This window comes from Parahaemophilus parainfluenzae (assembly GCF_001055095.1).
Classification (GTDB): domain Bacteria; phylum Pseudomonadota; class Gammaproteobacteria; order Enterobacterales; family Pasteurellaceae; genus Haemophilus_D; species Haemophilus_D parainfluenzae_Z.
Window position 1 is genome coordinate 1 of record NZ_JVHG01000017.1, and the last position, 55,350, is coordinate 55,350.

Annotated in this window: 49 protein-coding genes and 2 pseudogenes; 26 read left to right on the top strand and 25 right to left on the bottom strand. The window is 40.0% G+C overall.

The genetic code is table 11. From position 1 onward, the window contains the following. Together ADA56_RS04920 and ADA56_RS04925 are read left to right on the top strand one after the other, a co-directional pair. Nucleotides 1-606: Imm49 family immunity protein (locus ADA56_RS04920; RefSeq protein WP_049369603.1), on the top strand; the 606-nt coding region annotated here is incomplete at its 5' end. Between the two features lie 87 nt (nt 607-693). Then, nucleotides 694-942, top strand: coding sequence for a DUF7683 domain-containing protein (locus ADA56_RS04925; RefSeq protein WP_049369604.1), 249 nt, complete (start codon nt 694-696; stop codon nt 940-942). Nucleotides 943-1,017: 75 nt separating this feature from the next. Here the strand turns inward: ADA56_RS04925 and glpK are convergent, their stop codons facing one another. Continuing rightward, complete coding sequence (glpK, locus tag ADA56_RS04930) at nt 1,018-2,529, bottom strand: glycerol kinase GlpK (protein ID WP_049369606.1); 1,512 nt, start codon at nt 2,527-2,529, stop codon at nt 1,018-1,020. A 370-nt stretch (nt 2,530-2,899) separates the two neighbouring features. On the opposite strand from glpK, the gene ADA56_RS04935 reads away from it, so the two are divergent. Then, on the top strand, nt 2,900-3,643 hold the full coding sequence (locus tag ADA56_RS04935) for an MIP/aquaporin family protein (protein ID WP_049369609.1): 744 nt from the start codon (nt 2,900-2,902) through the stop codon (nt 3,641-3,643). 72 nt (nt 3,644-3,715) lie between these two features. On the opposite strand, the gene ADA56_RS04940 is transcribed toward ADA56_RS04935, so the two are convergent. From ADA56_RS04940 to cysZ, 5 genes are all read right to left on the bottom strand, one after another. Next, on the bottom strand, nt 3,716-4,486 hold the full coding sequence (locus ADA56_RS04940) for an amino acid ABC transporter ATP-binding protein (protein WP_049369611.1): 771 nt from the start codon (nt 4,484-4,486) through the stop codon (nt 3,716-3,718). 9 nt (nt 4,487-4,495) lie between these two features. Continuing rightward, a complete protein-coding gene (locus ADA56_RS04945; RefSeq protein WP_005697396.1) occupies nt 4,496-5,212 on the bottom strand; it encodes an amino acid ABC transporter permease in 717 nt (238 codons plus the stop codon). Further along, a complete protein-coding gene (locus ADA56_RS04950) occupies nt 5,196-5,969 on the bottom strand; it encodes an amino acid ABC transporter substrate-binding protein (protein WP_049369613.1) in 774 nt (257 codons plus the stop codon). The genes ADA56_RS04945 and ADA56_RS04950 overlap by 17 nt, the downstream gene beginning before the upstream one ends. 183 nt (nt 5,970-6,152) lie before the next feature. Next, entirely contained in the window at nt 6,153-7,103 is a 951-nt protein-coding gene (cysK, locus tag ADA56_RS04955) for a cysteine synthase A (protein ID WP_049369616.1), read from the bottom strand. 100 nt (nt 7,104-7,203) lie between these two features. After that, a complete protein-coding gene (cysZ, locus tag ADA56_RS04960) occupies nt 7,204-8,049 on the bottom strand; it encodes a sulfate transporter CysZ (protein ID WP_049369619.1) in 846 nt (281 codons plus the stop codon). A gap of 170 nt (nt 8,050-8,219) precedes the next feature. Here cysZ and zipA point away from each other — a divergent pair, with 170 nt between their 5' ends. Together zipA and ligA are read left to right on the top strand one after the other, a co-directional pair. Further along, complete coding sequence (gene zipA / locus ADA56_RS04965) at nt 8,220-9,260, top strand: cell division protein ZipA (protein WP_049369621.1); 1,041 nt, start codon at nt 8,220-8,222, stop codon at nt 9,258-9,260. A gap of 82 nt (nt 9,261-9,342) precedes the next feature. After that, nucleotides 9,343-11,346, top strand: coding sequence for an NAD-dependent DNA ligase LigA (gene ligA, locus ADA56_RS04970; RefSeq protein ID WP_192829120.1), 2,004 nt, complete (start codon nt 9,343-9,345; stop codon nt 11,344-11,346). 101 nt (nt 11,347-11,447) lie between these two features. Here ligA and ADA56_RS04975 read toward each other — a convergent pair whose 3' ends face one another. The 6 genes from ADA56_RS04975 to tsaD all read right to left on the bottom strand — a co-directional run bounded on the left by ADA56_RS04975 (nt 11,448) and on the right by tsaD (nt 15,843). Then, nucleotides 11,448-12,011, bottom strand: a complete 564-nt coding sequence (locus tag ADA56_RS04975; RefSeq protein WP_049369623.1) for a hypothetical protein — start codon at nt 12,009-12,011, stop codon at nt 11,448-11,450. A gap of 57 nt (nt 12,012-12,068) precedes the next feature. Further along, a complete protein-coding gene (locus ADA56_RS04980; RefSeq protein ID WP_049369624.1) occupies nt 12,069-12,455 on the bottom strand; it encodes a YgiW/YdeI family stress tolerance OB fold protein in 387 nt (128 codons plus the stop codon). Nucleotides 12,456-12,730: 275 nt separating this feature from the next. After that, complete coding sequence (locus ADA56_RS04985; protein ID WP_049365740.1) at nt 12,731-13,951, bottom strand: aromatic amino acid transport family protein; 1,221 nt, start codon at nt 13,949-13,951, stop codon at nt 12,731-12,733. Nucleotides 13,952-13,987: 36 nt separating this feature from the next. Next, nucleotides 13,988-14,569, bottom strand: coding sequence for a thymidine kinase (locus ADA56_RS04990; protein ID WP_049365741.1), 582 nt, complete (start codon nt 14,567-14,569; stop codon nt 13,988-13,990). Then, a complete protein-coding gene (locus ADA56_RS04995; protein WP_049365742.1) occupies nt 14,569-14,805 on the bottom strand; it encodes a hypothetical protein in 237 nt (78 codons plus the stop codon). Before ADA56_RS04995 ends, ADA56_RS04990 begins: the two co-directional genes overlap by 1 nt. Before the next feature lie 9 nt (nt 14,806-14,814). Then, on the bottom strand, nt 14,815-15,843 hold the full coding sequence (tsaD, locus tag ADA56_RS05000) for a tRNA (adenosine(37)-N6)-threonylcarbamoyltransferase complex transferase subunit TsaD (RefSeq protein ID WP_049365743.1): 1,029 nt from the start codon (nt 15,841-15,843) through the stop codon (nt 14,815-14,817). Between the two features lie 218 nt (nt 15,844-16,061). Between tsaD and rpsU the strand changes: the two genes are divergently transcribed. From rpsU to psiE, 4 genes are all read left to right on the top strand, one after another. Then, complete coding sequence (gene rpsU, locus ADA56_RS05005; RefSeq protein WP_005694732.1) at nt 16,062-16,277, top strand: 30S ribosomal protein S21; 216 nt, start codon at nt 16,062-16,064, stop codon at nt 16,275-16,277. 135 nt (nt 16,278-16,412) lie between these two features. Further along, nucleotides 16,413-18,197, top strand: coding sequence for a DNA primase (gene dnaG, locus ADA56_RS05010; protein ID WP_049369627.1), 1,785 nt, complete (start codon nt 16,413-16,415; stop codon nt 18,195-18,197). Nucleotides 18,198-18,266: 69 nt separating this feature from the next. Further along, nucleotides 18,267-20,156, top strand: coding sequence for an RNA polymerase sigma factor RpoD (gene rpoD, locus ADA56_RS05015; RefSeq protein ID WP_049369629.1), 1,890 nt, complete (start codon nt 18,267-18,269; stop codon nt 20,154-20,156). A 138-nt stretch (nt 20,157-20,294) separates the two neighbouring features. Beyond that, nucleotides 20,295-20,711, top strand: coding sequence for a phosphate-starvation-inducible protein PsiE (gene psiE, locus ADA56_RS05020; RefSeq protein ID WP_049365746.1), 417 nt, complete (start codon nt 20,295-20,297; stop codon nt 20,709-20,711). A 35-nt stretch (nt 20,712-20,746) separates the two neighbouring features. Here the strand turns inward: psiE and ADA56_RS05025 are convergent, their stop codons facing one another. From ADA56_RS05025 to ADA56_RS05030, 3 genes and pseudogenes are all read right to left on the bottom strand, one after another. Further along, complete coding sequence (locus tag ADA56_RS05025; RefSeq protein ID WP_049369630.1) at nt 20,747-21,592, bottom strand: 23S rRNA (adenine(2030)-N(6))-methyltransferase RlmJ; 846 nt, start codon at nt 21,590-21,592, stop codon at nt 20,747-20,749. Nucleotides 21,593-21,655: 63 nt separating this feature from the next. Further along, nucleotides 21,656-22,348: pseudogene (locus tag ADA56_RS10000) on the bottom strand (penicillin-binding protein 1A); the annotation flags it as partial. 75 nt (nt 22,349-22,423) lie between these two features. After that, nucleotides 22,424-24,274, bottom strand: a pseudogene (locus tag ADA56_RS05030) (penicillin-binding protein 1A); the annotation flags it as partial. Nucleotides 24,275-24,373: 99 nt separating this feature from the next. On the opposite strand from ADA56_RS05030, the gene ADA56_RS05035 reads away from it, so the two are divergent. The 7 genes from ADA56_RS05035 to nfuA all read left to right on the top strand — a co-directional run bounded on the left by ADA56_RS05035 (nt 24,374) and on the right by nfuA (nt 29,435). After that, nucleotides 24,374-25,222 carry a pilus assembly protein PilM gene (locus tag ADA56_RS05035; protein ID WP_049369634.1) on the top strand — a complete coding sequence of 283 codons (849 nt, stop codon included), beginning with the start codon at nt 24,374-24,376 and terminating at the stop codon, nt 25,220-25,222. Then, nucleotides 25,209-25,721, top strand: a complete 513-nt coding sequence (locus ADA56_RS05040) for a PilN domain-containing protein (protein ID WP_049369636.1) — start codon at nt 25,209-25,211, stop codon at nt 25,719-25,721. Before ADA56_RS05035 ends, ADA56_RS05040 begins: the two co-directional genes overlap by 14 nt. Then, nucleotides 25,718-26,260, top strand: a complete 543-nt coding sequence (locus ADA56_RS05045) for a hypothetical protein (protein WP_049369637.1) — start codon at nt 25,718-25,720, stop codon at nt 26,258-26,260. The genes ADA56_RS05040 and ADA56_RS05045 overlap by 4 nt, the downstream gene beginning before the upstream one ends. Continuing rightward, nucleotides 26,260-26,643 carry a pilus assembly protein PilP gene (locus tag ADA56_RS05050; RefSeq protein WP_049369639.1) on the top strand — a complete coding sequence of 128 codons (384 nt, stop codon included), beginning with the start codon at nt 26,260-26,262 and terminating at the stop codon, nt 26,641-26,643. The genes ADA56_RS05045 and ADA56_RS05050 overlap by 1 nt, the downstream gene beginning before the upstream one ends. 1 nt (nt 26,644) lies before the next feature. Further along, nucleotides 26,645-28,027 carry a type IV pilus secretin PilQ gene (locus ADA56_RS05055; RefSeq protein ID WP_049369641.1) on the top strand — a complete coding sequence of 461 codons (1,383 nt, stop codon included), beginning with the start codon at nt 26,645-26,647 and terminating at the stop codon, nt 28,025-28,027. A gap of 19 nt (nt 28,028-28,046) precedes the next feature. Beyond that, complete coding sequence (locus tag ADA56_RS05060; RefSeq protein ID WP_049369643.1) at nt 28,047-28,736, top strand: ComF family protein; 690 nt, start codon at nt 28,047-28,049, stop codon at nt 28,734-28,736. Nucleotides 28,737-28,850: 114 nt separating this feature from the next. Further along, nucleotides 28,851-29,435, top strand: coding sequence for a Fe-S biogenesis protein NfuA (gene nfuA, locus ADA56_RS05065; RefSeq protein WP_049369644.1), 585 nt, complete (start codon nt 28,851-28,853; stop codon nt 29,433-29,435). Nucleotides 29,436-29,477: 42 nt separating this feature from the next. On the opposite strand, the gene ADA56_RS05070 is transcribed toward nfuA, so the two are convergent. Both ADA56_RS05070 and yihA read right to left on the bottom strand, forming a co-directional pair. Beyond that, nucleotides 29,478-31,007, bottom strand: coding sequence for a YifB family Mg chelatase-like AAA ATPase (locus tag ADA56_RS05070; RefSeq protein ID WP_049369646.1), 1,530 nt, complete (start codon nt 31,005-31,007; stop codon nt 29,478-29,480). A 129-nt stretch (nt 31,008-31,136) separates the two neighbouring features. Beyond that, nucleotides 31,137-31,751 (bottom strand): ribosome biogenesis GTP-binding protein YihA/YsxC, encoded by a 615-nt coding sequence (gene yihA / locus ADA56_RS05075; RefSeq protein ID WP_049369648.1) that lies wholly within the window; start codon nt 31,749-31,751, stop codon nt 31,137-31,139. Between the two features lie 113 nt (nt 31,752-31,864). On the opposite strand from yihA, the gene ADA56_RS05080 reads away from it, so the two are divergent. After that, the gene (locus tag ADA56_RS05080) at nt 31,865-32,734 is read left to right on the top strand and encodes a VirK/YbjX family protein (protein ID WP_049369650.1); all 870 of its coding nucleotides are present in this window, start codon (nt 31,865-31,867) and stop codon (nt 32,732-32,734) included. Nucleotides 32,735-32,773: 39 nt separating this feature from the next. Here the strand turns inward: ADA56_RS05080 and oppF are convergent, their stop codons facing one another. The 5 genes from oppF to ADA56_RS05105 all read right to left on the bottom strand — a co-directional run bounded on the left by oppF (nt 32,774) and on the right by ADA56_RS05105 (nt 38,321). Then, nucleotides 32,774-33,772 (bottom strand): murein tripeptide/oligopeptide ABC transporter ATP binding protein OppF, encoded by a 999-nt coding sequence (gene oppF, locus ADA56_RS05085; RefSeq protein ID WP_049369652.1) that lies wholly within the window; start codon nt 33,770-33,772, stop codon nt 32,774-32,776. Continuing rightward, complete coding sequence (locus tag ADA56_RS05090) at nt 33,769-34,740, bottom strand: ABC transporter ATP-binding protein (protein WP_049369653.1); 972 nt, start codon at nt 34,738-34,740, stop codon at nt 33,769-33,771. The genes oppF and ADA56_RS05090 overlap by 4 nt, the downstream gene beginning before the upstream one ends. A gap of 9 nt (nt 34,741-34,749) precedes the next feature. Beyond that, complete coding sequence (gene oppC / locus ADA56_RS05095) at nt 34,750-35,685, bottom strand: oligopeptide ABC transporter permease OppC (protein WP_005651799.1); 936 nt, start codon at nt 35,683-35,685, stop codon at nt 34,750-34,752. A 9-nt stretch (nt 35,686-35,694) separates the two neighbouring features. Further along, nucleotides 35,695-36,615 (bottom strand): oligopeptide ABC transporter permease OppB, encoded by a 921-nt coding sequence (oppB, locus tag ADA56_RS05100; protein WP_014064666.1) that lies wholly within the window; start codon nt 36,613-36,615, stop codon nt 35,695-35,697. Between the two features lie 80 nt (nt 36,616-36,695). Continuing rightward, nucleotides 36,696-38,321 carry an ABC transporter substrate-binding protein gene (locus ADA56_RS05105; RefSeq protein ID WP_049369658.1) on the bottom strand — a complete coding sequence of 542 codons (1,626 nt, stop codon included), beginning with the start codon at nt 38,319-38,321 and terminating at the stop codon, nt 36,696-36,698. Between the two features lie 292 nt (nt 38,322-38,613). Between ADA56_RS05105 and tal the strand changes: the two genes are divergently transcribed. The 8 genes from tal (at nt 38,614) to rpoC (ending at nt 51,736) form a co-directional block, all read left to right on the top strand. Then, nucleotides 38,614-39,567: a transaldolase gene (gene tal / locus ADA56_RS05110; protein WP_005694697.1), complete on the top strand. Its 954-nt coding sequence runs from the start codon at nt 38,614-38,616 to the stop codon at nt 39,565-39,567. A 199-nt stretch (nt 39,568-39,766) separates the two neighbouring features. Continuing rightward, nucleotides 39,767-40,390, top strand: coding sequence for a YagU family protein (locus ADA56_RS05115; protein WP_005700166.1), 624 nt, complete (start codon nt 39,767-39,769; stop codon nt 40,388-40,390). A 198-nt stretch (nt 40,391-40,588) separates the two neighbouring features. Beyond that, on the top strand, nt 40,589-41,335 hold the full coding sequence (locus ADA56_RS05120) for an MlaA family lipoprotein (protein ID WP_049369660.1): 747 nt from the start codon (nt 40,589-40,591) through the stop codon (nt 41,333-41,335). An 80-nt stretch (nt 41,336-41,415) separates the two neighbouring features. Then, complete coding sequence (locus ADA56_RS05125; RefSeq protein WP_005694694.1) at nt 41,416-41,805, top strand: RidA family protein; 390 nt, start codon at nt 41,416-41,418, stop codon at nt 41,803-41,805. 312 nt (nt 41,806-42,117) lie between these two features. Beyond that, nucleotides 42,118-42,609 carry a 50S ribosomal protein L10 gene (gene rplJ / locus ADA56_RS05130; RefSeq protein WP_005694693.1) on the top strand — a complete coding sequence of 164 codons (492 nt, stop codon included), beginning with the start codon at nt 42,118-42,120 and terminating at the stop codon, nt 42,607-42,609. Between the two features lie 54 nt (nt 42,610-42,663). Beyond that, nucleotides 42,664-43,035, top strand: coding sequence for a 50S ribosomal protein L7/L12 (gene rplL / locus ADA56_RS05135; RefSeq protein ID WP_005697375.1), 372 nt, complete (start codon nt 42,664-42,666; stop codon nt 43,033-43,035). Between the two features lie 298 nt (nt 43,036-43,333). Next, entirely contained in the window at nt 43,334-47,362 is a 4,029-nt protein-coding gene (rpoB, locus tag ADA56_RS05140) for a DNA-directed RNA polymerase subunit beta (protein WP_049369662.1), read from the top strand. A 123-nt stretch (nt 47,363-47,485) separates the two neighbouring features. Continuing rightward, on the top strand, nt 47,486-51,736 hold the full coding sequence (gene rpoC / locus ADA56_RS05145; RefSeq protein ID WP_049369664.1) for a DNA-directed RNA polymerase subunit beta': 4,251 nt from the start codon (nt 47,486-47,488) through the stop codon (nt 51,734-51,736). A 185-nt stretch (nt 51,737-51,921) separates the two neighbouring features. Here the strand turns inward: rpoC and ADA56_RS05150 are convergent, their stop codons facing one another. From ADA56_RS05150 to metN, 3 genes are read right to left on the bottom strand one after another with little or no spacing between them, the layout of a single operon-like run. Next, entirely contained in the window at nt 51,922-52,752 is an 831-nt protein-coding gene (locus tag ADA56_RS05150; RefSeq protein WP_049369665.1) for a MetQ/NlpA family lipoprotein, read from the bottom strand. A gap of 39 nt (nt 52,753-52,791) precedes the next feature. Beyond that, the gene (locus ADA56_RS05155) at nt 52,792-53,484 is read right to left on the bottom strand and encodes a methionine ABC transporter permease (RefSeq protein ID WP_005694683.1); all 693 of its coding nucleotides are present in this window, start codon (nt 53,482-53,484) and stop codon (nt 52,792-52,794) included. Continuing rightward, entirely contained in the window at nt 53,474-54,511 is a 1,038-nt protein-coding gene (gene metN, locus ADA56_RS05160; protein WP_049369667.1) for a methionine ABC transporter ATP-binding protein MetN, read from the bottom strand. Before metN ends, ADA56_RS05155 begins: the two co-directional genes overlap by 11 nt. Nucleotides 54,512-54,685: 174 nt before the next feature. On the opposite strand from metN, the gene gmhB reads away from it, so the two are divergent. Next, on the top strand, nt 54,686-55,240 hold the full coding sequence (gene gmhB / locus ADA56_RS05165) for a D-glycero-beta-D-manno-heptose 1,7-bisphosphate 7-phosphatase (RefSeq protein ID WP_005697434.1): 555 nt from the start codon (nt 54,686-54,688) through the stop codon (nt 55,238-55,240). Nucleotides 55,241-55,350 lie beyond the last annotated feature (110 nt).

Sequence of the window (55,350 nt, forward strand, 5' to 3'; positions counted from 1 at the left end):
CTTTCAGATAATCAAAAGTTGATTGATTATTTAATTAAACATCGTGATGAAATTGTGGATATTTCAGTCCCTTATAAACGAACTGATATCAGACCTTTTTTTAATGCGAACACTTTATTGGCGTTAAGTGGCGATTGGCAATTATTAAAAGAGCGCGCACTCACGTTCTTAAATGATGAGAAAAAAGCCCGTAGCGATTTAAAGCGCATTCCCGATCATGAATTTTATGTGGCACTAGCAGATAAAAATATAAAAGGAATGCAAGAAGCTTTAGATAAATTACTCGAACTTAAGCTTGCTAAACGAGCAGCAAAAGGAACACTTTTACATTTTGATTTTTACTTGCAACCGCAAGTTTTAATGTATGCCAAAATCGCAGCAATCCACGGTTTTGATTTGGGTATTGATAGTCCTATAGCACCCAAAGAATTGATTGATATAAATCCATTAGCGGAATATAAAATTCCTTATGATTTTATGAAATCATTTGATTTTGATGCGCCCCATCAAGTTTGGGTAAATTATGTCAAACAAAGAATGGAAGAAGCGAAGCAAAAGAAAGTTGAAAATAAAAAAGGATTTTGGGCTTCATTATTTGGTCGATAGACAAGGAAAGGAATATCATGAAAGTAACTTCTGTAGAGCATTGGAGTTGGTTGCATAAAGCCTTAGTGTTAAATATTTAGAGATGATATGAGTCCAAAAGTTAGAAGATATATTGAAGTATATAGTAATGAAACAGATGAGTTGCTTTATTCTTATAAAATAACAATTCCTGATCATCTAGTTATTGAGATAGTTTCACCTGATGAGGATGATGAATTTGCATTTTTTTCATATATTCTGACTCAGGAAAAAGTTATTTCTCTAGGCGGTAAACATATTATAGATGAATATCATAACAAAGATGTTGGATATTATGTTGCCTGTTATCAAGCATAGGATATAGATACCAAATAAAAGTGCGGTCAAAAACACAAGTGATTTTGACCGCACTTTATTATTGGCTATAAGGGATTATTCCGCGTCTTCTTTTGCCCATTCTAATGAGCGTTTAACTGCTTTTTTCCAACCTTTATAACGACGTTCACGTTTTTCTTCATCGTTATCTGGTGTGAAGGTACGTTCTACACGTGCTTTGTCGTGAAGCTCGTCTAAATCTTTCCAGAAACCAACCGCAAGACCAGCAAGATAAGCTGCACCAAGTGCGGTTACTTCTTTCACCACTGGACGTTCAACATTCACATCTAAAATATCTGCTTGGAATTGCATTAAGAAGTTGTTGTTGGTTGCACCGCCATCAACACGTAAATATTGTAAGCGTTGTCCAGAGTCAGATTGCATTGCTTCTAATACGTCACGGGTTTGGTAAGCGATAGATTCAAGGGTTGCGCGTACAATATGGTTACGGTTAGAACCGCGAGAAAGACCGAAAATTGCCCCACGGGCATACGGATCCCAATAAGGCGCGCCTAAACCAGTGAATGCTGGTACGACATATACTCCGTTGCTATCTGGGACTTTTTGTGCGAAGTATTCGGAGTCGTGGCTGTCATGAACGATTTTGAGTTCATCACGTAACCATTGGATTGAAGCGCCCGCAATAAATACCGAACCTTCAAGTGCGTATTCTGGTTCACCTTTAGCGTTACAAGCGATAGTGGTTAATAGACCATTTTTAGAGGTAATCGCTTTATCACCGGTGTGTAGCAACATAAAGCAGCCTGTACCATAGGTATTTTTCGCTTGACCTGCGCGGGTGCAAAGGTGGCCGTAAAGTGCCGCTTGTTGGTCACCCGCAATACCCGCAACAGGAATACGTACGCCGCCTTTACCCCCGATGTTGGTTTGGCCATACACTTCGGATGAATTGCGTACTTCAGGTAGCATAGAGCGTGGAATATTTAATAATTCCAACATTTTGTCATCCCATTTTTTCGTATGGATGTTAAATAACATGGTACGGGATGCGTTGGTGTAATCCGTTACGTGAACACGGCCTTGGGTTAATTTCCATACAAGCCAGGTATCCACGGTACCAAATAGAAGTTCACCGCGTTCCGCTTTTTCGCGCGCGCCTTCTACATTGTCCAAAATCCATTTCACTTTGGTACCTGAGAAATAGGGGTCTACCACTAAACCTGTGGTGTTGCGGATATATTCTTCATGACCATCCGCTTTAAGTTTGTCTGTAATATCTGCAGTACGACGACATTGCCACACAATCGCGTTATAAACCGGTGTGCCGGTTTCTTTTTCCCACACAATGGTGGTTTCACGTTGGTTAGTAATACCAATTGCCGCGATTTCGTCAGAGGTAATGCCTGCTTTTGCAACTACTTCGTTTAATGTTGAACTTTGTGTTGCCCAAATTTCCATTGGATTATGTTCCACCCAGCCTGCGCGTGGATAAATTTGTGTAAATTCACGTTGGGCGATTTCGACAACATTCGCATTGTGATCTAATAATACTGCACGAGAGCTTGTGGTACCTTGGTCCAAAGCGATGATGTATTTTTTGTCTGTCATGGTTCTATTCCTTAGAGTGCTTGGCACTCGTTAAATGAATGAAGAAATTTTGAGCTTAAACGAACAAATTGCGCGCCTAACTTAATTGAATTCGAACTTAATTGGAATAAGCAATGTTTGGTTTTGTGATAAGTATCACAGATTTTTTTATTAAAATATGTAAACGATTGCGTTAACGCACAAAATAATGTGATCTTTGTCGCATTTTTAGAAAATAGATCGATTTCATCTATTGAATTAATTGGTTAAAACTAGATAATGGCGCCACTCACTTTGAGTATCTCAATATTTGATCAAACAACGAAACGAATTGCAAAGCAAGATTTCTTTAATGAAATCATTAAGTTAATCATTATTTGGAGATTCTCTTATGAATGCCTATTTTGCAGAATTTTTTGGCACAGCACTCTTAATCCTGTTAGGTAACGGTGTGGTAGCCAACGTATGTTTAAATAAAACGAAAGGGCAAAGTTCTGGTTGGATTGTGATTACTACCGCGTGGGCATTTGCGGTGTATGTGGCCGTTGTTGTGACAGGCCCTTACAGTGGGGCGCACTTAAATCCAGCGGTAACACTTGGTGTGGCAATGAAAGGTGCATTTGCTTGGGAACTGGTACCAGGCTACATCGCGGCACAAGTTGTGGGGGGCATGGTAGGTGCATTGTTGGTTTACATTATGTATAAAGATCACTTTGCAGCGACCGAAGAAGAGGGCTTAAAACGCGCTTGTTTCTGTACTGAACCAGCAATTCGTAACTATCCAATCAACTTAGTAAACGAAATCGTTGGTACCTTCGTGCTTGTTTTCGTGATTTTCTATCTTGCGGGAGCAAATATCACTTTACCTGGCACAGCAGAAAGCACACCAATTGGTTTAGGTTCAATTGGGGCATTACCAGTAGCCATTCTAGTTTGGGCAATTGGTTTGAGCTTAGGTGGAACAACCGGTTCTGCGAACAATCCAGCTCGAGATCTTGGTCCGCGTTTAACCTTAGGTCTTTTCCTGGGGGGGACATTAAAAACTAAAGCTGACTGGGGATACAGTTGGGTTCCAGTTGTAGGTCCATTTATCGGTGCGGCTTTAGCAACAGTATTCTATAATGCCATTATGTAATTTATTCAAATAGAAAGAGCGGTCAAAATTCATGATGTTTTTTGACCGCTCTTTTTATATTTAGGGGGTTGATTAAATACAATAATCTTCGAATTCCATTGGCATTTTAGCTTGCAATAAGAATTGTTTGGTGCGTTCTTGCTGTGGATGACTGAAGAATTCAGCCGCGGTATTTTGTTCAACTACCTGACCATTTTCCATGAGAATCACGCGATCTGCCACATCTTTGGCAAAATTCAATTCATGGGTGACGATAATCATTGTCCAACCTTCTTGTGCGAGCATTTTGAGTGCTTGTAACACTTCACCGACGAGTTCAGGGTCAAGAGCAGAAGTAGGCTCATCTAACAAGATTATATCGGGTTTAACGGCTAAAGCACGGGCGATCCCGACACGTTGCTGTTGACCACCAGAAAGTTGAGAGGGATATAAATCCGCTTTTGCTTTTAAACCAACTTTTTCCAACAATGCCAAGGCTTTTTCACGTGCAATCTCTTTAGGTTGTTTTTGCACAACCACCATCCCTTCCATCACATTTTCAAGTGCCGTGCGGTGGGGAAATAGATTGTATTGTTGGAACACCATTGAGGAACGACGACGCAATTTTAGTTCATCGGCTTTGCTGATCTTCTTGCTGAAATCAATAGTTAAGTTTCCATCGGTAAATGCTAATACTCCTTTTTCTGGGCGTTCGAGCAAATTTAAACAGCGTAAAAAAGTCGTTTTGCCTGAACCTGATGGACCCAGAATGGCAACCACTTCGCCTTTATTAATTTCAAAATCAATGCCTTTTAATACATGGTGGCCATTAAAACTTTTCTGAATATTCGTGACTTTTAACATAACCAGTCCTTATAAATGGCGAGAAAGGCGTTTTTCTAAGCGGGTTTGCCCCATTGACAGCACAAAACAGAATACCCAATAAATGAGAGCCGCTTCGCTGTAAATTAAAATAAACTCATAGTTTTCAGCCGTGATGTTTTGTGCCACACGAAATAATTCCGCAATCCAAACGAGCGAAGCGAGAGACGTATCTTTCACTGTGCTAATGAATGTGTTTGATAGCGAAGGGACGGAAATACGTAAAGCTTGCGGCATAATGGTACGCACGAAAGCTTGAGTGTAATTCATGCCTATCGCATAAGAGGCTTCCCATTGACCTTTAGGAATTGCAAGAATGGAGGCCCTCACCGTTTCTGCTGCATAAGCACCAATGTTAATGGAGAACGCAATAATTGCGGTTGGAAAAGGTTCTAGCTTGATACCAACTTCAGGTAAACCGTAGAAGATAATGAAGATCTGCACCAGCATTGGCGTGCCACGAATAATTGAAATATAGGTGCGACAAATGCCCTGCAGAATTTTGGTCATTAAATTGGGATGTGGCAATGTGCAAATCACAGCCACGATAACTGCAATGAATAAACCGCAAAAGAAGGAAATGACCGCAAGGGGGATCGTATATAAAATTGCCCCTTCCATCATAGGCCAAAACGAGCTGATTACATAATCAGCTCGTTCTGCGGTCATAAATGGAAGGCTGGCTAACCAATTATTGAGTAATGTCATCGCCAAACCATTTGATTGAAAGTTGTTTTAACGTTCCGTCTTTGCGTAGTTCTTCAAGTGCTTGGTTCACTTTTGCAATAAGCGGTTCTTCACCTTTCAAGAAAGCAAAACCGGTTGGGATTTTTTTATCACTTTCTACAGCAATTTTTAAGCCTGAGTTAGGTTGTTTTTTGAAGTAATCTAATACGGCAAGCTTATCGTTTACTGTTGCATCAACACGACCTTGTTTTACCGCCTCAAGGTTTTGCGCCAAGCTATCAACGGTCACAATAATTGCGCCATTATCACGTGCATCTTTGCTCCAGTTACTGGTTGCAGATTGTGCAGATTTTTTACCTTTTAAATCAGGGAATGATTTAATGCTATCGTTATCGGCTTTCGTCACGATTACGCCAGCAGAGTAGTTATAAGGTGCACTGTAATCATATTTTTTTAAACGTTCTGGGCTTGGGTTGGTTTGGTTAGCAATAACATCAAAGCGTTTTGCATTTAAACCTGCATACATACCGTCCCAAGCGGTTTCTTTAAATTCGACTTTCCAACCTAATTTTTGCGCTACTTTTTCGATAATTTCCACATCGAAACCGGTTAACTTGCCATCTTTGTCGTGGAAAGTAAATGGCGCGTAAGTACCTTCAGTACCGACTAATAAGGTTTTAGTTTGTTCAACGCGATCAGCAATTTCACCGGCGTTAGCAAAAGTAGAAAGGGCTAATCCTGTCGCTAAAAGTGCGGTGCTAAAAAATGATTTTTTCATAAGTATTCCTTTTTTAGATAAATAACGAAAGTGAAATGAATTATAAGAAGCGAAAAAGAAAAGAAAAGTATTATTTATTTATGAATTATTTCCTTTAGTTATATTAAATGAAAATTGTTTAATTAATAAACAAAAAAAGGTCTGTAAAAACAGACCTTAGATAGAATGAATGAAATTAATAGATTAAGCTTCAATACCTTCGAATAACGCCGTACTTAAATAACGTTCTGATGCAGAAGGTAAGATCGCGACGATTAATTTATCTTGGAATTCTGGTAGTTTTGCTAAGCGGTCAGCTGCTGCCACAGCGGCTCCAGAGGAAATACCCGCAAGAATCCCTTCTTCAGCCATTAAGCGACGAGCGGTCGCAATTGCAGTATCGCTATCTACAGTTTCCACGCGATCAATTAATGATAAATCTAAGTTTTTCGGAATGAAACCCGCACCGATACCTTGAATTTTGTGTGGACCTGGTTTCACTTCTTGACCTGCAAGGGTTTGGGTAATAACGGGTGATTCTGTTGGTTCAACTGCCACAGAGGTAATTTTTTTACCGTGATCTAATTTGATCGCACGAGAAATACCGGTAATTGTACCACCGGTACCCACACCAGCAACCACTACATCGACTTTACCTTCAGTATCTTTCCAGATTTCTTCACCAGTAGTTTGACGGTGAATGTCAGGGTTAGCCGGGTTTTCAAATTGTTTTAGAATCACATAATGATTTGGATTAGATGCCACAATTTCTTCTGCTTTAGCAATCGCACCTTTCATCCCTTTTGAGCCTTCAGTGAGCACAAGATTGACGCCTAAACCACGTAATAAACGTTTACGTTCAAGGCTCATGGTTTCAGGCATGGTTAAGGTGATTTTATAACCGCGTGCGGCAGCTACATAGGCTAAAGCGATACCGGTGTTACCACTGGTCGCATCAACAATTTCTTTACCCGCCGTTAAAATGCCATCTTTTTCTGCTTGCCAAATCATATTGGCACCAATACGGCATTTCACGCTAAAGCTAGGGTTACGACCTTCAATTTTTACCACAACGTTACCATTGTGTCCGAAATGTTTTAAACGAACTAATGGCGTATTACCGATTGAGTATGAGTTATCTGCATAAATTGTCATTTTACTGTCCTTTTATATTTGGGAATTATTTGATGCAATAGTTATAACACCAGCTTTTAAATTCAAAAAATAGTTAATAGCTATATTTTATAACTAAATGCTATTTATTCACGATGCTGTTTCCCGAAGGTTTAATTTCCGTACTTGTGGAGCGTGTCACAATTTGTGTTGAACCCGAAGTGCGGTCAAAATTCATATCAAATTTTAACTGTGAGCGATAATTTTCGACCCACATTACGGTCGCGCCACAGACTGCAACGGGAATAACGACTAAATTCACAATCGGTAATGCGGTACAAAGAGTGATTAATGCTCCGAATGTCAGGCTTTGTGTGCGTCTTTCGCCTAATGCATTTTTCATGATGCCAAAGGAAATCTTGTGGTTATCAAACGGATAGTCACAATATTGAATTGCCATCATCCAACAGGTAAATAAGAATGTCAGCACAGGAATAATGGTTTGTCCGATAACAGGGATAAAACTCAATAAGAACAAGCCTACAAATTTCGGTAAGCTGTACCATAGTTTTTGCCATTCACGATTTAGCATACGCGGCACATCTTTCATGATTTCAGCAAAACCATCATCATTAACAGCTTCGCCAGTCAGCATTTTTTCGACTTTTTCTGCTAATAATCCATTAAACGGTGCGGCAATAAAGCCTGAAAGCGTTGTAAAGGCAAAATAGAAAAATAAGAGAATCGAGCCGATAGACAGTACAAGCAAAATCACACTTAAAAAGCTTAACCAATCAGGAATAAAGCTCATTACCCAGTCAATCATCGTGGAGATTTGTGAGACAAATAGCCAGAATAAGCCTGTAAGCAGAACGATGTTAAGTAAAATCGGCATAATCACAAAACGGCGGAGACCTTTTTGCGTAATAAAATGCCAACCCATTACGAAATGATTGAAAGCAGATTTTATTTCATTTTGATCGATCATCATTGTTCCTTTAAATTGAAAAGTAAAAAATACAAAATGTCACAGAAAGACAATATTTTTTGAGAAAGATTCCATCTCATCCCTTTTAATCTCTTGTTTGCTTTCCTATTTTTTCACCTGTGGAAATGTGATAGGATTAGCAAAAATCATTGCGTTAAGGAGCAACAAGAATGGACTTAAATACCATTTTGATTATTTTAGGGGTAATTGCTTTAATTGCCTTAGTGGTACACGGATTATGGTCAAATCGCCGTGAGAAATCAAAATATTTTAAAAGTGCGAATACATTTAACCGCACTTCTAAAAACGGTGAGGTCAATCCTTTTTCGCAAGCTGCTGATCCTAATGCGGATATTCGTTTAACACATCGTGCTCAAGCGGCGCAGCCAGTACAACAACATGTTCAACCTAAAGTGGCACCGCAGGCGGCAAACCAACAGCAATTTAATTTTGATGAGCAACGAGCTCAAGTGGATGCGCGTCAAATAGAAAAAAGCGTGGATGATATTAAAATCTCTTTACCAAATCAGCCGGTTTATGAGATGAATACTACGCAACCTGCTCCAGCGCCAGCTCCACAACCTGAACCCGTGGTTTATCCTGAAACGAATGTACAACCAAAACCGCGTGTAGCAGAAATGACAATTGAAGAATTAGAAGCACAAAGCAATGATTTTGACGGTGTGAATTCTTCTTCGCCAGAATTGCGTGAGCAATTAGCCGAGATGTCATTAAATCCAACTCAAGAACCTACTCATGAGAACGTGCATTTTAACTATCACGAACCAGTAGAAGTGGAAAAACCAAAACAAACCACTGGCTTTGTTCAACTTTATGTGATTTCAAATCAAAATCGTGAATTTTATGGTCCACAATTATCTCAATCTTTAGAAAACCTCGGTTTTATTTTTGGCGAGCGTCAAATGTATCACCGCCACTTTGATTTAAGTGTGGCAAGCCCAGTGTTATTTAGTGTGGCGAACATTGAACAACCCGGTACGTTTGATTATTACAATATGGCCGAGTTTTCAACCATGGGTGTGGTACTCTTTATGCAGTTGCCATCTCCAGGTAATAATTTGGCGAACTTACGTATGATGATTCGCGCAGCGAAAACCATCGCAGAAGATTTAGGTGGCGTGGTGTTGACTGATCAGCAAGAGATTTTTGATGATGTAGCTGAGCAGGATTACTTATCTCGCATCGCATAAAACGCACGAAAAAATAACCGCACTTTGGGCGAGCCGATGGTTCGCCCATTTTAATTCAATGAGTAAACCGTTAGAGAACATTATGAGCCTTCAGCAACAAATTGATACATTACGTCAGGATCTTCGTCGTTATGAATATGAATATCACGTGTTGGATAATCCAACCATTCCTGATGCAGAATATGACCGTTTATTTCACCAACTTAAAGCCTTAGAAGCCGCCTATCCGGAACTCATTACGGCAGATTCACCTACTCAACGTGTGGGCGCAAAACCGCTGTCAGGCTTTGCTCAGATTCGTCATGAAATTCCAATGCTTTCTTTGGATAATGCTTTCTCAGACGAGGAATTTTATGCATTCGTAAAACGTATTGAAGATCGTCTTATTCGTTTACCTGACCCGCTTACTTTTTGTTGTGAACCGAAATTAGATGGTTTAGCGGTGAGTATTTTGTATGTGAATGGCGTACTGACTCAAGCCGCGACCCGTGGTGATGGGACAACAGGGGAAGATATTACTGCCAATATTCGTACGATTCGAAATATTCCTTTGCAGCTTTTAATGGACAATCCGCCTACACGTTTAGAAGTGCGTGGTGAAGTATTTATGCCACACGCAGGCTTTGAGCGTTTAAATCAACAGGCTCTAGAGAAAGGTGAGAAAACTTTTGCTAACCCACGTAATGCAGCAGCGGGATCGTTGCGCCAGCTTGATCCTAAAATTACGAGTAAACGTCCATTGGTATTGAATGCTTATGGTATTGGTATTGCGGAAGGGGTAGATTTGCCGAATACGCATTATGATCGTTTGCAATGGCTGAAGTCTATTGGGATTCCGGTAAACCCAGAAATCCGTTTATGTAACGGCACAGATGAAGTGTTGGATTTTTATCGTGATATTCAAAATAAACGCAGTTCTCTTGGCTACGATATTGATGGCACCGTGCTGAAAATCAATGATATTGCGTTACAAGAGAAATTAGGTTTTATTTCTAAAGCGCCGCGTTGGGCGATTGCTTATAAATTCCCTGCGCAAGAAGAATTAACTCGCTTAAATGACGTGGAATTCCAAGTAGGCAGAACGGGGGCGATTACACCTGTTGCCAAATTAGAACCTGTATTCGTGGCAGGTGTCACGGTGAGTAATGCCACATTACATAACGGCGATGAAATTGAACGCTTGGATATTGCCATTGGCGATACGGTAGTGATTCGTCGTGCGGGAGATGTGATCCCACAAATTATTGGCGTATTACACGACCGTCGCCCAGCAGATGCGAGACCGATTGTTTTCCCTGAGACTTGTCCTGTATGTGATTCAGCAATTGTTCGTATTGAAGGCGAAGCGGTAGCACGTTGTACAGGCGGTTTGTTCTGTGCAGCACAGCGTAAAGAAGCGCTTAAACATTTCGTTTCTCGCAAGGCCATGGATATTGATGGCGTAGGGGGCAAATTAATCGAGCAGTTGGTGGATCGTGAATTAATTCATACGCCAGCCGATTTATTCAAGTTAGATTTAACCACATTGACTCGTTTAGAAAGAATGGGCGCAAAATCAGCTGAAAATGCCTTAGCGAGCCTTGAAAAAGCAAAACATACGACGTTAGCACGTTTTATTTTCGCCTTAGGGATTCGTGAAGTGGGAGAAGCTACAGCATTGAATTTAGCCAATCATTTTAAAACCCTGGAAGCCTTGCAAAATGCAGATTTAGAGGCCTTACAGCAAGTGCCAGATGTGGGAGAGGTGGTAGCAAATCGTATTTTGGCGTTTTGGCATGAACCACATAATGTCGCGGTGGTGAATGATTTAATCGCTCAAGGCGTACATTGGGAAACCGTGGAAACCAAAGAAGTGACAGAAAACCGCTTTAAAGGCAAAACGGTTGTGTTAACCGGAACCTTAACTCAAATGGGACGTAATGAAGCCAAAGCCTTATTACAAGACATGGGTGCGAAAGTGAGTGGATCGGTTTCAGCAAAAACAGATTTTGTGATTGCCGGTGATGCGGCGGGTTCTAAGCTCACAAAGGCACAAGAATTAGGTGTTACCGTTCTAACGGAAGAAGAATTTTTGGTTCAGATTTAACCGTCTCAATCGAAAAAAAACTAAAAAAATGACCGCACTTCATCTCATCTCAAGATTAAGTGCGGTTTAACTTTTCTTCTTAATAAACGATAGCGGACATTTTAAGCTCTTAATTTACTGGCTCCGCGTTCCAGTTGTTTTGCCAAGCATTCTTTTGAAGCAATAATCTGTTTACCAAAACGTTTATATAAACGTTGTTTTAATTTTGCCAACCCTTTCACTTTAGCACTTTTTTCTGCCCCAAATAACTGCTTAACATGGAGTGTCACCTGACCAATCTCTTGTAAGGCTATACCTGTTTTGGCTTTTAATTCGTTTAATTGGAACGTGATTTTTTCCTGTACATGCTGTTCCAATCGTTGCGTTAATTCTGTCGTATCGGCGGTTTCATTTTGACACAACTGTTCAAATTCGGCGATTTCTGTACTGAAATCTAGCTGTAACCCTTGTTCCAGTTCAATTAATACTGCCGTGCCGTATTCCAATTGTGATGTTAATTGCTGTTGGCTTTGAACTAATTGATTTTGAATGGCTTCACTTTGCTCAATACATTCATTTAATGACTGTTTCATTTCTGTTTGTTGCTGCATGGCAGAGGCTTTTATTGAATCAATTCGTTGTTGAATTTGCTGCATAAGATCTGACATTGTTTGTACGTTTTCCATTTTCTTCTCCTTTGGGATTTTTAACCGCACTTAAGAAAAGTGCGGTCATTTTGTTACTTATTTTTTGATGATTTGTTTCACATCCACTTCTGTTTTATTCCATTCTTTATCGACTTTACCGATAATTTGAATGTTATCTTGAGGTGCTATCGTTTCACCATTCCATGCTTTTTTGCTGACTTCAATTTGAATTTCTTTTCCACTTGCGTCTTTAAATAAGAAATCCTTTTTACCAATTTGTTTTACAATTTGTCCGTCTAAACGAACTGGAGTGTCATCATTGGCATTTAATGCATCATCAACGGTTTTTACAATAACACTTTCATCGACAAAACCTTGTTGGAGGTTGTGCTTGTGACCATCATTAAATCCTTGTGCTATTGCGGTGTTATATACGGCAACAGAAGATAATGCGATAGCTGCAACAGTAAGTAATTTTTTCATAGTTTGTTCTCCTAAATAAGATAATCATAAAGTAAGTTGAAAGCTTTGCTTTCAGATGTATTAAATCATTCAAATCTTAATCTTTTCTTAAGTGATTAACATTTTTCAGATTTATTTATCGATTGGATTGTTTGCCTTTCGATGAGTGTATTTAAACAAGAGAATCTTAAGGAAAGATTAAGAGAGGTAAAAAAATGAAAATTTTTTGAAAATAAAAAAATAGGGCGTTTAAGCCCTACTTTTATGAGAAAAATGCCTTGGAAATCTACCGCACTTTAGCCTGCTACTGCAGGTAAATAACCTGCTTGAATTAAGAATGGTACGATCATAATGATTACGCCAATTACTAAGGCTATCACTAAGGTTACGTTTCCACCGATTACACGATAAGGCAGATTGGGATTCGCTTGACGTGTTTTCCATGCTAGTCCAATAGGTAAAATTAAGCAATAGAATGCACAGAGTAAACCCGCATAGCTTAATGCGGCAATAAAACCTTCAGGATAATACAAGGCGAATGCAAGTGGTGGAGTAAATGCAGCAACAGTCAGTGTTAAACGGTTGTGTGGCAATTTGTAACGTTTAAATAAATCGCCTAAACCTTCAAATACCCCTAGCATCACACCAAGGAAAGAGGTGATTAATGCAAGTGCAGAGAACACACGCACGATTTCGCCCATGATGTGGGAGTTGGTGATTTGACGTGTGGCATTGACTAAGCCGTTAAGGGTTGGATCCGCTTGGAGTACTTGCACAAATTCATTTTGGCTTAATACACCGTGAGTCGCTAACTGCCATATCAAATAAGCGATTAGTGGAATGGCTGTGCCAATTAAAATGGCTTTACGGAATTGAGTGACACTACCATCTAAATAGCTATTTACGCTACCCATAATGATGTGGAAGCCAAAAGAGGTAAAGAAGATAGGTGCTGCAGAAATCACGAAAGCATAATCTAAAGGCAAGGCCATCAGGTTATCGACAGACACTTTTGGTAACATCATAAATAACACGAAAGCAAAGGCGATTAATTTGCCGATAAACAGAATACGAGTGGCGCCATCAACGCCTTTTGTACCCATAACCACAAAGGCACCGAGTACGACGGTAAATAAAATGATTGAAAGTTCGGAGGAAAGACTTTCAAAGCCAAAAGCCGTTGGTAAGCCAGATAATAATGAACCGCCCCCGGTGATGTAGGCCGCAGAAAGGGCATAAAGTAAAATGAGCAAGCTAAAAGTCGCTAAGACACGCCCTGTGATGCCGAAGTATTTTTCAGCGAGAGTCGCCACGCCATCATTTAAGCGATCGGCTGTTTGGTACACTTCAACAAAAAGCAAACCGCTGTAAACCAAAAGCGCCCATAAGCCGACTAGTAATAAAACGGTATAACCAAAACCAATTCCGGCAGAGGTTAATGGCATCGCGAGCATCCCGGCTCCGATGGTCGTACCGGCAATGATTAAGGCACTGCCGAATGTTTTGTTTTTTAGCATAAAATTGTCCTCCGAGTATAAAATTGAAAAATGAGGTTAAAGCTGACCGCACTTTTCTTTGTAATGATAGCGGCAAACCGAAAGATAAGAGTCATTTCCACCGATTTGGATTTGTTCCCCTTCCTTAATGACTTCACCTTGTTCATTTAAACGTAAAACGAAATTGGCTTTACGCCCACAATAACAGATTGTTTTTAATTCTTCTAGTTGATCTGCCCAAGCAAGTAAATACTTACTGCCTTCAAATAGCTCTGCCTGGAAGTCTGTCCGTAAGCCATAGCAAAGCACTGGAATCTTCAGTTTATCTACAACATCGCTTAATTGATACACTTGTTGTTTCGTTAAAAACTGGGCTTCGTCAACCAAAACACAATGAATTTTTTCTTGTTGTAAACGTTGACTCACTTCAGCAAAAAGGTCACTGGTTGACGTAAATAAATTCGCCTCTTCATGAATACCAATACGTGACGTGACTTTGCCAGCGCCAAAACGATCATCAATCGCTGCCGTATAAACCATGGTGTTCATATTGCGTTCACGATAGTTATAGGAAGACTGTAACAATGTGGTTGATTTACCCGCATTCATCGTAGAGTAGTAAAAATAGAGTTTTGCCATTATTTAATAACCCATTTCCAGAAATGATAGGCAATGAATCCTGCAACAGGTGGACAGGCTGCTAGCATAAAGGTCCCGTAAGTGGCACCGCCTCCCACTATTTTTCCTGCTTCAGCAAGAGCGTCAACAATATCACTGCTTGGCGTGGTAAAAATCCATGCGCCAATAATCGCGAGCACCAAAAAACAAGCGATACCGGCTGCACGCATGGCTCTTACTTTAATCATATTTTCCATATTTTTTCCTTAAATTGCAGGGAGTTCGGCCATTGCCCAACGAGGTTTGACATCAATGGCGAGATCGCTGTGCTGACCTTGTTTTAAACGTAAAAAGCCTGTATAGGCAATCATGGCGCCGTTATCGGTACAAAATTGAGGTTGCGGATAAAATACTTCACCACCAAGATTTTTCATCATAATGCCAAGGGTTTCACGTAATTTTTTGTTTGCACTTACGCCGCCAGCAATAACTAAACGCTTATAACCGGTTTTTTTTAAGGCACGTTTGCATTTAATTGCAAGTGTATCCACGACAGAATCTTGGAAGGCAAAGGCAATATCCGCTTTGGTTTGTTCAGTTAATTCACCTTCTTGTTTAATCGCCTGATTAATGGTGTTTGCTGCTGAGGTTTTTAAACCTGAAAAGCTAAAATCAAGTCCAGGTCGATCCGTCATTGGTCGAGGGAACACAAAGCGATCTTTTGATCCTTTTTCGGCTAAACGTGAAAGTGCCGCACCGCCAGGATAATCTAACCCTAATAATTTCGCAGTTTTATCAAAGGCTTCGCCTGCCGCATCATCAATGGATTCGCCAATGACTTCATATTTGCCTACGCCATCAACGCGCACTAATTGCGTGTGTCCACCAGAAACTAAGAGGGCAATGAATGGAAAGTGAGGTCGGTTTTCATCAAGCATTGGCGCAAGTAGATGACCTTCCATGTGGTGTACGCCAATAGCGGGCACATTCCAGGCATAAGCCAGTGAGCGCGCGATCGTTGCGCCCACTAATAATGCGCCCACTAAACCCGGACCGCTTGTATAGGCGATACCATCAATTTGATCAGCTGTTAAATTGGCTTCTTCTAATGCGGCTTTAATTAATGGCGCCGTTTTACGAATGTGATCGCGGGAAGCTAGCTCTGGTACCACACCGCCGTAATCCGCATGCAAGGCAATTTGCGTGTAGAGTTGATTGGCAATTAAGCCTTTGTCTTCATCATAAATCGCGACACCTGTTTCATCACAGGAGGTTTCGATTCCTAAAATACGCATTTTATTCTCATTTTATTAAAAAAATTGGCAAAGATTTTACCTTGTTTAGCCAGCTTAAACCAGTTCAAACGCCAAATTTTCAGCAAATAGGCGATCTTTCCTTTGCTTTTGCAGGGAAGATCGATTAGAATTGCGTCCTTTATTGAATTTGCCGTTCATTCGGCAGTAATAAAAATTTAAAATTGCAATTAAATTAAACTCATTGAGGTGATTGGCTTATGCCTGTAATTAAAGTACGTGAAAACGAATCATTCGACGTAGCTTTACGTCGTTTCAAACGCTCTTGCGAAAAAGCTGGTATTTTAGCAGAAGTTCGCGCTCGTGAATTCTATGAAAAACCAACTACAATCCGTAAACGTGAAAAAGCAACACTTGCTAAACGTCACGCTAAACGTAATGCTCGTGAAAATGCGCGCAATACCCGTTTATACTAATTTGTAGTATTTTCTAACTCGAGTTAAGACAAACCGTGAAACCTTTTGGGTATCACGGTTTTGTTGCTTTAAATTCATCAAAAAAGTCACGCAAAATCAACCGCACTTTCGCATCGTATTCAAGGAGGCAAGGCAATGAAAGGCTCAATTCCACGCCAGTTTATTGATGATCTGCTCACAAAATCGAATATTGTCGATGTGATTAATGCACGCGTGAAACTCAAAAAAGCGGGACGAGATTATCAAGCTTGTTGCCCGTTTCATCACGAAAAAACACCCTCCTTCACGGTAAGTGAAAAAAAACAATTCTATTATTGCTTCGGTTGTGGCGCGAAAGGCAATGCGATTTCATTTTTAATGGATTATGACAAATTAGAATTTGTTGAAGCCGTTGAAGAACTTGCTGCTTCTGCTGGGCTTGAAGTGCCTTATGAAAAACGCCCAAACCAATTCGGTAATAAACCGGATGTGAGCTATCAGACAAAACGTAATTTATACGATTTGATGCAAGAGATTGCGTCGTTTTATCAAGCTCAACTCCCGTTAAATATTCCTGCTCAAAGCTATCTTCAGCAACGTGGTTTATCGCCAGAAATTATTGCTCGTTTTCAAATTGGTTATGTACCCAATGCGATGGATACGGTGTTACGCCAATTCGGCAAAAATCGGGAAGAACAGAAAAAACTTTTTGATTTAGGTATGCTTTCTCGAAACGACCGTGGCAATGTGTACGATAAATTCCGTAATCGCATCATGTTTCCGATTCGGGATAAACGTGGTCGAACAGTCGCCTTTGGTGGACGTGTTTTAACGGATGAAAAACCCAAGTATTTGAACTCCCCCGAAACCATTACCTATCATAAAGGTAATGAGCTTTATGGTTTATATGAAGCCTTGCAAATCAATGATGAGCCAGAAAAATTACTGGTGGTTGAAGGCTACATGGATGTGGTGGCATTAGCGCAATTTGGTGTGAATTATGCGGTGGCTTCTCTTGGGACATCGACGACCTCGGAGCAAATTCAATTATTGTTCCGTTCAACAGAGCAAGTCATTTGCTGCTACGATGGTGATAGAGCAGGGCGTGATGCCGCTTGGCGTGCGCTTGAAAACGCCTTACCTTATCTGGAAGATGGACGACAAATTAAGTTTATTTTCCTACCAGATGGAGAAGATCCGGATACTTATATTCGTCAATATGGTAAAGAAAAGTTTGAAGAATATATTGATCAAGCTCAGTCTCTCACAGAATTCTTATTTGCGCATTTAAGTCCACAGGTAGATTTTTCGACACAAGAAGGACGAGGCAAATTAGTGGCACTCGCAGCGCCTTTAATTCGTCAAATTCCTGGTGATATGTTGCGTCTATCATTGCGGAATATGTTGGCGCAAAAGCTTGGGATCTTTGATCAATCACAGCTTGAAAGCTTAATACCAAATCAAATAGACAAGGCTGAACCAAAACCTAAAACGCCACAAAAAACCATTAAGAAAACACCAATGCGCGTGGTGATTTCGCTGTTATTACAGAATTCACAATTAGTGAATCGTATTTCGGATATCGGTTTACAAGCCTTAAAGCATGAAGCGGGTTACGAATTGCTCGAAAAATTGACCGCACTTTGCCGTGAACGAGAAGGCATTACAACAGGGCAAATCTTAGAATATTTTCGTGATACAGAATTCAGCAAGCCCCTTGAAATATTAGCCTCTTGGGATCATCTATTAGATGACTTAGAAATCATTAATGCATTCTCTCAAAACTATCGTCGATTGAATATTCAAGCGATTGAGCGTGACATTGAAATGCTGATTGCAAAAGAAAGGGCGGAAGGATTAACTGCTCAAGAGCGAGCAATTTTAGTGAATTTGCTCAAGGGAAAAGAAGAGCAGAAAAAACAGTTAGTTAATCCGTCATAACAATGGTAAAATCTCCTGTTCAAAACAAGGGCTTTTATCTTCCAAAAATAACGCAAAACGGGAATAAAAATGGAACAAAATCAACAATCTACCGCAGAGCAATATTCAGAACAAATTGAACAGCTTATGGAATTGGGTCGTACGCAAGGTTATTTAACCTATGCGGAGATTAATGACTTACTTCCGGAAGATGTGATCGATCCAGAGTATTACGATAAGTTGTTGCAGACTTTACAGCATGATGCGGGTATTCCGGTTCTGGATGAAGCACCGGAAAGTGACGAAATGATGTTGAATGACACGATTCCGGATGAAGATGCAGTGGAAGAAGCAACACAGATTTTGTCAAATGTGGAATCTGAAATTGGCCGTACAACCGATCCTGTGCGTATGTATATGCGTGAAATGGGTACCGTTGATCTTCTTACCCGTGAAGATGAAATCAGCATTGCAAAACGTATTGAGGAAGGGATTGATGAAGTCCAAACTGCAATTGCGGCATACCCAGAAGCGTTAACTGAATTATTAGATAATTATGACCAAGTTGAAGCGGGCAATTACCGTTTAGCTGATTTAATCACAGGCTTTGTGGATCCAAATGTTCCAGAAGAGGAAACCGCAAACATTGATGAAAATTTTGCTGATGAAGATGAAAGTGCCGAATCTGCTGCAGACGTTGATGATGAGAGCGATGAGGAAGATGAAAGCGATAACAGTTCAAGTTCTGATGACAGCGATTCAGATAACAGCATCGATCCTGAAGTAGCGCGTGAAAGATTTGCTGCATTAAGAGAGCAACATACTAAAACATTGGCAACCATTGCAAAACACGGTCGTAGTGGTAAACGTGCAAAAGATCAAATTGCTCAACTCGCCGATATTTTTAAACAATTCCGTTTAGTGCCAAAACAATTTGATGTACTTGTTTTATCAATGAAGAATATGATGAAACGTGTACGTGCAGAAGAGCGTCAACTACAAAAAGTATTAGTTGATATTGCAGGTATGCCAAAAGATGAATTTGAGGCGCTTATTGTTGCGAATGGCAGCAGTGATGCATGGGTAGCAAAAGCATTAAAATCAACGAAAGCTTGGGCAAAACGTTTACCAAAATATGAAGAACGTATCCGTTTATCTTTAGATAACTTAGCTAATATTGAGCAACATACCAATCTTACCATCCAACAAATGCGTGAGATTTGTGATGCGGTATCTCGTGGTGAACAAAAAGCTCGCCGTGCGAAAAAAGAAATGGTTGAAGCTAACTTACGTTTGGTGATTTCTATTGCGAAAAAATATACCAACCGTGGTTTACAATTCTTGGATTTAATTCAAGAAGGGAATATTGGTTTGATGAAAGCGGTAGATAAATTTGAATACCGTCGTGGTTATAAATTCTCAACCTATGCAACCTGGTGGATTCGTCAGGCAATTACGCGTTCTATTGCAGACCAAGCACGTACAATTCGTATTCCGGTTCATATGATTGAAACGATTAACAAATTAAATCGTATTTCTCGTCAAATGTTACAAGAAATGGGACGTGAAGCGACGCCGGAAGAGCTTGCTGAGCGTATGGGAATGCCAGAAGATAAAATTCGTAAAGTGCTTAAAATTGCGAAAGAGCCAATTTCAATGGAAACGCCAATCGGTGATGACGATGATTCACATTTAGGTGACTTCATCGAGGATTCAACTCTTGAATTGCCATTAGATTCTGCAACTGCGCAAAGCTTGAAAGTGGCAACTCATGAAGTGCTAGAAGGATTAACCCCTCGTGAAGCAAAAGTATTACGTATGCGTTTTGGTATTGATATGAATACCGACCACACGCTTGAAGAAGTGGGTAAACAATTTGATGTAACCCGTGAGCGTATTCGTCAGATTGAAGCGAAAGCATTGCGTAAATTACGTCATCCAAGTCGTTCAGAAACCTTAAGAAGTTTCTTAGATGAGTAATTATTTATTCATTCATATAAAAAGAAAAGGCAGAAATATCTGCCTTTTTTATTTGATTAAATTTGGCTATTTACCACCAAATCACATTCCTTTAAAATATGCACCTTTCATCATTTTAAAAAACAAAAAAGGAACTTTATGGAAGAATCTCAAGAACTAGAAAAGCTGCCTAGAGTAGTAACTAGTGTATTAAAAGTGATATTAAGTTTTTCACTTATTGCTTTGGCTTTAGTGTTGATTATTGCTTTAGCTAAAATTACCTATACCTTAGCAATTATGGTGTTCAATACATCAAGCGTAGTGCCTTATGATGTTGCTGAACAAGCCGTGATGTTTTTCTTATATTTCGGTTTTATTGGCCTAATCGTGCAATATTTTAAAAGTGGTTATCACTTTCCTTTGCGTTATTTTATTTACGCGGGGATTACCGCCATGTTGCGTCTGATTATTGTGAATCATGAGAGCTCAGTTGATACTATCTTATTCGCAGGCGCGATTTTAATTATGGTTATTGCACTTTGTTTAGTGTTGTATTCCAATAAAATTAAAATTTAAAAGTGCGGTCATTTTGACCGCGGTTTTGGAATGGATTATTCCGGTACAATCCATTCCACTGTCCAACTTCCCGTACCTTCAGGGACGAGCGCTTGGGCCAAATAAGGCAAAATAGATTTCATTTGCTGTTCTAATTGCCAAGGTGGATTAATCACCACTATTCCACTCGCGGTCATACCACGTTGATCGCTATCAGGGCGAACAGCCAATTCAATTTTCAAAATTTTACGAATTCCCGTTGCTTCTAATCTTTTAAAAATGCGTTTTGTTTGTTGGCGTAGAACCACAGGATACCAAATGGCATAAGTGCCTGTCGCAAAGCGTTTATAACCTTCTTCGATCGCTTTCACCACCAAATCATAATCCTCTTTTAATTCGTAAGGCGGATCAATAAGCACTAAACCGCGGCGTTCTTTTGGCGGAAGTGTCGCTTTGAGTTGTTGGAAACCATTTTCTGATTTTGTGGTGATATTCTTAAACTCTTTAAAGTTATTGCGTAATAATGGAAAATCGCTAGGGTGTAATTCTGTCAGTAATGCACGATCTTGAGGACGTAATAGTTGTGCTGCAATCATTGGAGATCCTGCGTAATAACGTAATTCTTTACCACCATAATTGAGCTTTTTAATGAGATCTACATAACGAGCCACCTCTTCAGGTAAATCTGTTTTTTCCCAGAGTCTGCCAATTCCTTCTTTGTATTCGCCGGTTTTTTCTGATTCGTTAGAACTTAAACGATAACGACCAACACCAGAGTGGGTGTCGAGATAGTAAAAACCTTTTTCTTTTAGAGAAAGGTTTTCCAAAATCAACATTAATACAATGTGCTTCAATACATCAGCATGGTTGCCAGCGTGGAAACTGTGACGATAACTTAACATGGTTTGTCCTTTTGACGTAAAAAAGTGCGGTCAAAATTAACCGCACTTTTAGTATTTAAATCGTTAGAATAATTCTTCTGGTTGCGTTGCTGGAATCGCGTCTTTGGTTTTGCCTGTTCCACCATTTAAGCGTTGTTGCAATTCTGGTGGGACATAATAACCGCGCTCTTGCATTTCTGCAACATAAGTACGTTTAGGCTCGGTACCAACGATAAAGTATTCTTTACGACCACCACCTTCAGAAAGTAAACCCGAGTTACTATCAATAGTTTTTTCCATGATATTTGGTGGAAGTTCAAGTTGACGTTCTGGTATATCAGAAAGTGCAGTTTTCATATAAGCGACCCACGCAGGCATTGCGGTTTTTGCACCCGCTTCACCTTTACCTAATACGCGTTTGTTATCATCGAAACCAACATAGGTTGTGGTGACTAAGTTTGCACCAAAACCTGCATACCAAGCCACTTTCGCACTATTGGTGGTACCGGTTTTACCACCGATGTCACTACGTTTAATACTTTGAGCAATACGCCAGCTGGTACCTTTCCAGCTAAGTCCTTGCTCACCATAAATCGCCGTATTTAATGCGCTACGGATTAAGAAGGCTAATTCGCCACTAATCACACGAGGTGCGTATTCTTGTTTCGCTGCACCGTCTTTCGCATCTGCCATTAAATCAACAGAACCGTCATTTAATGCTGATGTTTGAAGTTCTGGTAAGTCTGGGACATTGTCTGGTTGCTGATCTCCCTCACCTTCATCTGTATCGGTATTGCTATTACCTTTGGCTGATTTTAGCTTATCTGGATTAGCTACTTCTGCCACATCTTTAAAGCCATCAATTTTATCCTTAGTTTCACCATAAATTACAGGAATATCATTACAGGTGATACAAGCAATTTTTGGGTTCGCAATAAATAAATCTTTACCGGTATTGTCTTGAATTTTTTCGATAAGGTAAGGATCAATTAAAAAACCACCGTTATCAAATACCGCGTAAGCGCGCGCCATTTCCAACGGAGTAAAGGATGCCGCACCTAAGGCAAGCGCTTCACTCGCAAAATATTGGTCACGTTTGAATCCAAAACGTTGTAAGAAGTCAGCCGTAAAGCCAACACCTGCGGTTTGTAGTGCACGGATGGCAATCATGTTTTTAGATTGACCTAAACCTACACGTAAACGCATTGGACCGTCATAACGATCAGGTGAGTTTTTCGGTTGCCACAAAGGTTGTCCTGGTTTTTGGATAGAGATAGGACTGTCTTGCAATACGCTTGAAAGGGTTAAACCTTTTTCTAACGCAGCGGCATAGATAAATGGTTTAATCGAAGAACCCACTTGCACTAAAGATTGGGTTGCACGGTTAAATTTACTTTGTTCGTAACTAAAACCTCCCACCATAGCTTCAATTGCACCATTATCCGAGTTTAATGAAACTAATGCAGAGTTAGCTGCAGGAATTTGACCTAAAATCCATTCACCGTTATCACGTTTACGAATCCAAATCTGTTCGCCCACTTTAACGGGTGATTTACCTGCCCAACGCATTGCGTTTGAAGAAAGCGTCATTGTTTCATTATTGGCTAAAAGTAATTCTGCACCATTCTTACTTAATGCGGTTACTGCTGCTGGAATGAACGGTTCTGAATCAGGTAATTTTTTCAAGAAAGCGACAATACGTTCATTATCCCATGGGGCTTCACCTTTTTTCCAAAGTGGTGCACCGCCACGCCAGCCATGACGCATATCATAATCGATCAGGTTATTACGGACGGCTTTTTGTGCTTCCGCTTGATCTTTTGAAAGTACAGTCGTGAAGACTTTATAACCTTTGGTGTAAGCATCTTCTTCACCAAAACGTTTCACCATTTCTTGACGAACCATTTCAGTTACATAGTCTGCACGGAACTCAAATTTAGCACCGTGATAGCTTGCGACGATTGGCTCTTTAATGGCTGCATCATATTCTGCTTTGGTGATTTTATTCTCATCAAGCATTCGGCTTAATACCACATTTCGACGTTCTTCCGCACGTTTTGGCGAATAGAGTGGATTCATGGTAGAAGGCGCTTTTGGCAAGCCAGCAATGATCGCCATTTCAGAAAGCGTTAATTCATCTAAGTTTTTACCAAAGTAGGTTTGTGCGGCAGCTGCGACGCCATAAGAACGATACCCTAAGAAAATTTTATTTAAATAGAGTTCTAAAATTTCTTGTTTACTTAAGGCATTTTCAATTTCAATGGCCAATACCGCTTCGCGAGCTTTACGAATAATGGTTTTTTCTGGCGTTAAGAAGAAGTTACGCGCAAGCTGTTGCGTAATGGTACTTGCCCCTTGAGATGCACCACCATTGTTGACGGCAACAAAAATCGCACGAGCAATACCAACAGGGTCTAAACCGTGATGATCATAAAAACGGCTATCTTCCGTTGCTAAGAAGGCATCTTGCAGACGTTGAGGGACGTTTTCTAATTTCACCGGAATACGGCGTTGTTCACCGACTTCACCGATTAATTTGCCATCAGCCGTATAGATTTGCATCGGTTGTTGCAACTCAACGGTTTTTAGGCTCTCAACCGATGGTAAGGAGGATTTTAAGTGAAAATACAGTACACCACCGGCGACTAACCCCAGTATACATATCGTAAATAGGGTACTTAATATTAATTTTGCGATCCGCATCGTAAAATTCTCTCTGGTTTAATGAATATTCAAAAAATCAAAATTATGATCTTGGCTGCTAAGTATAAAAGATTAATCCCTTAAAGAATAGGAAAGAATATGGGAATTGCTCATAGAAAGCAGCGAAAACAACAAATTGGTGTGAGTAAACAACAAGATAACCTCTATTTTGTTTGGCTAGATGAATTCCACAAAGTTCAATCTATTTGCTTGAATGGACAACAAAAGGACATTTTTTCCCAGTTATTGCCTTATTTACCACAAAAAACTAACCAATGTTGTTTTATCGGCTCCATTTCACCCCATTTAACTTGGTCTAAAACGCTTATTTTACCGCAAACACTCAATGCTCAGGAGTGTGAACAACAATGCCGTTTCATTTTGCAAAAAGAATTACCGATTCCGTTGGATGAATTATGGTTTGATTATCTGACCACGCCATTAAAACAAGGTTTTCGTTTGGATATCACGGCGATTCGAAAAGAAAGTGCCAATGCAGAATTAGCAAAATATTTGCCGCTGAAATTGACCGCACTTGATTTACTGAATCACAGCATTTTGCGTGCATTTTATGCCATTTTAGGTCAAGAGCCGACTAACACCTTATTTTTATATCAAGATCAACAAGGTTGTCTCGCCGTTTGTGAACGCTTACAACAACGACAAGTCTTGCAATCTCAAAGTGATTTATTTGAGCTTTATCAACAATTTATCCAGCGTTTTCCCGAAACGATAGAACAGATTTATGTGTATCAAACGCCCGACATATTGAATTCACACACAATTGAATCACTGCCTAAAAATTGGCAACGCATCGAAACAGATTTACCTTTCATCGCTTTAGGTAATGCACTGTGGCAAACCGATTTAAAGCTAGTAGATTTATCCTCAAAAACACCCGCACTTTTGCCTCTAATTAATCGGGAGAGTGGTGATGTTAAGCCTTAATTTATTGCCTTGGCGCGTAGAACAACATCAAAAGGCTTTTCAGCGCTTTATATGGCAAGGTTTAATTTGGCTAGCTTGCTCAGTTCTGATTGTTTTTGGCTTGAGTTATTTTAATGAACAGCAAGCGCAAACCTTAAATCAGACAAAAGAAAAACTGACACAAATCACCAATCAAGTTCATCAGAAACGCATTCAAGTTCAGCAACTACAAAGTAACTTAAAAGAACTGAATGAGCTGACAGAAATGGAGACGGAATATGTGTATCGAATGCTTAATTTATTAACTGAGTTGCCCTTACAACAAGGTGAGTTAGATGAATTTACGCTCAATGCGAAGCAAGTTGTCCTTTCTGGCATGACGGAAAATCAACAAGAATTTGAAGCAATACATCAATTTCTTAAACGCCATTTTACCGAGGTTAATTTAACCAAGTTTCAACCGGTGCAACAACAGTTATTCTTTCAGTTTGATATTCATTTATCGGAGCCTGTGCAATGAGGAACCTTATCAATGAGCTTATTCAAAGAAGTGCACAAAGTTGGTTTGGGCGATGGCTTCGATTACCTCAAATGGCCCATGCTGCCTTTTGGTTGTGTGCATTAAGTGCGGTTATTTTCTTACCTGTTTTTCGTTATGTTGAAAACAGTAATGAACAGTATCGGCTTGACGCAGAATTGAGTTTACAACAACAAGAGTGGGATAAACAGGAAAGGATTTTACAAACTTTAAGACAAAAGTCAGACAGCCGACAACTTTCTCCAGAATTGGCTAATTCTGTGTTGCCGATCAATCAGCATATTCAGGCGTTGTTAAATGGGCGACTTCGCACGTTAGATTTGCGTTGGGATTTTTCTCAACATACGTTGTTGCACTTATCATTACAAGGCTATTTTGTCGATTTACAACAATTTTTGACCGCACTTTTAAACGATGTTCCTAAACTTTCCTTAACGCAATTAAACATTGAAAAATTAGATGAAGAGGAAAATGCTTCTATTACATGTGAGTTAATTTTCCAATTAAATAAGGACAAATAATGAAAAAGTTCTTCTTAATCTTGATAGCGTTTTTTTCTGTATCGTCATTTTCGCAAGATCCTTTTGATCGTAAACAAAGAGAACAAACCGAATATCCAAAAGAGGGGCTCACCCTACCGCCGGTGTCGACTTGCGTATATTCGGAGCCGAGACTGGCGGAGGAACGCCCATTGGCTCAGCTACATATTGTAGGTGTCTTGCAATACGGTAAACAGGCAGAAGTGTTATTTAATGATGATGGGCATATTTTGTTGGTTCAAGTCGGGCAGAGAATTGGACAGGAAGGCTATTTAATCGAAAAAGTGAGTAAAGACAGCGTGACGCTTCAAGGTTATAAAGCTGGGCAATGTGAACAAACGACCTCAATCATAATGAGATTTTAAAATGGTAAAGCAGAAAATAAAAACAAAGTGCGGTCAGTTTTTAATGTGTTTTTTGATCCTATGGACAACGTACTCAGCGGCAGAAAATCGCGTCTTTTCACTTCGATTAAAACAGGCGCCAATGGTAGCAACTCTCCAGCAGGTTGCTCTTGAGCAAAATGCCAATTTAATGATTGATGATGAGCTAGAAGGAACGCTTTCATTGCAATTAGATAACGTGGATTTTGATCGTTTATTGCGTTCTGTGGCAAAAATCAAAGGGCTCTCTTTTTATCAAGAAAATAATATTTATTATTTGGGTAAGCCTTCTCAACATGAACAATATGCAGAGAAAATGACAGAACCTATGGCAATTAGCGGAGAAGGTTTGCCTAGTGAAACACCACTTGTGAGTACAACGGTTAAACTGCATTTTGCCAAGGCCTCTGATGTGATGAAATCTTTAACAACTGGTAGTGGTTCTTTGCTTTCACCTAGCGGCACGATTGCATTTGATGACCGAAGCAATGTATTACTGATTCAGGATGATGCACGTTCTGTCAAAAATATCAAAAAGTTAATCGCAGAGTTGGATAAACCCATTGAGCAAATCGTGATTGAGGCACGTATTGTGACGATTACTGATGAAAGCCTAAAAGAATTAGGTGTGCGTTGGGGCATTTTTAATCCTACTGAGGCAGCCCATCGAGTGGGTGGCAGTTTAGATGCGAACGGGTTTAGCAATATCAGTAATAATTTAAATGTGAATTTTGCGACAACGGTCACGCCAGCTGGCTCATTAGCTCTTCAAGTAGCTAAAATTAATGGTCGATTATTAGACCTAGAATTGACCGCACTTGAACGTGAAAATAACGTAGAAATTATTGCAAGCCCTCGCTTACTTACTACCAACAAGAAAAGCGCAAGCATCAAACAAGGGACAGAAATTCCTTATGTGGTGACAAATGGGAAAAATGACACTCAATCAGTGGAATTTCGAGAAGCGGTGTTGGGATTAGAAGTGACACCACATATTTCGAAGGATAATAATATTTTATTGGATTTATTAGTGAGTCAAAATTCTCCAGGGAATCGAGTGGCTTATGGGCAAAATGAAGTGGTATCCATTGATAAACAAGAAATTAATACGCAAGTGTTTGCCAAAGATGGCGAAACAATTGTATTAGGTGGTGTATTTCACGATACGATCACGAAAGGTGTCGATAAAGTACCATTATTGGGCGATATTCCAGGTATTAAGCGCTTATTTAGTAAGGAAAGTGAACGTCATCAAAAACGCGAACTCGTCATTTTTGTGACACCTCATATTTTAAAACAAGGTGAAAGAATGGAAATGGCTAAGAAAGAAAAGCATTTTAAGCAAGTTGAAAAAGTGAAAAAATAAAGTGCGGTCAATTTCTTTTATGTTTTCCCATTTTTTTCAGTTTAGCTGTGTGCATTGCAAGCGATCTATTCATCTTGGGCGAAATGGATTGTGCAGTCGATGTCAGAAGCAGATTAAAACTTTCCCTTATTGTGGGCGATGTGGTTCACCCTTGCAGCATTATGCAATGGGCTGTGGACATTGTTTGAAAAATGAACCTGCTTGGGATCGCATTGTGATCATTGGGCATTACCTCGAACCGCTTTCTTCACTTATTCATCGTTTTAAATTCCAAAAACAGTTTTGGTTAGATCGGAGTTTATCGCGTTTACTTTATCTTGCAGTGCGAGAGGCGAGACGAACGCATGGACTATCTCTGCCACAGGCGATTATTCCAGTACCGTTATATCATTTTCGACAGTGGCAACGGGGCTACAACCAAGCTGATTTATTAGCGAATTGGCTGAGCCGTTGGTGTGATGTACCTAACAGTCATCATGTGGTGAAACGGATTAAACATACCCACACTCAGCGAGGTTTAACGGCAAAAGATCGACGACAAAACCTTAGAAATGCTTTTGCAGTGAATACCAAAAAGCCTTTTCCTTATGAACGTGTAGCGTTGGTGGATGATGTGATTACAACCGGCTCAACGTTGGCAGAGATAGCCAAACAACTTCGAAAATTAGGTGTAAAAGAAATTCAAGTATGGGGCTTAGCTCGAGCCTAAAATCTATAAAGATAGGATTTGCCTATATCTATAAAAATAGGAATAAATGTAGAAAAAATTGCCGTATAGGAGTATCATTTCCGATATATTACATCAAGTATTAGGACTTTATTTATGGAACAAATTTTTATTTCAGAGGCTGCACAAGCGCATTTTCGGAAACTTTTAGATACACAAGAAGAAGGCACCAATATTCGTATTTTTGTTGTGAATCCTGGTACGCCAGGAGCAGAATGTGGCGTGTCTTATTGCCCACCAAATTCAGTTGAAGCGACTGATACTGAAATGAAATACGATACGTTCTCTGCATTTGTAGATGAAATCAGTTTACCGTTTTTAGAAGAGGCGGAAATTGATTATGTAACAGAAGAGCTCGGTGCTCAACTGACTTTAAAAGCGCCTAACGCAAAAATGCGTAAAGTCGCGGATGATGCGCCTTTAATTGAGCGCGTAGAGTACGTGATCCAAACACAAATTAACCCACAATTAGCCAGCCATGGCGGTAAAATCACGTTAATTGAAATTACTGATGATGGTTATGCTGTTCTACAATTTGGTGGTGGCTGTAATGGTTGTTCAATGGTGGATGTAACCTTAAAAGATGGTGTAGAGAAACAATTGGTCGCACTTTTCCCAAATGAACTAAAAGGCGCACGAGATGTAACAGAACACCAACGTGGCGAACATTCTTATTATTAAGAATAGAAGATAAAAAAGGGCGAATTATTCGCCCTTTTATTTTTAAGCAGCAGACAATTTCTGTAACAACCGATCCATGGCCCGATATCCTAGCGCTTCAGCTAAATGAGATTGTTGTATTTCTTTTTCGCCATTTAAATCAGCAATCGTGCGTGAGACTTTTAAAATCCGATGATAGGCTCTTACTGAAAGTCCTAGCTTATTGAGTGCATTCTCAAGGAATAATGCATCTTTATCTTGTAATTTACAGTCCCGTTCAATTTCTTTGCTTGAAAGATACGCATTGATTTTACCGGCTCTAGCAAGTTGAATCTCCCTCACTTTTAACACTTTTTCTCGTACTTGTTGGCTTGTCTCACCTCTATCCCCTGTATTCTGTAAGCTACCTTGCGGCAGAAGAGGGACTTCAATAGATAAATCGAAACGATCTAAAAATGGCCCTGAAAGTCGGTTTAGATAACGCATCACTTGCTGCGGTGAGGTACGGTTATGTGTTCCAGTATAATGACCCGTTGGACTTGGATTCATTGCGGCAACGAGTTGAAAGCGAGCGGGGAACTGGATTTTCGCATTGGCACGCGAAATAATAATTTCTCCACTTTCTAATGGCTGGCGAAGCGCATCAAGCACTTTACGCTCAAACTCAGGCAATTCATCAAGAAAAAGTACGCCGTTATGTGCGAGCGATATTTCGCCTGGTTTTGGAATGGTTCCTCCTCCTACTAAGGCAGGTAATGAGGCACTATGATGTGGTGCTCGGAACGGGCGTTGTTTCCAGTTATGAAAATTTAATTCATTTTGTACTAAGCTCGTAACTGAAGCCGTTTCAATCGCTTCTAAATCGGTCATTTCAGGGAGCAATGCAGTGAGACGACTTGCCAACATGGTTTTACCTGTCCCAGGAGGCCCTAAAAAGAGTAGATTATGTTGACCAGCTGCCGCTATTGTCAGTGCTCGTTTAGCGTGTTGCTGACCAATAATATCGGTCAAATCTAAGTGATTTTTAGCTGAAAATCTGACCGCACTTTCTTGTGCGAGTAATGAGGCCAAAGGTAATTTTTCTTGATTGTTTAAGAATTGTACGACTTCCAAAAGGTTTTTAGCGAAATAAGTCTCTTGCTCTGAAACTAGCGAGGCCTCATTGGCATTTTGATAAGCGATAATGGGGGCGCGTTTTGCTTTTTGTGCTGCTAAAATGGCGGGAATCACGCCGTGTACACCACGTAATTCACCTGTTAATGCGAGCTCGCCAACGAATTCAAACTGTTTTAAACGGCTACCGTCGAGTTGATCTGATGCAGCTAAAATACCGATTGCAATAGGTAAATCAAATCGTCCCCCTTCTTTGGGTAAATCGGCTGGTGCAAGGTTGACGGTGATGCGTTTAGCAGGATATTTGAACTGGGCATTCATTAATGCACTTCTGACACGATCTTGCGCTTCTTTTACTGTTTTTTCGGGTAGACCAACTAAGGTAAATCCAGGCTTTCCGTTACTTAAGTGTACCTCAATGGTAACAAGAGGGGCTTGTACCCCCATTGATGCACGGCTATAAACAATGGCAAGAGACATTCAGATTCCTTAAAGTGCGATCAAAAATAATCAGATTTTCGCACTATAAAAAAAGCACAGAATGAAAGCATACATTCTGTGCTTTTTTTGCGATCTTGATCGCAGAAATTGCTTTTTCTTGATAAAAAATTACGAAAAAAGTGGCGCAAACCAACTATCTAATTTGGCAGCCAATTTATCAATGCCAATTTTGTTTTGTGCAGAAAAGGCCTCAACCTGAATATCACCTTGGAAGGGTAAAATCGCTTCGCGTACCATTTTGACCTGTTTGCTACGCGCACTTTGACTGAGTTTATCCGCTTTAGTTAAAAGTAACATAACCGGTAAGTCAGCAGAAACAGCCCATTCAATCATTTGTTGGTCGAGATCTTTTAAAGGGTGGCGAATATCCATTAAAACAACAAGTCCGCCTAAACATTCGCGTTTTTGCAAATATTCCCCAAGGGATTTTTGCCACTCGATTTTCATTTTCTCAGGAACAGCAGCATAACCATAGCCGGGTAAGTCCACCAATTTACAATTCGGCTCTACCTCAAAAAGATTGATGAGCTGTGTACGACCAGGTGTTTTAGACGTTCTGGCTAAGTTTTTTTGATTGGTTAACGCATTAAGTGCGGTTGATTTCCCTGCATTTGAGCGTCCCGCAAAAGCAATTTCAATTCCAGTATCTTCTGGGATGGCATGAATATTTGGGGCGCTCGTAAGAAAATGCGTTTTATGATAATTCAGTTTAATTTCAGACATAATGGTTCCTTTCATCAATTGACCCTAGCATATCACAAATAGAAAAATTGCTGAAATTATGAGAGAATGCGCGCTTTGTGTGATTTAAAGCCTCTTTAATTATATTAATAACTATGGAATCTCAAGAGAATCAATATCGATGGCCAAAAGCGGAAGCCGTTTATCCCGATAGACCTGGGCGTTCTTATACGCTTAAGCGCCTACGTTATCGTCTTCGTGCTTTTTTACACCGTGGATTAATTGCTCAATTTGAGCAATTTATTAACCAGCATCCTTTTCTTGTGACGTTATTAAATGAACATGCAGATTATAGCTATCCGTTAGTTTATCGTTTTTTAGATAAACGTTTTAACAGTAAACAGCGTTTCCAAGCTATCTGCGATAATCTACTTTTTTTACCTAAAAAATTGAGCGCACTTTCAGCACCTATTTATAAAACGTCATTAAGTTTTGGTGAAGTGATTCCTGATTTTGAAATGATATTGTCGATGACCACACACCAACCAATGGAAGGCTATTGGGTATTGGAGTTATGGCATAAACCACGTAATGAATTAGTGTATTTGCTTACTTTTGCCAAACTTGACGAGTCATTGCTTATTTCTGTGGTGCAGGGGCCCAATTTTGAGGGTTCTAAAGAGATGGTGAAGCAACTCACAAAAACTTGTCATGGTTTGCGCCCTGCTTATTTGATGGTGGAAACGATGAAAGCATTGACGAAAGCGTTGGGTTTTAAGACGTTATTGGGCATTCCACAAAAATATCAAAATAAATCGCGTTTTATTCAAAGTTCACATTATGTCGTAGATTATGATGCGATTTTTGCTGAATCAGGTGGACAGTTGGAGGACTATTGGGAATTACCTTTAGAAATAGATAGAAATCTTGATGGTGTACCGAGTAAAAAACGTTCCATGTATCGCAAGCGTTATGCGATGCTAGATGATTTGGCCAAAGTAATCGAAGAAAAGTTAGGATTGTAAAAGTAAAAAGTGCGGTGAATTTTGACCGCACTTTTTGTTTTATAAGACTTTCAAACAAGCCACAAAATGGCTGTTGTTTTGGCTGGTGAAAGGTGGTTTTTGTTTCGCACAATTTTCATCGGCTTTTAGGCAGCGAGTACGGAACACGCAACCAGACGGCGGATCAATTGGCGAAGGCAAATCACCTTCAAGTAATTCGATGGACTTATTGCGTTCCAATTTCGGATCGGGAATCGGAACTGCAGACATTAAGGCTTTGGTATAAGGATGTTTGGTATTGTTATATACCTCCTCATCGCTGCCTAATTCCATGGCATTGCCTAAATACATCACCAATACGCGGTCAGAAATGTGTTTTACCACCGCCAAATCATGAGCGATGAAAATTAAGGAAAGCCCCATTTCTTTTTGCAGGGATTTCAATAAATTTACCACTTGAGCCTGAATCGACACATCTAACGCAGAAACGGGCTCATCACAAATGATCATTTTCGGCTCAATGATTAATGCGCGAGCGATACCGATACGCTGACATTGGCCACCCGAAAACTCATGCGGATAGCGGTTAATCAAGTTGGGTAAAAGCCCGACTTTCAACATCATTGCTTGCACTTTTTCTTTCACTTCAGCGGCGCTTAAGTGAGGTTGGTAGATCTTTAATGGCTCAGCAATGATTTCGCCAATATTCATTCGCGGATTGAGAGAGGCGAGCGGATCTTGGAAAATCATTTGGATATTTTTACGCGTTTCTTTCCATTGTTTGGCTGATTGTTTTCGTAAATTTTTACCAAGCCACAAGATTTCCCCTTCGCTCGCTTCGACTAAACCGATAATAGCGCGTGCAAGCGTGGATTTACCGCAACCGGATTCACCTACTACACCGAGGGTTTCACCTGCGTAAAGTTTAAAAGAGACATCCTTCACCGCTTTTAAGGTTTGCGGTTTGGCGAAGAAAAGGGATTTATCATTTTTAATTTTAAAACTGACGCCTAAGTGATTGACTTCAAGGAGTAATTCTTTGTTGTTTGAGACTGTCATAGGTTAAATTTCTCCGCGGGTAACCAACAATTGCGTAATTGACCATGATTAAATGTAGTCAGTTTTGGCGCAGTTTGGCATTGTTCGGTAGCAAATTGGCAACGAGGTGAGAATGGACAACCTTTTGGCAAATGCAATAAATTCGGTGGATTGCCAGGAATGGTGACCAAGTGTTCTTCATTGCTGTCTAAGCGAGGAATCGCATCCATTAAGCCAATGGAATAAGGATGAGTCGGATGATAGAAAATTTGTTCCGCTGTGCCGTATTCCATGGTTCGCCCTGCATACATCACCATGACTTGATCGCAGATACCCGCTACCACACCTAAATCGTGAGTGATCATAATAATCGCGGTATTAAACTCACGTTTTAACTCATTTAATAAAGTCATGATTTGCGCTTGAACGGTCACATCTAAAGCGGTAGTTGGTTCATCTGCAATGAGTAGTTTTGGACGGCATAATAAGGCCATCGCAATCATCACGCGTTGACGCATACCACCCGAAAATTCATGAGGATACATGCCCATGCGTTTTTTTGCTTCTGGCATTTTAACTGCATCCAACATTTTTACAGATTCGGCAAAGGCGGTTTGTTTATCATAGCCCTTGTGCAACTGCAGGACTTCCATGAGTTGTTCACCGATTTTCATGTAAGGGTTGAGAGAGGTCATCGGGTCTTGGAAAATCATGGAAATTTGTTCGGCACGGATTTTATTCAATTCAGCCTTCGGTAAATTAACCAATTCTTTACCTTCAAAGATTGCGGAACCTTCCACTGTACCATTGGCCGCCAATAAGCCCATTAAAGCAAAGGCCGTTTGTGATTTGCCTGAACCACTTTCACCCACGATGCCGAGCGTGCTTCCAGCATTAAGCGTGAAGTTTAAATCATTCACCGCTGTGACGACACCATCCGGTGTTTTGAAGCGAACGTAGAGATTTTTTACATCTAATAAAGGATTCATGATTCGCTCCTATCTATCTTTCGGATCGAGTGCATCACGCAACCCGTCACCGATAAAGTTAAAACAAAATAGGGTAAGGCAAAGGAAAAATGCCGGGAAAATTAATAACCAAGGCGACACTTCCATTTGTGCAGCACCATCACTTAAGAGTGCTCCCCAGCTACTCATCGGTTCTTGAGTTCCTAATCCTAAGAAGCTTAAGAATGATTCAAATAGAATGAGTCCAGGTACTTCAAGCGAGGCGTAAACTGCTACTAAGCCTAATACATTCGGAATAATGTGTTTCAAAATGATTTGGCGACGAGGTACGCCACAAACGATGGCGGCTTCGACGAATTCTTTATTTTTTAGGCTGAGCGTTTGTCCACGCACGATACGTGCAAGACCAAGCCAAGCAATGGCACCGATAGCGATAAAAATTAAGAAAATGTTTTGGCCAAAAAGCGTCACCAACAAAATCACGAAAAACATAAATGGAAATGAGCTGAGAATCTCTAAAAAACGCATCATTAACATATCTGTTTTGCCGCCTACATAACCGGAAATCGCCCCATAAATTGTGCCGATAGTCACGGAAATGAAAGCACCCGCAATACCGACCAATAAGGAAATACGCCCACCGATAGCGGTGCGTACCAACAAGTCTCGACCCGAGGCATCGGTACCGAAGAAGTGATAGCCTTCCATTGTTGGTGCAGCGCTCATCATATTCCAATCGGTATCTTCATAGGTAAATGGGAAGAACCAAGGCGCTACGGTGATAAATATAATAATAAACGCCAAAATAATCAGACTGGCAACGGCCGCTTTGTTGCGGAAAAAACGGCGTTTCGCATCTTGCCATAGACTGCGGCCTTCCAGTTGCATTTCTTCAATACGGTCAGCCACTTGTTCCACAAAATCCGCATTTTTCTGATTAATCGGCTGAGTACGATAATCTGTCATAACTTATCCTTAATAACGAATTTTTGGATCGATGATGGCGTATAAAATATCCACAATCGCATTAAATAAAATGGTTAATGTGCCCACTAAGATAGTGAGGCTCAAAACTAAAGAATAATCGCGGTTCAATGCGCCGTTTACAAATAATAACCCCATGCCAGGTAAACCAAATACGCTTTCGATGACCATTGAGCCAGTAATAATCCCCACAAAAGCTGGCCCCAAATAGGTTATCACGGGTAAAAGTGCGGGACGCAAAGCATGTTTTAAAATGATTCTCGAAGTAGAAAGTCCTTTAGCTTTGGCGGTACGAATAAAGTTGGAGTGCAGCACTTCAATCATCGAGCCACGCATGATACGCGCAATCCCTGCAACATAAGCGATAGTTAAGGAGGCTACGGGTAAAATAATGTACATTGCTGAACCGCCATTCCAACCGCCAGCGGGTAACCACCCCAAATAAATGGCGAAAATCAGCACCAAGACTGGTGCGAAGACAAAGCTTGGCATTATGACCCCAAGCATCGAGAAACTCATCAAAATATAATCCCAACGGCTATTTTGATTGAGCGCAGCGAGCGTACCCGCGGTTACCCCTAATACGACAGCAAAGGCGAAGGCCACCATTCCCAATTTAATGGAAACCGGGAAAGCAGACGCGATTAAATCATTCACTGATTGGTCTTTATATTTAAAAGAGGGACCAAAATCTCCTTTGGAAAGATTTTCTAAATAAAGGAAATATTGTTTATATAATGGTTCATTTAAATGATACTTCGCTTCGATATTAGCCATGACTTCTGGCGGATAAGCGCGTTCAGAAGTGAACGGGCTGCCAGGGGCGAGACGCATCAAAAAGAAAGAAAAAGTAATCAAAATAAACAGCGTTGGCAAGGCTTCCAACAGCCGTTTAAAAATAAACTTGAGCATAATAACTCCAACCAAAATGGGCGAAAAGTGCGGTCAAAAAACGCGACGATTTTTAACCGCACTTAAATACTAGCAACGAATTAATGTTTAATAATATAAAGGTTGCGTAAGTAGATGTGATCCTGCGGATCTTTGCCTGAATAACCTTTTACGTAAGGTTTCACTAAGCGTGGATTCACATAGTTAAAGATTGGTACGATACCGAAATCTTTTGCAAGAATTTCTTCAGCTTTCGCGTAGGCTTTTGCACGTCCTTCCGCATCCGTTGCAACATAAGATTCAGCAATGGCTTTATCGTATTCAGGGTTCGCATATTTCGCGGTATTGTTACTCGAATTAGATAAGAAATAGTTGCCGAATGTTGTGGCTTGGTTGTAATCCGCATTCCATCCTGCACGTGCCGCGTCGTAACGACCCGCACGACGGCTATCAATGTAAGTTTTCCACTCTTGGTTTTCTAATTTCACATCAATTAAACCTTTGGTGTTCGCTTTCCACATGGATGCTGCAGCGATAGCCACTTTTTTGTGGTTTTCATTGGTATTGTAAAGAATGGTGAATTTCAACGGATTCGCTTTGCTGTAACCAGCTTCTTCTAAGAGTTTAATGGCTTCTTCATTACGTTGTGCCATCGGTTCTTTTGAATAAGCAGGTTGTTGAATGAGATGACCTTCTTCAATGTAAGTTGGGGTAAACACATAGGTTGGTGTTTGACCTTGGCCCAATACTTTATCGGTGATCACATTACGATCAAGGGATAAGTTCAAGGCTTTACGAATATTCACGTTATCAAAAGGCGCTTTCTTATTGTTTAATTCATAAGAATAAGTTGCTAGGGTACGAGTAATGTATACTTCACCTGGCAATTCTTTTTGTAATTTAGCGAATTGTTCTGGCGGTAAACCATAATTGGTCATGTCTAAATCACCTGCACGATAACGCGCTACATCGGTGCTTGGGTTCTCAATAGCGAGGAATGTCGCGCTATTGATTACGGTTTCTTTATCGTTCCAATAAAGTGGGTTGCGTTCAAATTCAATTTTTTCGTTAATGATGTGGTTAGTCAGTTTATAGGCACCATTACCCACGTAGTTTTCTTTTTTAACCCATGCATCACCCAATTTTTCGACCACTTTTTGTGGTAATGGCAATAAGGATTGGTGAGTCGTTAAACTGACTGCATAAGGCACAGGATTGGTTGCATGAACCACAAAGGTGTAATCATCTTTTGCTTCAACACCTAATTCAGCCGGTTTTTTCTTACCGTCAATGATGTCTTGTGCATTTTTCACTTGTAAATAACTTAAGTAACTTGCATAAGGGGCTGCTGTTGCAGGATCCACTAAACGACGCCAAGCAAACACGAAATCGTGCGCGGTAACGGGATCACCATTTGACCATTTGGCATCTTTACGTAAATGGAATGTCCACGTTTTAAAGTCTGGTGTGTTTTCCCAGCTTTCAGCTACACCCGGTTGAAGTTTACCTTCAGAGTCTGAGGTGACGAGGCCTTCAAGTAATTGATAAGCAACGGTAGATTCAGGTACACCTTCAGTTTTTTGTGGGTCAAAACTTTGTGGTTCGGCCCCGTTATTGATCACGATATGTTGTTTTTCATCTAATTGCGTTCCCTCAGGTACTATAACTGCTTGCGCAGAATAGGAAAGAGCAAGAGCAATTGCAGAGAAAAGTAGTTTGTGTTGCATTTGAGCCTCCTTGTCATTAGGCGATATTTTTATAAAGAGTCCTTCTCTTATTAGCTCAAAAATTCATGTTTGTAAAGATTTGTAAGGTGATTATTTAAAGAAAAATAACGTTTTGTGATTTGTATCTAATAAATTACGAAAAAATTGCTAAAAGTGATGATGTGAGAGAGGAAATCGAGAATGTATTGGTTTTTCCTATCGTAAATATTTTCCTGGACGAATTACCCTTTTAAAGCTAATTATGCTATCGTAAGGCAGTTGAATTCAAACAAATCCATTCAAGGAGAATATAATGACAACTCAGTTAGATTCACTTCGTAGTATGACCGTCGTCGTGGCTGATACGGGCGATATTGATGCAATTAAAAAATACCAACCACAAGATGCAACAACAAACCCATCTTTAATTTTAAGTGCTTCAGCATTACCACAATATGCACCATTAATTGATGAAGCGATTACTTATGCTAAAGCTCAAAGTGCGGATAAAGCACAACAATTAATTGATGCAGAAGATAAATTAGCGGTAAACATCGGTTTAGAAATTTTAAAAATTGTCCCAGGACGTATTTCAACTGAAGTGGATGCACGTCTTTCTTACGATACTCAAGCAACCGTTGAAAAAGCACGTAAACTTATCGCACTTTATAATGCGGCAGGTATTTCAAATGATCGTATTTTGATCAAAATTGCTTCAACATGGCAAGGTATTCGTGCAGCAGAAATTCTTGAAAAAGAAGGCATTAACTGTAACTTAACCTTATTATTCTCCGAAGCGCAAGCTCGTGCATGTGCTGAAGCGGGGGTTTATTTAATTTCACCATTCGTCGGTCGTATCTTAGACTGGTACAAAGCAAATACTGATAAAAAAGAATATGCTCCAGCAGAAGACCCAGGTGTTATTTCTGTAACCAAAATTTATAACTACTACAAAGAATACGGTTATAAAACAGTGGTAATGGGGGCAAGTTTCCGTAATGTCGGTGAAATTATTGAATTAGCAGGTTGTGATCGTTTAACTATCGCACCCGCTTTACTTAAAGAATTACAAGAAAATTCAACCGCACTTGTACGTAAACTAGATTACAAAGGTGAAGTAAAAGCGAAACCTCAACCATTAACTGAAGCTGAATTCTACTGGCAACATAACAGCGATGCGATGGCTGTTGAGAAATTGGCAGAGGGGATTCGCAAATTTGCAGTTGACCAAGAGAAATTAGAAGCAATGCTTTCAGCAAAACTTTAATTTTAAAAATATGAAAGTGCGGTTAGAAATAACCGCATTTTTTATTCTTATCATAAAATATTCTAACTCTTAATAATTAGTTCTTGACTAACAAGCCAAAGTCATTGAAAATCAAAGGCAAGTTTTGCTAAAGCAAAATGGGAACCGCGACTTTTGATACAAAGTGCGGTCATTTTTTTTCTTTTTTCGGAGCAAATATATGTCAGGTATTTTTGAACAAACTCCTGCTAATCGTCGTCGTTATGGCGTAGCGATTTTTGTTGGTATTATTGCAGGTTTAATTTCTGCATTCGTAAAATGGGGTGCTGAGCATCCATTCCCACCGCGTAGTCCAATCGATTTCTTCGCAGCAGCATGTAAAGTAGACATCACAGGTTTAAGCCAAGATCAAATTCTTCAAGTATGTTCACGTGCGTTTTTAAACCCACCACACGTATTCTTACGTGATTATTTAGGTATTGATCCAACTCAAGCAGCATTTACTTTTGCAGATCATGGTTTTGACTGGATTGGCGTGACTCACATTACTTTCTCATTAGTATTTGCTATTGCTTACTGTTTAGTGGCAGAACGTTTCCCTAAAATCAAATTCTGGCAAGGTATTGGTGCAGGTTTAATCGCAGATATTTGTGTGCACTACATCACTTTCCCTGCATTGGGTTTAACACCACCTGTTGCAGAATGGCCGTTATATGAACATATTTCTGAATTGGTAGGACACATTTTCTGGTTCTGGACAATTGAGATTATTCGTCGTGATTTACGTAACCGTATTACTCGCGAGCCAGATGCAGAAATTCCATTAAAAAATGCAACTGAATAATTAATCTATATTGCAAAGAATGCCACCGAAAGGTGGCATTTTTATTTATGTCGGGAACAAAAGTCATTTTTGAAAACTAAAAAGCACCATGATTAAACATAGCTAACAGAAAAGTCATCTCTAGGTTTTAATAAATTTTTTGTATTTATCTTTCAAGTTGGTTAGAATAAAGACAATTTTTTGTGATAGGAAAGTGGAATGAAAAAAACACCTTTACTTGCGGTCGGCTTAATGGCAACAGCTGTATTAACAGGTTGTGCAACAAAAGCAGATGGTGAACGCAATGATAAATTAGAAAGTTTTAACCGCACGATGTTTGATTTTAACTATAAAGTCATGGACCGCTATGTGTTAGAACCTGCAGCGAAAGGCTGGCGTGATTACGTGCCGACACCGGTCACAAAAGGTTTATCCAATGTGGCAAATAACTTAGATGAGCCAGTGAGCTTTGTTAACCGTTTATTAGAAGGTGAACCGAAAAAAGCCTTTGTTCACTTCAACCGTTTCTGGATTAACTCCACCTTTGGTATTGGTGGTTTATTTGATTTTGCCAGTGCAAGCAAAGACTTGCAGGTTTATGATCAACGCAGTTTTGGTGAAACATTGGGCACCTACGGTGTAGATGCGGGCACTTATATTGTATTGCCAATTTATAATGCAACAACACCTCGTCAATTAACCGGTGCAGTGGTCGATGCGGCTTATACTTATCCGTTCTGGAATTGGGTAGGCGGTCCATGGTCACTGGTGAAATATGGTGTGCAAGCCGTAGATAAACGCTCGAAAACATTGGATCAAACAGAATTGCTCAATCAAGCGCAAGATCCTTATGTTACTTTCCGCGAAGCGTATTATCAGAATTTAGAATTTAAAGTAAATGATGGCAAAGTAAAAGAAAGCTCACAGAAAGAATTGTCTGATGATGTATTAAAAGAGATTGATTAAGAATACTCGTATAAGCGATAAAGTCACTTATATGTTAGGATAGCAAGCGTATTTATACGTCAATATTAAAGGAGAATATCATGACTAAAATCATTCATACAGAAAAAGCCCCAGCCGCAATCGGTCCTTATGTTCAAGCAGTAGATTTAGGTAATTTAGTTTTAACATCAGGTCAAATCCCGGTTAATCCAGCAACGGGTGAAGTGCCAAAAGATATTGTAGCTCAGGCGCGTCAATCGTTAGAAAACGTGAAAGCCATTATTGAACAGGCTGGTTTGAAAGTGGGTGATATTGTGAAAACTACTGTGTTTGTGAAAGATCTTAATGATTTTGCAGCAGTAAATGCAGAGTATGAGAAATTCTTTAAAGAAAATAATCACCCGAATTTCCCTGCTCGTTCTTGCGTGGAAGTTGCTCGCTTGCCAAAAGATGTTGGCTTAGAAATCGAAGCGATTGCGGTAAGAAAATAATAGGAAAGTGCGGTTAAAATCTGCAGATTTTTTCTACAATAGACTTTACAAGAGCGAGATTAATCACTATAATCTCGCTCCTAAATTACGCTTAGCGTAAAATTTCTGGTTGGTGCTTGACCTATTCAAGCCCCGTCCAAGACCGTAGGGAATGGTTAGCAATAATCGTCTTAATAATCCTACGTAGATGGTGAACAGAATAAGAATATTTCTTGCTTCTGGGCACCGAAGTCGTCCTAGTCTGAAAGATAACTCTTTCGATGAGGTAAATTAATTCCGAGAAATCGGAGTGTATTCAGGAGCTAAAAGCCAATGGCATTAAATCTTCAAGACAAACAAGCAATTGTTGCCGAAGTAAATGAAGCAGCCAAAGGTGCACTTTCAGCAGTAATCGCGGACTCTCGTGGTGTAACTGTTGATAAAATGACTGAATTACGTAAAGCAGCTCGTGAAGCTGGTGTAACAATGCGCGTTGTTCGTAATACTTTATTACGTCGTGCGGTTGAAGGCACTGATTTCGAATGCTTACAAGATACGTTTGTAGGTCCAACACTTATCGCATTCTCTAATGAACACCCAGGTGCAGCAGCACGTTTGTTCAAAGATTTTGCTAAAGCAAACGATAAGTTTGAAATTAAAGGTGCAGCCTTTGAAGGTAAGATCCAAGATGTTGAATTCTTAGCAACATTACCAACTTACGAAGAAGCAATTGCACGTTTAATGGGCACAATGAAAGAAGCTGCGGCAGGCAAACTTGTTCGCACTTTTGCGGCATTACGCGACAAATTACAAGAAGCAGCTTAATCATTAAGCGTTTCTTACTTCATTTAACTTTATTAATTTTAGGAATTGATTGTTATGTCATTAACTAACGAACAAATCATTGAAGCGATCGCTTCTAAATCTGTAACTGAAATCGTTGAATTAATCGCAGCGATGGAAGAAAAATTCGGCGTTTCTGCAGCAGCAGTAGCAGCAGCTCCAGCAGCTGGCGGTGCAGCAGCAGCGGCAGAAGAAAAAACTGAATTCGACGTAGTTCTTGCTGAAGCTGGTGCTAACAAAGTAGCAGTTATCAAAGCAGTACGTGGTGCAACTGGTTTAGGCTTAAAAGAAGCTAAAGACTTAGTTGAATCTGCTCCAGCTAACTTAAAAGAAGGCGTTTCTAAAGAAGAAGCTGAAGCACTTAAGAAAGAATTAGAAGAAGCTGGTGCAAAAGTAGAAATCAAATAATTTTTGATTCACTTATGTCCTGTTTCTCAGGCTTAATGGCTGGTGGTTTACCATCAGCCATTTTGTGCTATCAAAAACAGCACAAAAAAACAGATAGGCATTTTCCGTTTAATGGTATCTGTTTCCACTTAAATTAATCAGACGTTTTAATTTAAGTAGCCCACTACAGAAGTAAGGTTCAGAGTGCGGTATCCGAAACGGCGTCAATCTCCGATATAAATAAAAAACGTCAATTAATTTGACCGCACTTTTTTTATATCAACTCGGTCTCACTAAAATTTACAGAGGAAAACCAATAATGGGTTACTCCTATACTGAGAAAAAACGAATTCGTAAAGACTTCGGCAAACGTCCGCAAGTTTTAAATGTACCTTATTTATTAACTATCCAATTAGATTCTTTTGATAAATTTATTCAAAAAGATCCTGAAGGTCAACAAGGCTTAGAAGCTGCATTCCGTTCTGTTTTTCCAATCGTAAGCAATAACGGTTATACAGAATTACAATATGTTGATTACCGTTTAGAAGAACCTGAATTTGATGTACGTGAATGTCAAATTCGTGGTTCAACTTATGCAGCAGGTTTACGTGTAAAATTACGTTTAGTTAGCTACGATAAAGAATCTTCATCACGCGCAGTCAAAGACATTAAAGAAAGCGAAGTATATATGGGTGAAATCCCATTAATGACTGACAACGGTACCTTTGTCATCAATGGTACTGAGCGTGTTATCGTTTCACAATTACACCGTAGCCCAGGCGTATTCTTTGATTCTGACAAAGGTAAAACACACTCTTCAGGTAAAGTGCTTTATAACGCACGCATAATTCCTTACCGTGGTTCTTGGTTAGATTTCGAATTTGATCCAAAAGATAACTTATATGCGCGTATTGACCGTCGTCGTAAATTACCGGCAACCATTATTTTACGTGCGCTAGGTTACACCGTTGAAGAAATCTTAAACTTATTCTTCGACAAAGTAACTTTCGAGATCGCTGGCAATAAATTACTCATGACATTAGTGCCAGAACGTTTACGTGGTGAAACGGCGACGTTTGATATTGAAGCAAATGGCAAAGTCTATGTAGAACGCGGTCGTCGTATCACTGCTCGTCACATCAAAGCATTAGAAAAAGATAATGTGACACAAGTTGAAGTGCCAACTGAATATATCGCAGGCAAAGTCGCAGCGAAAGATTATGTTGATCTTGAATCAGGTGAAATTATTTGCCCAGCAAATGGTGAGATTTCTTTAGAAGTGTTAGCGAAATTATCGCAAGCAGGCTATAAAGTGATCGAAACATTATTCACTAATGATTTAGATTACGGTCCGTATATTTCTGAAACATTACGTGTTGATCCAACTTACGATCGTGTAAGTGCATTATATGAAATCTATCGTATGATGCGTCCAGGTGAACCACCTACACCAGAATCTTCAGAAGCGTTATTCAATAACTTATTCTTCTCTGCAGAACGTTATGATTTATCTGCAGTAGGTCGTATGAAGTTTAATCGCTCATTAGGTATTCCTGAAGGCGAGGGTACGGGTATTTTAAGTAACGACGATATCATTCGTGTAATGAAAAAACTCATCGATATCCGTAATGGTCGTGGTGAAGTGGATGATATCGACCACTTGGGTAACCGTCGTATTCGTTCTGTGGGTGAAATGGCAGAAAACCAATTCCGTATTGGTTTAGTTCGTGTAGAAAGAGCCGTTAAAGAGCGTTTATCTTTAGGCGATTTAGATGCGATCACGCCACAAGACTTAATTAATCCAAAACCAATTTCTGCGGCAGTGAAAGAATTCTTTGGTTCTTCACAACTTTCGCAATTCATGGACCAGAACAACCCATTATCAGAAGTAACACACAAACGTCGTATTTCTGCATTAGGTCCAGGCGGTTTAACGCGTGAACGTGCTGGCTTTGAGGTGCGTGACGTACATAACACTCACTATGGTCGTTTATGTCCAATTGAAACCCCTGAAGGTCCAAATATCGGTTTGATCAACTCACTTTCTGCGTTTGCTCGTACGAACGATTATGGTTTCTTAGAAACCCCATATCGTAAAGTAGTTGATGGTCAAGTAACCGAAGAAATCGAATATTTATCTGCAATTGATGAAGCAAACTACATCATTGCCCAGGCGAACTCAAATCTTGATGAGAACAATCGCTTTACAGATGCATTTGTTACTGCTCGTGGTGAACGTGGTGAATCTGGTCTTTATAAACCAGAAGAAATTCACTATATGGACGTTTCAACCCAACAAGTGGTATCTGTGGCAGCAGCGTTAATTCCATTCTTAGAGCATGACGATGCGAACCGTGCCTTAATGGGTGCGAACATGCAACGTCAAGCGGTTCCGACTTTACGTGCTGATAAGCCGTTAGTGGGTACAGGTATGGAAAAACCAATCGCACTTGACTCAGGTGTGGCGGTTGTAGCGAAACGTGGCGGTACAGTTCAATACGTTGATGCTTCTCGTATCGTTATCAAAGTAAATGAAGATGAAACCGTAGCTGGCGAAGCGGGTATCGATATTTATAACTTAATTAAATACACCCGTTCTAACCAAAATACGTGTATCAACCAAATTCCTTGTGTGAATTTAGGCGATCCAATTAACCGTGGTGAAGTCTTAGCAGATGGTCCTTCGACAGACTTAGGTGAATTAGCATTAGGTCAAAATATCCGTGTGGCGTTCATGCCTTGGAACGGTTATAACTTCGAAGACTCAATGTTAGTTTCTGAGCGTGTTGTACAACAAGACCGCTTCACGACAATCCACATTCAAGAATTATCTTGTGTGGCGCGTGATACTAAATTAGGTTCTGAAGAAATCACTGCAGATATTCCGAACGTAGGTGAATCTGCATTAAGCAAATTGGATGAATCAGGTATCGTTTATGTGGGTGCTGAAGTGAAAGGTGGTGACATCTTAGTCGGTAAAGTAACCCCTAAAGGCGAAACGCAATTAACACCAGAAGAAAAATTGTTACGTGCAATCTTCGGTGAAAAAGCATCTGACGTGAAAGACTCTTCATTACGTGTACCAAATAGTGTAAGCGGTACTGTAATTGACGTTCAAGTCTTCACCCGTGATGGCGTAGAAAAAGACAAGCGTGCATTAGAAATTGAAGAAATGCAGTTAAAACAAGCTAAGAAAGACCTTTCTGATGAATTGGAAATCTTAGAAGCTGGCTTGTTTGCTCGTGTGCGTAATGTACTTATCGCTGGCGGTATTGATGCGGCTCAATTAGATAAAATGGATCGCACCAAATGGTTAGAACAAACCATTTCAGATGAAGAAAAACAAAACCAATTAGAACAGCTTGCTGAGCAATATGAAGAATTACGTAAAGAGTTTGAACACAAACTTGAAGTAAAACGTAAGAAAATCATTAAAGGCGATGACCTAGCACCAGGCGTGTTAAAAGTGGTTAAAGTTTACCTAGCGGTGAAACGTCACATCCAACCGGGTGATAAAATGGCGGGTCGTCACGGTAACAAAGGTGTTATCTCAAAAATCAACCCTGTGGAAGATATGCCATACGATGAAAACGGCCAACCGGTTGAAATCGTATTGAACCCACTGGGCGTACCGTCTCGTATGAACATCGGTCAGATCTTAGAAACCCACTTAGGCTTAGCGGCGAAAGGTATCGGTGATCAAATCAATGCGATGATCAAACAAAAACAAGATGTTGAGAAACTTCGTGGCTATATGCAAAAAGCATACGATTTAGGTCATGGCGCACAAAAAGTGGATTTAAGCACCTTTAGTGATGACGAAATCATGCGTTTAGCAGAAAACCTACGTAAAGGTTTACCGGTAGCAACACCAGTATTTGATGGTGCGGATGAGCAAGAAATCAAAGAAATGTTGAAACTTGGTGGCTTACCAACTTCAGGTCAGATCACATTATATGATGGCCGTACAGGTGAGAAATTCGAGCGTCCAGTAACCGTAGGTTATATGTACATGCTCAAATTAAACCACTTAGTTGATGACAAAATGCATGCTCGTTCAACGGGTTCTTATAGTCTTGTTACTCAACAACCACTTGGTGGTAAAGCACAATTCGGTGGTCAACGTTTCGGTGAGATGGAGGTATGGGCACTTGAAGCATATGGTGCGGCCTACACCTTACAAGAAATGTTAACCGTGAAATCCGATGATGTGAACGGTCGTACGAAGATGTATAAAAACATCGTCGGTGGCAACCAACAAATGGATCCGGGTACACCGGAATCTTTCAACGTAATTATGAAAGAAATCCGTTCACTTGGTTTGAATATCGAGCTAGACGAAGAGTAATCGACAAACCGGTCTTCCCCTGTACGCAGGGGAAGCAAAAGGAAGAAATCGCCGAAGTGCGGTTAAAAAACAAAATATTTTTGACCGCACTTTGAAACCCTTAACTCCGACAGGAGACTATTTGTGAAAGACTTAGTTAAGTTTTTAAAAGCACAATCAAAAACCAGTGAAGATTTTGATGTGATTAAAATTGGGTTAGCTTCTCCAGACATGATCCGTTCTTGGTCATTTGGTGAAGTTAAAAAACCTGAAACAATCAACTATCGTACGTTCAAACCTGAGCGTGACGGTCTTTTCTGTGCACGTATTTTCGGGCCAGTAAAAGATTACGAATGTTTATGCGGTAAATATAAACGCTTAAAACACCGTGGTGTGATTTGTGAAAAATGTGGTGTTGAAGTAACACAAACTAAAGTGCGTCGTGAACGTATGGGTCACATTGAATTGGCTTGTCCAGTTGCACACATTTGGTTCTTAAAATCACTTCCGTCCCGTATCGGTTTATTACTTGATATGCCGTTACGTGATATTGAGCGTGTGCTTTACTTTGAAATGTATATCGTAACCGAACCGGGTATGACCGATTTGGAACGTGGACAGTTATTAACTGAAGAACAATTCCTTGATGCAGAAGACCGTTGGCAAGATGAATTCGAAGCGAAAATGGGTGCTGAAGCAATTCAAGATTTACTTAAAGGTATTGATCTTGAAGTGGAATGTGAAAAATTACGTGAAGAGTTACAAGAAACTAACTCTGAAACAAAACGTAAGAAAATCACTAAACGCTTAAAATTATTAGAAGCGTTCCAACAATCTGGTAACAAACCAGAGTGGATGGTGATGACTGTATTACCAGTACTTCCACCGGATTTACGTCCGTTAGTACCATTAGATGGTGGTCGTTTCGCAACTTCTGACTTGAACGATTTATATCGTCGCGTAATCAACCGTAACAATCGTTTAAAACGTTTATTAGATTTAATCGCACCTGATATTATCGTGCGCAACGAAAAACGTATGTTACAAGAATCTGTTGATGCGTTATTAGATAATGGTCGTCGTGGTCGTGCGATTACAGGTTCTAATCGTCGTCCATTAAAATCACTTGCGGATATGATCAAAGGTAAACAAGGTCGTTTCCGTCAAAACTTATTAGGTAAACGTGTTGACTATTCAGGCCGTTCTGTAATCACTGTAGGTCCATACTTGCACTTACACCAATGTGGTTTACCGAAGAAAATGGCATTGGAATTATTCCGTCCGTTTATCTACGCAAAATTAGAAAGCCGTGGTTATGCAACTACAATCAAAGCGGCGAAGAAAATGGTTGAGCGTGAAGACGCGATCGTTTGGGATATCTTGGCAGAAGTTATTCGTGAGCACCCAATTCTATTGAACCGTGCACCGACACTTCACCGTTTAGGTATCCAAGCGTTCGAACCACTTCTAATCGAAGGTAAAGCAATCCAGTTACACCCACTTGTTTGTGCGGCGTTCAACGCGGACTTCGATGGTGACCAAATGGCGGTTCACGTACCATTAACACTTGAAGCTCAGTTAGAAGCGCGTGCGTTAATGATGTCAACCAACAACGTACTTTCACCAGCAAACGGTGATCCTATTATCGTTCCATCACAAGACGTGGTGTTAGGTCTTTACTATATGACCCGTGAAAAAGTGAACGGTAAAGGTGAAGGCATGTTATTGCAAGATCCGCGTGAAGCTGAAAAAGCCTATCGCACAGGTGAAGCAGAATTACATTCTCGCGTTAAAGTACGTATTACTGAATATGTGAAAAATGAAGCTGGTGAATTCGAAGAGAAAACCACATTAACCGATACCACTATCGGTCGTGCAATCTTATGGATGATCGCGCCAAAAGGTATGCCTTATTCATTGTTCAACCAAACATTAGGTAAAAAAGCAATTTCTAAACTTATCAACGAAGCTTATCGTCGTTTAGGTTTGAAAGAAGCGGTAATGTTTGCTGACCATATTATGTATACCGGTTTTGCTTATGCGGCACGTTCAGGTTCTTCTGTGGGTATCGACGATATGGTTATCCCAGAGAAAAAATACGAAATTATTTCTGCAGCGGAAGCTGAAGTGGCTGAAATTCAAGAACAGTTCCAATCTGGTCTTGTAACAGCGGGTGAGCGTTATAACAAAGTCATCGATATTTGGGCTGCAGCAAATGAGCGTGTAGCGAAAGCAATGATGGAAAACTTATCTCAGGAAGAAGTTATCAACCGTGAAGGTAATCCTGAGAAACAAGCTTCTTTCAACAGCATCTTTATGATGGCTGACTCTGGTGCTCGTGGTTCTGCAGCTCAGATTCGTCAGTTAGCAGGTATGCGTGGTTTGATGGCGCGTCCAGATGGCTCGATCATCGAAACCCCAATTACAGCGAACTTCCGTGAAGGTTTGAACGTACTTCAGTACTTTATTTCGACCCACGGTGCGCGTAAAGGTTTGGCGGATACCGCATTAAAAACAGCAAACTCTGGTTACTTAACTCGTCGTTTAGTTGACGTAGCACAAGACTTAGTGATTGTTGAAGATGACTGTGGTACGCATGAAGGCTTAGTCATGACCCCATTAATCGAAGGTGGTGATGAGAAAGTTCCACTTCGCGAATTAGTGTTAGGTCGTGTTCTGGCTGAAGATGTGTATAAACCAGGTACAGAAGAAGTCTTAATTGCACGTAACACTTTATTAGATGAAAAACTTTGTGATGTGTTAGATGCAAACTCAGTGGACAGCGTAAAAGTTCGCTCTGTTGTAACTTGTGATACTGACTTCGGCGTATGTGCGAAATGTTACGGTCGTGACTTAGCGCGTGGTCACCTCATCAACCAAGGTGAGGCAGTCGGTGTTATCGCTGCTCAATCTATCGGTGAGCCAGGTACACAGTTAACCATGCGTACGTTCCACATCGGTGGTGCAGCTTCTGCAGCAGCTAAAGAGTCTAGCGTACAAATCAAAAACAACGGTACTTTACACCTTGCTAACGCGAAATTCGTTGTTAATGACGAAGGTAAATTAGTGTTAACTTCTCGTAATACCGAATTAACCGTTACAGATGAATTTGGTCGTACGAAAGAACACTATAAAGTGCCTTACGGTACTGTGTTGAATAAAGCAGATGGTCAAGAAGTATCAGCGGGTGAAACAGTGGCAAACTGGGATCCTCATACAATGCCAGTTGTCTCTGAAGTATCTGGTTTTGTGAAATTCGTTGATATCGTGGATGGTTTAACTGTAACCCGTCAAACGGATGAATTAACTGGTCTTTCTTCTATCGTCGTACAAGATGTGGGTGAACGTGCAACAGCAGGTAAAGATTTACGTCCAACCATCAAATTAGTTGATGCAAAAGGTAACGATATCTTCTTACCTGAAACTGATGTTATTGCGCAATACTTCTTACCAGGTAAAGCAATCGTAAGTTTAGATGACGGTGCGGAAGTGAAAGTGGGTGAACCACTTGCACGTATTCCACAAGAATCTGTGGGTACTAAAGATATTACTGGTGGTCTTCCACGCGTTGCTGACTTATTCGAAGCACGTAAACCGAAAGAGCCTGCAATCTTGGCAGAAATTTCAGGTATCGTGTCCTTCGGTAAAGAAACCAAAGGTAAACGTCGCTTGCTAATCACCCCAACTGAAGGTGAAATCTACGAAGAAATGATTCCAAAATGGCGTCAACTCAACGTATTTGAAGGTGAGATGGTAGAACGTGGTGATGTGATTTCTGATGGTGCAGAGACTCCACACGATATCTTACGTTTACGCGGTGTTCGTGCTGTAACTGAATATATCGTGAACGAAGTACAAGAAGTTTACCGCTTACAAGGGGTAAAAATTAACGATAAGCACATCGAAGTTATCGTACGTCAAATGTTACGTAAAGCAGTCATTACGAAAGCTTATGACAGCGAATTCCTCGAAGGGGAACAAGTTGAAGTGGCTCGCGTGAAAATTGTTAACCGTAAACGTGAAGCGGAAGGTAAACCACCAGTTGAATTCGAACGTGAATTACTGGGTATTACCAAAGCGTCATTGGCGACAGAATCCTTCATTTCTGCAGCATCGTTCCAAGAAACCACTCGCGTGCTTACTGAAGCGGCAGTGGCGGGTAAACGTGATGAATTACGAGGCTTGAAAGAGAACGTAATCGTAGGTCGTTTAATCCCTGCTGGTACTGGTTTTGCGTATCACCAAGGTCGTCACAAAAAACGTATTGTAGACGATGTTGTGATTAAATTGTCTGAAGACGATGAAGCAGCAATTGCTGATGAATTCGTGATGACAGCAGATGATGCAACAACTAACTTGGCAGAAATGCTTAATATGGCAGATGATGCAGAGTAATCGCTAATCGATAAAATAAAACCCGAGTTTAGGCTCGGGTTTTTTATTATCTCAATAAAGAAAGTGCGGTCAGTTTTTAATGAATTTTTCTTTTGGAAAAGTATTGTAAAAACTGACCGCACTTTCTTTTCATCAATAAAAGGCCACCTTGTTGGTGGCCTTAAAATATTGAGTTTAAGCTAAGATTACCAGCCTTTTACAACACCATCTTTAAAGTGTTTTTTCGCTTCTTGGTAAACTTCTTCAGTTTGGTATGCTTTCACGAAATCTTGGATCGCTTTGCTGTCTTTGTTATCAGTACGTGCAACGATGATGTTTACGTATGGAGAATCTTTGTCTTCTACGAATACGCCGTTATCTTGTGCATTTAAGCCAACTTGACCCGCATAAGTGTTATTTACAACAGCAAGATCAACATCATCTAATGCACGAGCTGCAACAGAGGTATCTACTTCAGAAATTTTTAAGTTTTTCGGATTTTCAACGATATCTGCGACAGTTGAAAGAAGATCGTTAGAATTTTTAAGTTTGATTAAACCTTGTTTCTCAAGAAGGATTAATGCACGACCACGGTTTGATGGGTCATTTGGCACCACAATTTTCGCGCCATCTTTTAATTCATTTACATTTTTGATGGTTTTAGAATAGCCAGCAAGCGGGTAAACAAAGGTGTTACCAACGATCACTAAGTTGTTCAAGTTCTTCGCTTTTACATCTTCATCTAAGTAAGGTTTGTGTTGCATTGCGTTAGCATCTAAATCGCCTTTAGATACAGCAGTATTTGGTAATGCGTAGTCATTGAATAAAACAAATTCAACATTTAAGTTGTATTTGTCTTTTGCTACTTTTGCCGCGGTTTCGGCTACTTGGTGTTCAGGACCCGCCATTACACCAACTTTGATTGATGTTGGTGCAGGTGCAGTTGATGCTGCATCTGCTTTTTTCTCTTCTTTACAACCTGTTAATACTAATGCTGACGCGATAGCAGTGATAGCAAATAAGTTTTTTAATTTCATGTTTTTTCCTTGTTGTGAATAAAATGGTATAGAAAATAATTAACGGTGATCCACTCGTTTTGCGAGCGTGTCGCCTAATTTTTGGCTGAGCATCACGATAATCACGATAACAATCGTTGCAGCCCAAGTTACCGATGGCATATTACGATAGACGCCATAGTTAATGGCGAGGCTTCCTAAGCCGCCACCGCCTTGCGTTCCCGCCATTGCGGTATAGCCAATTAATGTCACGAAAGTGAGCGTAATAGCATTAATGAGCGTAGGTAGGGATTCAGGCAAATAGAATTTACGAATAATTTGCCAATTGGTTGCACCCATGGCTTTTGCTGTTTCAGTCAAACCGGTAGGTATCTCAAAAAGTGCATTGCTCGTCAGGCGTGCAAAAAATGGTGTTGCAGCTGCACTTAATGACACGATTGCTGCATTCGAACCAATACTGCCGCCAGGGAGTAACCAGCTCGTTAGTGGAATTAAAGCAAGTAACAAAATAATATAAGGGATTGAGCGTCCGATATTGATAATGACGTTTAAAAATGCATTGAGTTTTTTGTTTTCTAAAATCGCCCCTTTATTGGTTAAAAAGGTTAAAAAACCTAGTGGTAAGCCTAATAAAGCCGCGATTAATGTCGACAATACCGACATATAAACCGTTTCAACGGTCGAGACCGTTAATAAACTCGCAAAATTATCGGGGAATTGTTGGCTAAATGTTGCCCATAAATCATTGAACATAGCCTAGCACCTCTACTCGAACGTTATTTTCCATTAAATAAACTTTGGCTTGCGTAATCGAATCTTCATCACCTTCAACTTCTGCAATGGTAAAGCCAAATTTTACCCCACCGGCATAATCAATTTGTGATGTTAAGATACTGAGTTCCACACCAAATTTTTTCGATGCTTGAGAAAGCAATGGTGCATCGACGGAACGACCAGTAAATTCAAATTTGATGATCGGATACGATTTGGCATGTTTTGGTGTATCAGATAGATTTTCTAAATATTCTTCTGGCAACGTAATGTGGAAGGTAGAACTGATAAACTCTTGAGCCAATTCTGTTTTCGGATTAGAGAAAATTTCGCTAACCGTGCCTTGTTCAATGAGGCGACCTTTATCGATTACCGCAACTTGATCGCAGATACGTTTTACGACTTCCATTTCATGGGTAATGAGAAGGATAGTAATACCTAAAGTGCGGTTAATTTCTTTTAATAATTTTAGAATAGATTGGGTTGTGGCCGGATCCAATGCGCTAGTCGCTTCATCACAAAGTAAGACTTTTGGATCGCTTGCAAGTGCACGCGCAATCGCTACTCGTTGTTTTTGACCACCAGAGAGATTAGCAGGATACACATTATGTTTATCACTTAATCCTACAAGCGCTAAAAGTGCGGTCGTTTTTTCTTGAATTTCTGCTTTCGATTTATTTTCTAATTCAAGTGGCAATGCAACGTTTTCAAAAACGGTTCGAGAGGTCAACAAATTAAAATGTTGGAAAATCATCCCGATTTGGCGGCGTGTTTTCACTAATTCTGCTTCAGAAAGCTGAGTCAGATCCACATCATCGATGAGTACAGCACCGTGAGTCGGTCTTTCTAATAAGTTTACACAACGGATAAGTGTACTTTTACCTGCACCAGAAGCGCCGATGACACCACAAATCTGTCCCTTAGGCACATGTAATGAAACATTATCAAGTGCGGTCAGTTTTTTATCTGGAAGTGTAAAAATCTTCGTAATGTTATTTAGCTTAATCATATAAGCCCTTGTTCTCAGTTAATATTTGAATTTCATTTGTATTCTAGACGTCTAGAATGCTGTGTCAATATCTTCGGGGATCTTTTTTAGACAGATCAGTTATGACTTATTATTGCTTATATTAAGGATAAAAGGGATAATTTTGTTCTTAGAAAAAGATAAATGAGAAAGTATATGAAGAAAGCTGTTTTTTTAGATCGCGATGGCACTTTAAATATCGACCATGGTTATGTTCATAAAATTGATGATTTCCAATTTATTGAAGGCAGTATTGATGCATTAAAAGCATTAAAGGAAATGGGATATCTTTTGGTTTTAGTGACCAATCAATCAGGCATTGCTCGTGGATATTTTTCAGAAGATCAGTTTTTGCAACTTACAGAATGGATGGATTGGTCGTTAGCTGATCGTGGTGTGGATTTAGATGGTATCTACTATTGCCCTCATCACCCAGAAGGGAAGGGCGAATATAAAGAAGACTGTGCATGTAGAAAGCCAAAATCAGGTATGTTATTAGAGGCGATTAAAGCGCTGAAAATCGATCCGGCACAATCTATTATGGTTGGTGATAAGATTGAAGATCTTAAAGCGGGCATCGGCGCAAAAGTAAAAACAAATATTTTAGTGCGAACTGGCAAACCTATTACAGAAGAGGGAGAGAACCTCGCTGACTATGTTTTGGATTCTATTGCAGATTTGCCAAGAATAGCAAAACGATTAATTAAGTAACAAAAATGATCTATTTTTTGTGCGAATAGGCGAAAAGATCTTCAACCGATAAAAAATTTACATTTTTTTACAAAAAGATCTTGCAAAGGCATCTGAAATGCCTATAATAC

Coding starts and splice junctions, on each gene's coding strand:
- psiE (WP_049365746.1), top strand. CDS start 20,295: ATGGAAGAATCTCAAGAACTAGAAAAGCTGCCTAGAGTAGTAACTAGT.
- ADA56_RS05070 (WP_049369646.1), bottom strand. CDS start 31,007: ATGTCTCTTGCCATTGTTTATAGCCGTGCATCAATGGGGGTACAAGCC.
- cysK (WP_049369616.1), bottom strand. CDS start 7,103: ATGACAATTTATGCAGATAACTCATACTCAATCGGTAATACGCCATTA.
- ADA56_RS04990 (WP_049365741.1), bottom strand. CDS start 14,569: ATGGCAAAACTCTATTTTTACTACTCTACGATGAATGCGGGTAAATCA.
- ADA56_RS05055 (WP_049369641.1), top strand. CDS start 26,645: ATGGTAAAGCAGAAAATAAAAACAAAGTGCGGTCAGTTTTTAATGTGT.
- ADA56_RS05155 (WP_005694683.1), bottom strand. CDS start 53,484: ATGTTCAATGATTTATGGGCAACATTTAGCCAACAATTCCCCGATAAT.
- nfuA (WP_049369644.1), top strand. CDS start 28,851: ATGGAACAAATTTTTATTTCAGAGGCTGCACAAGCGCATTTTCGGAAA.
- rpsU (WP_005694732.1), top strand. CDS start 16,062: ATGCCTGTAATTAAAGTACGTGAAAACGAATCATTCGACGTAGCTTTA.
- ADA56_RS05125 (WP_005694694.1), top strand. CDS start 41,416: ATGACTAAAATCATTCATACAGAAAAAGCCCCAGCCGCAATCGGTCCT.
- ADA56_RS05090 (WP_049369653.1), bottom strand. CDS start 34,740: ATGAATCCTTTATTAGATGTAAAAAATCTCTACGTTCGCTTCAAAACA.
- rplJ (WP_005694693.1), top strand. CDS start 42,118: ATGGCATTAAATCTTCAAGACAAACAAGCAATTGTTGCCGAAGTAAAT.
- dnaG (WP_049369627.1), top strand. CDS start 16,413: ATGAAAGGCTCAATTCCACGCCAGTTTATTGATGATCTGCTCACAAAA.
- ADA56_RS05050 (WP_049369639.1), top strand. CDS start 26,260: ATGAAAAAGTTCTTCTTAATCTTGATAGCGTTTTTTTCTGTATCGTCA.
- ADA56_RS04985 (WP_049365740.1), bottom strand. CDS start 13,951: ATGCTAAAAAACAAAACATTCGGCAGTGCCTTAATCATTGCCGGTACG.
- ADA56_RS04940 (WP_049369611.1), bottom strand. CDS start 4,486: ATGTTAAAAGTCACGAATATTCAGAAAAGTTTTAATGGCCACCATGTA.
- ligA (WP_192829120.1), top strand. CDS start 9,343: ATGAGCCTTCAGCAACAAATTGATACATTACGTCAGGATCTTCGTCGT.
- ADA56_RS05115 (WP_005700166.1), top strand. CDS start 39,767: ATGTCAGGTATTTTTGAACAAACTCCTGCTAATCGTCGTCGTTATGGC.
- yihA (WP_049369648.1), bottom strand. CDS start 31,751: ATGTCTGAAATTAAACTGAATTATCATAAAACGCATTTTCTTACGAGC.
- tal (WP_005694697.1), top strand. CDS start 38,614: ATGACAACTCAGTTAGATTCACTTCGTAGTATGACCGTCGTCGTGGCT.
- ADA56_RS05040 (WP_049369636.1), top strand. CDS start 25,209: ATGTTAAGCCTTAATTTATTGCCTTGGCGCGTAGAACAACATCAAAAG.
- ADA56_RS05025 (WP_049369630.1), bottom strand. CDS start 21,592: ATGTTAAGTTATCGTCACAGTTTCCACGCTGGCAACCATGCTGATGTA.
- gmhB (WP_005697434.1), top strand. CDS start 54,686: ATGAAGAAAGCTGTTTTTTTAGATCGCGATGGCACTTTAAATATCGAC.
- ADA56_RS04975 (WP_049369623.1), bottom strand. CDS start 12,011: ATGGAAAACGTACAAACAATGTCAGATCTTATGCAGCAAATTCAACAA.
- oppB (WP_014064666.1), bottom strand. CDS start 36,615: ATGCTCAAGTTTATTTTTAAACGGCTGTTGGAAGCCTTGCCAACGCTG.
- ADA56_RS05150 (WP_049369665.1), bottom strand. CDS start 52,752: ATGAAATTAAAAAACTTATTTGCTATCACTGCTATCGCGTCAGCATTA.
- rpoB (WP_049369662.1), top strand. CDS start 43,334: ATGGGTTACTCCTATACTGAGAAAAAACGAATTCGTAAAGACTTCGGC.
- ADA56_RS04995 (WP_049365742.1), bottom strand. CDS start 14,805: ATGGAAAATATGATTAAAGTAAGAGCCATGCGTGCAGCCGGTATCGCT.
- ADA56_RS05120 (WP_049369660.1), top strand. CDS start 40,589: ATGAAAAAAACACCTTTACTTGCGGTCGGCTTAATGGCAACAGCTGTA.
- rpoD (WP_049369629.1), top strand. CDS start 18,267: ATGGAACAAAATCAACAATCTACCGCAGAGCAATATTCAGAACAAATT.
- ADA56_RS04945 (WP_005697396.1), bottom strand. CDS start 5,212: ATGACATTACTCAATAATTGGTTAGCCAGCCTTCCATTTATGACCGCA.
- ADA56_RS04925 (WP_049369604.1), top strand. CDS start 694: ATGAGTCCAAAAGTTAGAAGATATATTGAAGTATATAGTAATGAAACA.
- ADA56_RS05045 (WP_049369637.1), top strand. CDS start 25,718: ATGAGGAACCTTATCAATGAGCTTATTCAAAGAAGTGCACAAAGTTGG.
- zipA (WP_049369621.1), top strand. CDS start 8,220: ATGGACTTAAATACCATTTTGATTATTTTAGGGGTAATTGCTTTAATT.
- ADA56_RS05035 (WP_049369634.1), top strand. CDS start 24,374: ATGGGAATTGCTCATAGAAAGCAGCGAAAACAACAAATTGGTGTGAGT.
- oppF (WP_049369652.1), bottom strand. CDS start 33,772: ATGACAGTCTCAAACAACAAAGAATTACTCCTTGAAGTCAATCACTTA.
- glpK (WP_049369606.1), bottom strand. CDS start 2,529: ATGACAGACAAAAAATACATCATCGCTTTGGACCAAGGTACCACAAGC.
- ADA56_RS04935 (WP_049369609.1), top strand. CDS start 2,900: ATGAATGCCTATTTTGCAGAATTTTTTGGCACAGCACTCTTAATCCTG.
- oppC (WP_005651799.1), bottom strand. CDS start 35,685: ATGACAGATTATCGTACTCAGCCGATTAATCAGAAAAATGCGGATTTT.
- ADA56_RS05060 (WP_049369643.1), top strand. CDS start 28,047: ATGTTTTCCCATTTTTTTCAGTTTAGCTGTGTGCATTGCAAGCGATCT.
- tsaD (WP_049365743.1), bottom strand. CDS start 15,843: ATGCGTATTTTAGGAATCGAAACCTCCTGTGATGAAACAGGTGTCGCG.
- cysZ (WP_049369619.1), bottom strand. CDS start 8,049: ATGATCGATCAAAATGAAATAAAATCTGCTTTCAATCATTTCGTAATG.
- ADA56_RS05080 (WP_049369650.1), top strand. CDS start 31,865: ATGGAATCTCAAGAGAATCAATATCGATGGCCAAAAGCGGAAGCCGTT.
- rplL (WP_005697375.1), top strand. CDS start 42,664: ATGTCATTAACTAACGAACAAATCATTGAAGCGATCGCTTCTAAATCT.
- ADA56_RS05105 (WP_049369658.1), bottom strand. CDS start 38,321: ATGCAACACAAACTACTTTTCTCTGCAATTGCTCTTGCTCTTTCCTAT.
- ADA56_RS04980 (WP_049369624.1), bottom strand. CDS start 12,455: ATGAAAAAATTACTTACTGTTGCAGCTATCGCATTATCTTCTGTTGCC.
- metN (WP_049369667.1), bottom strand. CDS start 54,511: ATGATTAAGCTAAATAACATTACGAAGATTTTTACACTTCCAGATAAA.
- ADA56_RS04950 (WP_049369613.1), bottom strand. CDS start 5,969: ATGAAAAAATCATTTTTTAGCACCGCACTTTTAGCGACAGGATTAGCC.